Raw genomic sequence first — 57196 nt, forward strand, 5'->3', positions numbered from 1 at the left:
TGGGTGCTGGTAAATGACTCGAATCAGTCCGATGAATCGCTGTACGTACTGGGATTCTCCGCTGACAACGCTCGCGCCTACCTGCAGGTCGAAAATGCGTCCGGCGCCGACACTCTGGAAACGATGGAGATGGAGACCCTTGTACGCTCGCCACTGCTGGCCGGGTCGGACGTGGATCCGTCGACCATCATCTATTCGCTGCAGTCGCCATCGGTGCCGGCAGGTGCGATCTTCATGGATGGCAGGCCAAAGGCGGTGTTCTTCGACGAAACATCGGCAACGGCACGGCTGTATCGAAGCCTGGAGGAGGCGTTCCCCGGACAAGCGGTGTTCATCACCTCGCACACCGACGACGGCAGGTTGGCACTGGTGCAGGTGCAGTCCGATCGCAACGAAGGCGACTTCTATGTGTTCGATACCGTCAGCAAGAAAGCCGACTACCTGGCCAGCCGCCGCCAGTGGCTGGATCCTGGCAGCATGGGCGTGACCACCCCGTTTGCATTCAAGGCCCGGGATGGCATGCAGATACATGGCTATCTCACACGGCCCGCCGGCGCCTCTGATTCGCCGTTGCCGATGGTGGTGATGCCGCACGGCGGGCCATTCTTCGTGCAGGACGACTGGTTCTTCGACGATCAGACCCAGCTGCTGGCCGCCGCGGGCTATGCGGTGCTGCGGGTCAATTTCCGTGGTTCCGGAGGTTACGGCCAGGCGTTTGCCAAGGCCGGTGCCCGGCAATGGGGCAAGGCGATGCAGGATGACCTGACCGACGCCACCACCTGGGCTGTGCACCAGGGCTTTGCCGAGCCTTCGCGGATCTGCATCTACGGTGCGAGTTATGGCGGCTACGCCGCGCTGATGGGAGTTGCCAGGGAACCTGATCTGTACCGCTGTGCGGCAGGATATGTCGGCGTTTACGATCTTCCCACCATGTTCAAGCGTGGCGACATCAAGGAAAGCAAATCAGGGCGGAACTATCTGGACGAGTGGATTGGTGACGGCAAGGGTCTCGAGCAATTCTCGCCCACTAATCTGGCCGACCGGATCAAAGTGCCGGTTTTCCTCGCCGCCGGCGGGTCCGACAGCCGGGCACCCATCAGGCATTCGCATCTGATGGCGCGTCGTATCAAGGATGCGGGTGGTGAGGTGGAGACGCTGTACTACGATACCGAGGGCCACGGCTTCTACACACTCGAGCACCGCAAGGCGTACTACACCCAGCTGCTGGACTTCCTGTCGCGCAACATCGGTGGGCAGAAGGCGAAGTAAGGCAAATCTGATGCGTCGGCAAAACGACAACGGCGCGAAAGCGCCGTTGTCGTTACTGGTGTGCACCAGGCGGCAAGCGGATCAGTGCGCGCCGTGCATCATCCGTTTCAGCAGCGGCGCCGCGAGCAGGGCCAGCACGCCGCAGCCCAGGCCGAGGAACATCATCAGCCAGAACAGGTCGGCGTACTTGCCGGCAGCATCGGCCAATACCAGGGTTTCACCGTGCGGCACTTCGATCGCTGCCAGTTTGCCGAACAGCGCAGCCAGGGTTTCCGAGAACGCGGTGGCGAGGAACCAGGTGCCCATCATCATGCTGACCACGCGCGGCACCGACAACTGGGTCACCGCCGAAAGGCCGACCGGCGACAGGCACATCTCGCCCATTTCCAGGATCAGGTAGGCCAGCACCAGCCACCACACGCTGGCCATCTGCCCGCTTGCGCCGACCTGTTGCGCGGCCAGTGCCATTGGCACGAAGGCAACGCCGGCCAACACCAGCCCCAGCGCCGACTTGAATGGTTTCGATGGATCCCGGCCGCGCCTGCCCAGTGCCGCCCACAGCACCGCGAACACCGGCGCCAGCAGCACCAGGAACAGTGCGCCGAGATAGGTCAGTGATCCTGCGGTCTGCGGCAGGATGACCGAGTCGCGGACCATGAACAGCAACATGATCGCGACCACCGCCACGAACAGGAACTTCGGCAGGCGCGATTGCGGATAGCGGTCCGACAACTCGGCCGCGACCACGAATGACACCGGCGCCAGCACCAGCGAGTACATCGACCACGGCGCATGGGCAAAGAACTGGGCGACATTGGCCATCAATCCCGCACCCCAGCTGACCGGTTCCTGCGCCCGAACCAGTGACGGGAAAATATCCTTGGTCAGCAACCGGTCGGTGAACGTCACCCACGACCCGTAGGTCTGCTCGTAGAGGGTGAAGAAAATCAGCGCCATGAAGATCAGCGCCATCAGCGCCAGCATCTGCTGGCGCTGCACCGGGGTGCACTGACGGGTGATGAAGAACCCGAACCAGACCAGTACGCAGGCCAGCACCACCAGCATCAGCAGCAGCGCCAGGCTGACTTCGCCAGCAAGCGCGAAACTGCCATTGGCCGCTGCCCACATCAGCCATGCCAGCGGTACCACCGCGGCGATCGATGCGGCATAGATCAGCCCCTCGCGCGGCACGCCCCAGAACCGTTGCCGCAGGGTCTCCGGTGCGTGCGGATCAGCGTGGCCGTGCAGGTACTTCTGGCCCCACAGGAACAGGCCAAGTCCCAGCAGCATGCCGATGCCGGCGGCGCCAAAGCCATACTTCCAGCCCAGGGTCTCGCCGAGGTAGCCACAGACCAGCGACGCGAACAGTGCGCCCAGATTGATGCCGGCGTAGAACAGTGAAAAGCCCGAATCGCGGCGCGGGTCATCAGGCGCGTAGAGCTTGCCGACGATGGTCGAGATATTGGGCTTCAGAAAGCCGACGCCGACGATAATCAGCGCCAGCGACAGATAGGTGATCCGCAACGTGCCTTCGTCGCGGCTGACGATGCCGCCGACGCTGCTGGCGGCATGACCTTCGAATGCCATGCCGATGTGGCCCAGCACCAGCAGCACGCCGCCGAACACCACCGCCTTGCGCATGCCCAGCCAGCGATCCGCCAGCAGGCCGCCGATGACCGGCACGCAGTACACCAGACCGCCATAGGCGCCAAGCAGATCCAGCCCGGCCTTGTCGCCAAACAAGTGGTACTTGGTCAGGTACAGCAGCAGCAGCGCCTTCATCCCGTAGAACGAAAACCGCTCCCACATCTCGGTGAAGAAGCAGACGTAGACGCCTTTCGGGTGGCCGAGGAAGTCCTCGCTGGCGGGCAGGGCGGCGGCGGTCGGGTTCATCGGCGGGGTCGGTTCGGGACGGAACCGCGGAGTATAGCCGCGGCGCCTGCCGCCGGCCCCGCGGGCGCCGCCACGACTGGACTTGCGCAGGGCTTGTCGCTAGCTTGTCCGGTTTCCGTCTGCAGAGAAATCCGATGAGCCAGGCCGCCACGCCGCAACTCACTTTCCGTGCCGTCGTGCTGGCCATCGTGCTGGCGATGGTGCTGGCTGCCGCCAACGCCTACCTGGGCCTGTTTGCCGGCCTGACCATCGCCACCGCGATTCCGGCGGCGGTGGTGTCGATGGGCATCCTGCGCCTGCTCGGCGGCGGCACCATCCTCGAAAACAACATCGTCCAGACCGGCGCCTCGGCCGGTTCCTCGATCGCCGCCGGGGTCATCTTCACCATCCCGGCGCTGGTCATCATGGGCTACTGGCCGGACTTCAAATACTGGTGGGTGCTGGGCATTGCCGGCCTCGGCGGGCTGCTTGGGGTACTGTTCTCGGTGCCGCTGCGGCGCTCGATGATCGTCGAGGACCCGCTGCCGTTCCCGGAAGGCAAGGCCGCGGCCGAAGTGTTGAAGGCCGGCGACAATCCCGGTCCGGGGCTGAAGATCCTGGCCTTGTCCGGGGCCATCGGCGCACTGGTCAAGCTGGGCGCGGCCAGTGGCCTGAAAATGATTCCCGACGCCTGGGCCCAGGCCGCCTACCTGGGCAGCGGCCGGGTCATCGGCTACATCGGCACCAACCTGTCGCCGGCGCTGCTGGGGGTGGGCTATATCGTTGGTCTCAACGTTGGCATCGTGGTCCTGTCCGGCGCGGTGTTGTCCTGGCATATCGCCATTCCGCTGTACCACGCGTTCTTCCTTGGCAGCGACCCGGCGTTGGCGCAGAGCATCGCCACCGCGCCGGCTGCTGACGCGGCGTTTGCCATCTGGGGCGCCAAAATCCGTTATCTCGGTGTCGGCACCATGCTGGTCGGCGGCGTCTGGACGCTGTTCTCGCTGCGCAATTCGCTGGTGTCGGGGATCAAGAGCGGTTTTGCCGCCGCCCGCAAGAGCACCGGCAAGGTCGAGATTGCCGAGACCGAACGCGACCTGCCGATGAAGTGGATGCTGATCGCGCTGGTCGCCTTCGTGGTCCCGCTGTGGGCGCTGTACCATGCCATCGTCGGCCTGTGGGGCGTCAGCCTGACCATGACCGTGATCATGATCGTCGCCGGTTTCCTGTTCGTATCGGTTTCCGGTTACCTGGCCGGCCTGATTGGCTCATCCAACAATCCGGTCTCCGGCATCACCATTTCCACCATCCTGTTCGCTTCTGCGGTGCTGGTGCTGTTGCTCGGCCGTGACTCGCCGATTGGCGCGGTGGCCGCAATCATGATCGGCGCAGTGGTGTGCTGCGCCGCGGCGGTCGGCGGTGACAACCTGCAGGATCTGAAAGCCGGCTACCTGGTCGGCGCCACTCCCTGGAAGCAGCAGCTGATGCTGGCCATCGGCGCGTTCTCATGCGCGTTGATCATGGCCCCGGTGCTCAACCTGCTGGCCCATGCCTACGGCATCGGCGCGGCCACCCCGGAACACCCGCAATCGCTGGCGGCGCCACAGGCGACCTTGATGGCCTCGGTTGCCAAAGGCCTGTTTGGCGGTCAATTGCCCTGGAACATGATTGCCGTCGGTGGCGTCATCGGCGCGGTCATCATCGCCATCGACGAATGGCTGAAGTCGCGCGGCGCCCGTTTCCGGGTGCCGGTGCTGGCCGCGGCCATCGGTATTTACCTGCCGCTGGAGCTGATGGTGCCGATTTTCCTCGGTGGCCTGATCGCCCACCTGGTCGAGCGCTACCACAAGGTCAAGGCCGACGACGAGGAAGCCCGCGACCGCGTGCATCGTCCGGGCGTGCTGTTCTCGGCCGGCCTGATCACCGGTGAAGCGCTGATGGGCATCGCCATCGCGATTCCGATCGTGGTCTCGGCCAATGCCGACGTGCTGGCACTGCCCGAGTCGTTCCATTTCAACCAGTGGATCGGCCTGCTGGTGCTGGCGGTGGTCGGCTGGCTGCTGTACCGGACCGGGCGCAAGGGCGAGGTCGCGGCCAAGCCGCCGGCCGGCGGCTGACGCCCGCCCGCCGGCAGTGCTGAGCGGGGCATGACTTCATGCCTTTGCGCTGGATGTCGATTGCGGCCTAACATCGGGGTTTCTTTTGCCGGAGCCCCGGATGAACCTGCGTTTTGCCCTGCTGCCCCTCTGCCTGCTGGCCAGCGTGCCGGCACTCGCTGCCAATCGCGGCCTGGATGTCCGCGACATGGTGGCGCTGGACCGCTACTCCTCGCCAGTGCTGTCGCCGGATGGCAGCCAGCTGGTGTTCGCCAAGCGGGTGATGGACCAGGCCCGGACCAAGGCCAGCACCAGCCTGTGGCGCCGGAACCTGCTGACCCGCGACCAGCGCCCGCCCAGCCGGCTGACCCCGGACGGCTGGAACGTCAATTCACCGTCGTTCTCGGCCGATGGCAAGACCGTGTACTTCCTCAGCAGCCAGTCCGGCAGCCAGCAGCTGTATGCAATGCCGGCCGAAGGTGGCAAGCCGCGCCAGCTGACCGACATCGCGCTGGACGTGGGCAGCTACAAAATTTCGCCGGACGATGGCCGCATCGCGTTCACCGTCGACACGTTCGCCGACTGCGGCGCCGACTTCGCCTGCAGCAAGAAGAAGCTGGATGACACCGAAGCCTCGCCGGCCACCGGGGTCGTCTTCGACCAGTTGTTCGTGCGCCACTGGGATACCTGGAACGATGGCCGCCGCAGCCGCCTGTACGTGGCCGACATGCCGGCCGGCAAGGCCATGGCCAAGGCCGCGACCGGGCTGAGCCAGGCCCTGGTCGGCGATCTGCCGTCCAAGCCGTTTGGCGATGACAGCGAATACACCTGGGCACCGGACGGTGCGTCGCTGGTGGCCAGCGTGCGGGTGGCCGACAAGAGCGAGCCGTGGTCGACCAACTTCGACCTGTACCAGCTCGCCATCGATGGCAAGAGCGCACCGAAGAACCTGACCGCCTCCAATCCGGCCTGGGATACCGGTCCGGTATTCAGCGCCGATGGCAAAACCCTGTACTACCGGGCGATGAAGCGTCCGGGTTTCGAGGCTGATCGCTTTGCCCTGATGGCGTTGGACCTGGCCAGCGGCAACAGCCGCGAGATCGCCGCCGACTGGGATCGCTCGGCCGACGGCATCACCCTGGCCGACGATGGCAACAGCATCTACACCACCGCCCAGGACCTGGGCGAGCACCCGTTGTTCAAGGTCGACATCGCCAGCGGCGCGGTACAGAAGATCATCGGTGACGGCAGCGTCTCCAGCATCGACATCGCCGGCGACACGCTGGCCCTGTCGCGCAATTCGTTGACCAGCGGCGACCAGCTGTTCACCACCACCCTGGCCGGGCAGCCGCTGCGTGCGATCACCCCCAGCGCCGGCGAGATGCTGCCGGAGGTCAAGTTCGGCGACTTCGAGCAGTTTTCATTCAAGGGCTGGAACAACGAAACCGTGCACGGCTACGTGGTCAAGCCCTGGAACTACCAGGAGGGCAAGACCTATCCGGTGGCGTTCCTGGTCCACGGCGGCCCGCAGGGCAGCTTCGGCAATGGCTGGAGCTACCGCTGGAATCCGCAGACCTATGCCGGCCAGGGCTACGCGGTGGTGATGATCGATTTCCACGGCTCCACCGGCTATGGCCAGGCGTTCACCGATGCCATCAGCCAGCACTGGGGCGACCGGCCGCTGGAAGATCTGCAGAAGGGCTGGGCCGCGGCGCAGCAGCAGTACCGGTTCCTGGATGGCGACAAGGCCTGCGCACTGGGCGCCAGCTACGGTGGCTACATGGTCTACTGGATGGCCGGCAAATGGAACAAACCGTGGAAATGCCTTGTCGACCACGATGGCGTATTCGACAACCGGATGATGGGTTACAGCACCGAGGAACTGTGGTTCAGCGAGTGGGAAAACGGTGGCACCCCGTACGAGAACCCGGAAGGCTACGAGAAGTTCAATCCGGCACTGCACGTGGACCAGTGGAAAGTACCGATGCTGGTCATCCATGGACAGATGGATTTCCGCATTCCGGTCGAGCAGGGCCTGGCCGCATTCAGCGCGCTGCAACGCAAGGGCATCGAATCCAAGTTGCTGTATTTCCCCGACGAGAATCATTGGGTGCTCAAGCCGCAGAACAGCATCCTGTGGCATGACACCGTCAACGACTGGTTGAAGCAACACATCGGCGAGTAAGTTGTGTGATGGCACGCCACCGCGGTGGCGTGCCTTTTTTTCATCCGGAGGGGATGCCGATGGCGATTGCCGAAACCAGCCAGGCGCTGATTACCAATGACAAAGTGGTGTTCGGCCTGCTGGCCGCCACCCTGGGCTTCGTGTTCTGGAGCTCCTCGCGGCCAACTGGCCTGTGGCAGCGTTTCTACACCTTCGTACCGTCGATCGTACTGTGTTACCTGCTGCCGGCGGCCTACAACACCTTCGGCCTGATCGATGGCCACGCCTCGGGCCTGTACCCGATGGCGCGCGACTACCTGCTGCCGGCGGCGCTGGTGCTGTTCTGCCTGTCGATGGACGTCAAGGGCATCATCCGCCTGGGACCGAAGGCGATGATCATGTTCGTGGTCGGTACCCTCGGCGTCATGGTCGGTGCCTGGGTCGCATTCGAGGCGATGAAGGTCATCCACCCGGCCACCGTGGCTGGCGAGACCTGGCGTGGCATGACCACGATCGCCGGCAGCTGGATCGGCGGTGGCGCCAACCAGGCGGCAATGAAGGAAGTATTCGAAGTCGACGCGACCCTGTTCGGACAGTTTGCCGCCGTCGACGTGCTGGTCGCCTATGTGTGGATGGCGGTGCTGTTGTTCATGGCCTCGCGGGCCCCGGCGATTGATCGCTGGAACAAGGCCGACACCAGCGCCATCGAAGACCTGAAGCAGCGTATCGAAAGCTACCAGGCCCAGCATTCGCGCATTCCGACGCTGACCGATTTGATCCTGATCCTGGCCATCGGCTTCGGCTTCACCAGCCTGGCGCACTTCCTGGCCGAGCCGCTGGTGGCGTGGATCACCTCACTGCCGGCCGAGTGGCGCCTGCGCGATTACAGCCTGGATTCACTGTTTTTCTGGCTGGTGATCCTGGCGACCACCTTTGGCGTGGCACTGAGCTTCACCCGCGCCCGTGAACTGGAAGGCGCCGGTGCTTCCAAATTCGGCTCGGTGATGCTGTACGTGCTGATCGCCGCGATCGGCATGCAGATGGATCTGAAGTCGCTGGCCGACAAGCCGCTGCTGTTGCTGCTTGGCTTGATCTGGATCTGCGTGCATGCGGCGGTGATGTTGCTGGTGGCGAGGTTGATTCGCGCACCGGTGTTCTTCATGGCGGTTGGTTCGCAGGCCAATATCGGCGGCGCTGCCAGCGCGCCGGTGGTGGCCAGTGCATTCCATCCGGCGCTGGCACCGGTCGGTGTGCTGCTCGGCGTCTGTGGTTACGCGCTGGGCACCTACGGCGCGTACATCACCGGCATCGTGCTGCGGATGCTGGCCGGCGGTTGATCATCGCCACGCTGTATCGAACGCAGCAGCGGGCGCGATGGCAGCGTCCATCGCGTCCGCTGATGGCAGCGTCGTCAGCTAGCTCTTGCCCAGCGTCAGCAACAGGGCCTTGGCGGCATTGAAGCGATCCGGCGCTTCCGGCAGTGGCACCTTGATCCGCAGTTTGTCGGGACCGTCCATTGAATACAGCTTCGGCTGCTTCTGGATCATCTGGATGATCGCCATCGGATCGATGTCGGGTTTGCTTTCGAAGACGATGCGGCCGCCATTCTCACCCAGTTCCAGCTTGCGCAGGCCCAGCGCGGTGGCGTCGAGCTTCAGTTCGGCGGTGGCGAACAGATATTTGACCGGGTCCGGCAGGATGCCGAAGCGATCAATCATTTCCACCTGCAGGTCACGCAGCTCATCGCTGTCGCGGGCGCTGCTGATGCGCTTGTACAGGGTCAGGCGGGTGTGCACGTCGGGCAGGTAGTCGTCCGGGATCAATGCCGGCACATGCAGTTCGACTTCGGCGCCGCGGTGTTCCTGGCCGGCATCGACATCCGGCAGTTTGCCCTGCTTGATACTGCGCACCGCGCGTTCCAGCAGCTCGGTGTACAGGCTGAAGCCGATCTCGGCCATCTGTCCGCTCTGGTCCTCGCCGAGCAGTTCACCGGCGCCGCGGATTTCCAGATCGTGGGTGGCCAGGGTGAAACCGGCGCCCAGTTCGTCCATCGAGGCAATCGCTTCCAGCCGGCGCTGCGCATCGGCGGTGATGCTGCGTTTGTCCGGCACCACCAGGTAGGCATAGGAGCGATGGTGGGAGCGACCGACGCGGCCGCGCAACTGGTGCAGCTGGGCCAGGCCGAAGCGGTCGGCGCGGTTGATGATGATGGTGTTGGCATTGGGAATATCGATGCCGGACTCGATGATGGTGGTGCACAACAACACGTTGAAGCGCTGTTTCTGGAACGACAGCATCACCTGTTCCAGTTCGCGCTCGGGCATCTGTCCGTGGGCCACGCCGATGCGTGCTTCCGGCACCAGTTCGGCCAGATCCCGCTGCATGCGGCCGATGCTCTCGACATCGTTGTGCAGGAAGTAGACCTGGCCACCACGCGCCAGCTCGCGCTGGAAGGCTTCGCGCAGCAGCGCGCCATCCCAGGGGGTGACGAAGGTCTGCACCGCCATCCGGTTGGCCGGCGGGGTGGCGATGATGCTCAGATCGCGCAGCCCGGCCATGGCCATGTTGAGGGTGCGCGGGATCGGGGTGGCGGTCAGGGTCAGCAGGTGGACGTTGGCGCGCATCGCCTTCAGCGCCTCCTTCTGGCGCACGCCGAAGCGTTGCTCCTCGTCGACGATGACCAGGCCCAGATCCTTGAACTTGACGTCGGGCTGCAACAGACGATGGGTGCCGACGATCACATCGATGCTGCCATCGGCGGCTTTTTCCAGTTCGGCCTTGATCTCCTTGTTGCTCTTGAAGCGCGACAGCACTTCCACCTTCAGTGGCCAGTCGGCGAAACGGTCACGGAAATTGCGGTAGTGCTGTTCGGCCAGCAATGTGGTCGGCACCAGCACCGCGACCTGCTTGCCGGCACTGGCGGCGGCGAACGCGGCGCGCACCGCGACTTCGGTCTTGCCGAAGCCGACGTCGCCGCAGACCACCCGGTCCATCGGCTGGCTGCTGGCCAGATCCCGGATCACCGCCTCGATGGCGTGGTGCTGATCCGGGGTTTCCTCGAATGGGAAACCAGCCGCGAACGGCTCGTACATCGCCCGGTCCAGTTGCAGCGCCAGCCCGGCGCGGGCCTGCCGGCGGGCCTGGATTTCCAGCAGTTCGGCGGCCACGTCGCGGACTTTCTCGGCCGCTTTCTTCTTGGCTTTGCTCCAGGCTTCGCCGCCGAGCGAATGCAGCGGCGCGGTTTCCACCGATGCGCCAGAATAGCGGCTGATCAGATGCAGCTGCGCGACCGGCACATACAGGCGGTCGCCCTTGGCGTATTCGATTTCCAGGTATTCGGCCGGGGTGCCGCCGGCTTCCAGCACCACCAGCCCGCGGTAACGGCCAACACCGTGATCCTCGTGGACGATCGGCGCGCCTTCGCTGAGTTCGCCGAGGTCGCGGATGATCGCCTCCGGCTCGCGACCGGTGCGCTTGCGGCGATGCGCCTGGGTGGCGCGTTCGGGGAACAGCTGGCGCTCGGTCAGCACCGCGATCGCCGGCGCGTCCAGGGCAAAGCCGTCTTCCAGCGGCGCGACCGTGATCGCAAAGCGGTTGCCGGCCTCGTCACTGCTCAGGAAGGCGTTGAAGCCGGCTTGCGGCGCCGGGTGCAGGTTGGCGGCCTGCAGCACTTCCAGCAGCGCTTCGCGGCGGCCGGCCGAATCTGCGGCAATCAATACCTTGCCCGGGTAATGCTGCACGAACGAGGCCAGCGCATTGGCGGCCGGGCCGTCCTTGCTGGCGACCGGCAGCGGCGGCAGTGGTTGTTCCGGCAGGGCGTGGGCCTCGCCATGGCGCGGATGCTGCGGGCCGCATACCTCGACGCGCGGCATGCCGTTGAGGATTTCGCGCAGCCCATCCGGCGGCAGGTACAGCTCCTGCGGCGGCAGCAGCGGACGCTCGACATCATGGCGACGCTGTTCGTAACGGTTGAGGGTCTGCGCCCAGAATGCTTCGCTGGCCTCGCTGCTGCCATCGGCCAGCAGTGGCAGTGCGTCGGCGTCGAGATAATCGAACAGGGTCGCGGTCTGGTCGAAGAACAGCGGCAGGTAATACTCGACCCCGGCCGGCACCAGCCCGGACTTCAGATCCTGGTACAGCGCGCTGCGGCGGGTGTCGACGTCAAACCGTTCGCGCAGCAGCTTCATGGCCCGTTCGAGTGCCGCCTCGTCCAGCGGCACTTCGCGTCCGGGCAGCATCTGGATGGCGTCGGTCTTCTCCAGCGAGCGCTGGGTGTCCGGGTCGAATTCGCGGATCGAATCGATGCTGTCATCGAACAACTCGATCCGCAGCGGCGCCTGCGCGCCCATCGGGTAGACATCCAGCAGACCGCCACGCACGGCGAAATCACCCGGGTCCTGGACCTGCGGCACGTGCCGGTAGCTGGCCGCCTCCAGCCGGCGCTTTTCGGCGTCGAAATCCAGGGTCTGGCCGACCGCGTAGTCGAAGCTGCCGCCGGCGATATGGCGCAGCGGCGGCAGCCGTTGCATCAGTGTCTGCACCGGCACGATGACGATGCCGCGCTTCAGCGTTGGCAGGCGATGCAGGGCCGCCAGCCGCTGCGAGATGATGTCCGGGTGCGGACTGAACTGGTCGTAGGCCAGGGTCTCCCAATCCGGGAACGGCACCACCGGCAGGCTGGCATCGGCCCCGAGCAGGGTATGCAGATCGGCCTCCAGCTGGTGGGCATCGTGGTTGTCGCGGGCGACCACCAGCAGCGGCCCGGCATGCGCGTCGGCGGCGCGGGCGATGAACCAGGCCAGCGCGCTCGGCGAGGCAGGGGCGCGCCACCAGGCACGGGGCTGGCCGCGCTTGGGCAGGGGAGGGCTGGGAAAATCGTTGGCTTGGGTCATGTCAGGGCAAATGGACGACAGCGCCGGCGAGCCGTGGCCCGCAGCGCAGAACAATGGGTGGGCAGTTTAACGCTGTTGCGGTAACCGGTTGGTGGATGCGCGATGGCGCTGCCGGAGGCAAAGACAGGTGCAGGCCGCAACGCGCAATACGCGCAGGCACGTTGGCCAGGCGGGCCTGAGCGCCAAGGCATCGGACACTGGCGAGGGTCAATTCCGGATGGGCACGCGGCGCCCGGCGACAGGTGTGTTTACGCGCCTTCGTTCAAGTCCAGCACGACCCGCACCAGGCCAGGTGTGTCCAGCTCGCGCACGCGCTTGAATCCCAGCGATTGCGCCAGTTGCAGCATCGGCAGGTTGCTGTCCAGCACGTCGCCATACAGGCGGTCGAGCTTCTTGGAGCGGGCCCATTTGACCAGTTTGCGCATCAGATGACGGCCGAGGCCCTGGCCGGCGATGAAATGGCTGACCAGGATGGCGAATTCGGCATCGCGGGTCCGCGGCGAGATCGAGGCACGGGCCACGGCGCCGACCAGGGCTTCACCCGGTGGCAACGGCTCGGCACCAACCAGCGCGAACTCGGTCTGCGGATCCGGTTGCGCCAGCCGTTGCGCCATTTCCGGGGTCAGTTCCTTGATCGCATACAGGAAGCGCTGGCGGATTTCGTCCGGGCCCAGCAGGCTGAAGGCGCCCTGGATGGGGCCGGCGTCTTCCGGGCGAATCGGGCGGATCAACAGCTCACGGCCGCTGGGAAGGCGGAAATGCTCATGCCAGGGTGGGAGGCGTTTGGGAGCGGTCATTGGGTCATGTTCGCACGAAAGTTAATCGTGATGGAGTGAATACCTGGCGAGGGCTGCTGGCGGGTTCAGTTGGGGTACGCCCGGCAGGCCACTAGTGCGCCGTCCTGCTGCCGCGCAGGCGTCCGATCAGCTTGACCACCACCAGCACCACCGCGCCAGCGGCCAGGCCGACCAGCGCATTGAACAGCAGCGACCACAGCCACGCCCAGCGGCCCTGTGCAAGCGGTTCGATGATGTGGTGCAGCCACGGCACTGAATGGACCAGGATGCCGCCACCGACCAGGAACATCGCCGCGGTGCCGACTACCGACAGGGTTTTCATCAGCCAGGGCGCGCTGTACAGGATGCCGCGGCCGAGCTTGCGCTTGAAGCCGGCCCAGCCGCTGTCACGTTTGTCCGCATTCAATGCCAATCCGGCGTCATCCAGCTTGACGATGCCGCCAACCAGTCCGTACACGCCCACCGTCATCACCAGCGCGATCGCGGCCAGGGTCAGCAGCTGCTCCAGCAAGGTGCCGCCGGCCAGGGTGCCCAACGAGATGACGATGATTTCCGCCGACAGGATGAAGTCGGTGCGCACCGCGCCCTTGATCTTGTTCTTCTCGAACGCGACCACGTCCAGCTGCTCATCCTGCAAGGCCTGCTTGAGCTCGCTCTTGCGCTGGTCTTCGGGCGTGTCGTGGGCAATGAATTTGTGCGCCAGTTTCTCGGCACCCTCGAAGCACAGATAGGTACCACCGGCCATCATCAAAGGCGTGATCAGCGGGACGTCGTGGCCTTTGCTTCTGAGCCAGCCTTCCAGCGCACTGATCCCGAGTGCCGCCGGCACCAGGATGACCTTGTTGAGCAGCGAGCCCTTGGCCACCGCCCATACCACCGGCAGCTCGCGTTCGGCGCGCACCCCGGTCACCTGCTGCGCATTGAGTGCCAGATCATCGCCCAGCACGCCGGCGGTTTTCTTCGCGGCCACCTTGGTCATCAGCGAGACGTCGTCGAGCAGGGTGGCGATGTCATCGAGCAGCGCGAAGAAGCTGGAACCGGCCATGAACGCATCCGTGTGGGGTGGAAGCGCCGATTCTCGCACAGACCACGTGCCCGCCAGCGTATAGGCCGAGGCACGCCGGAGCAGTGTCACTCCGGTAGGGACAACCACTCCAGGCGGGTGGTGGCACCGGCTTCGCCCAATGCCTTCTTCAACACCGGCAGCGCTGGCGCCAGTGCCTTGTCCAGTTGCCACGGTGGGTTGAACATCAGCATGCCGCTGCCGTTGAGGCGCAGCGGTGAATCGTCCGGGCGCACCTGCAGCTCGGCCAGCAACAGCGATTTGGCCGGCAACGCCGCGGCCTTGCGCAAGAACGGTTGCAGGCTGCGCCGCAGCTTGATCGGATACCAGACCGCGTAGCAGGCATTGGGCCAGCGGCCCAGGGCTTCGCGCAGGTGACTGATGATCTGCGGATACTCGGCGTCCTGGGCTTCGTAGGGCGGGTCGATCAGGACCAGGCCACGGCCGTAGCGGGTATCGCCGATCCGCGGCGGCAGCATCGCCTTCATCGCCGAATAGCCATCGCGCGCGTGCACCGCGACCCGGCTGTCATGCGCAAACAGCGACTTCAGCGCCTGCGCTTCGTCCGGTTGCAGTTCGCAGGCGGCCAGCCGGTCCTGCGCGCGCATCGACTGCGCTGCCAGCAGCGGCGAGCCGGGGTAGGCCACCAGTGCGCCGACCGGGTTGCCGGCCTGCACTGCGCGCAGGTAATGCTCGATCACATCCGGCATGCTGGCTTCGCCCATCAGCCGGAAGATGCCCTGTTCGGCCTCGGCGGTCTTGCGGCTTTCACCGCTGGCCAACAGGTAATTGCCGCGGCCGGCGTGGGTGTCCAGCACGAAGAACGGGCTGTCCTTGAGCTTGAGCGCCTCGATGATGGCCAGCAGCACGATGTGTTTGAGCACGTCGGCATGGTTGCCGGCATGGAAGGCGTGGCGATAATTCATGGCCGCAGCATAGCCGCTGGCCGGCGCGGCGACTATGCTTGGCCGATGCCGACCATCCTGATTGTCGAAGACGAGGCCGCGATCGCCGACACCGTGCTGTACGCGCTGCGCAGCGAAGGCATGCAGGCAGAGCACGCCTGGCTCGGCCAGGCCGCCCTGCAACGGCTGCGCGAGGGCGGGATCGACGTGGTGGTGCTGGATGTCGGCCTGCCGGACATCAACGGCTTCGAGGTCTGTCGCCAGCTGCGCGGGTTCAGCCAGGTGCCGGTGATGTTCCTGACCGCCCGCAATGACGAAGTCGACCGCGTGCTGGGCCTGGAACTGGGCGCCGATGATTACCTGGCCAAGCCTTTTTCGCCGCGCGAGCTGGTGGCCAGGGTGCGCGCCCGTCTGCGCCGCAGCCAGCTCGACGCTGCGGCAACCGAAGTCGAGCCGGGTTGGCTGCCACGCGGCCGCTTCGCGATCGACGTGCACGGCCACCGGATACGTCACGGCGGCCTGCTGCTGGATCTGACCCGTTACGAGTACATGCTGATGGAAGCGCTGCTGCAGCGCCCTGGCGCCATCCTCAGCCGGGCGCAGTTGATGGACCGTGGCTGGGACGCCGATGCCGACAGCAGTGACCGCACCGTCGACACCCACATCAAGACCCTGCGGGCCAAGCTGCGCGCGGCCGGGGTGCAACCGGATCCCATCCGCACCCATCGCGGACTGGGTTACGCGATCGAGATCTGAGATGCGCCTGGGCCTGCGACTGTTGCTGGGCTTGTTCCTGATTGTCGGCCTGGCGACGTTCTTCGTGATGCGGGTGTTCGTCAACGAGGTCAAGCCGGGCGTGCGCCAGGCGCTGGAATCGACGCTGGTCGATGCCGCCAACGTGCTGGCGGTGATGGCGGCCGATGACATGAAAGCCGGCCATATCGCCGACGGTGCATTTGCCCGGCGCATGGCCCAGGCCAGCCGGCGGGACCTGGATGCACAGGTGTGGGGATTCCCCAAGCGCAACCTGGACTACCGGGTGACGGTGACCGATGCGCGCGGCATCGTCGTCTACGACTCGCAGGGCCGGGACATCGGTCGCGACAACTCGCGCTGGAATGACGTCTACCGCACGCTGCGCGGCGAATACGGTGCCCGTTCAAGCCCGGAACTACCGGGCGACAAGACCCTCACGGTGATGCACGTGGCCGCCCCCATCCGCGACGGCGAGCGCCTGATCGGGGTGCTGACCGTCGCCCAGCCGAACCGCACCATCGAGCCGTTCATCCAGGCCAGCCAGCGCAGCATCCTGAGCAAGGGTGCCTGGTTGATCGGTCTTTCGGCCCTGATCGGCGTGCTGGTCAGCTGGTGGCTGGTGCGCGGCATCACTGCGCTCAACCGCTACGCCAAGGCGGTCAGCGCCGGCCAGCCGGTAGCACCGCCGCCGCCGCGCCGCGACGAGATCGGCGATCTCGGCCAGGCGTTGGAAGCGATGCGGCGCAAGCTCGAGGGCAAGGCCTACGTCGAGCAGTACGTGCAGTCGTTGACCCACGAAATGAAGAGCCCGCTGGCAGCGATCCGCGGCGCCGCCGAGTTGTTGCAGGAACCCCTGCCCGAGGCCGAACGGCAACGCTTCGCCCGCCACATCCAGACCCAGGAACAGCGACTTACCGGCACCATCGACAAATTGCTGGCGCTGGCCTCGGTCGAACAGCACGGCTGGTTGCAGCAGACCGGGCCGGTATCGGTCAGCACATTGCTGGAGCAGGCCCGCGAAGCAGTGGCCGCGCGTCTGGCCGCCCATGATCTGCGGCTGTCGGTGGTAACGGATGAGTCCGGATGCAGCCTGCAAGGCGATGCCTTCCTGCTGCAGCAGGCGCTGTCCAACCTGCTGGAAAACGCGATCGCGTTTTCACCTGCGGGCGCTGAAATCCGCTTGCAGGCGCACACGGATGCGGAGCAGCTGCGTATCGATGTCGAAGATCAGGGGCCGGGCATTCCCGGGTTCGCGCTGGAGCGGATATTCGAGCGCTTCTACTCGTTGCCACGCCCCGACGGCGGCGCGCGCAGTTCCGGCCTGGGGTTGCCGTTCGTGCGCGAAGTGGCGCGCCTGCATGGCGGCAGCATCACGCTGGAAAACCGGACACAGGGCGGTGTCCGCGCGAGCCTGGTATTGCCGCTGCGCCGGCAGGCGAACGCGGGATAAGGTCTTCGGATTCATCCCGAACTCGCGAGTCACAACGTCGTCATCCCGGCGAAAGCCGGGTTTCCAGGCAATGAATGTTGGGTCGCTCGTCATTCGAACTCAACTAAGCCCCAACAGGTCGTCATCCCGGCGAAAGCCGGGATCCAGCATTTTGAATCCACTGACCGCATGCGGATGAGTGGTAAACAACAGCTGGATGACCCAACATTCGTTGGTTGAAAACCCGGCTTTCGCCGGGATGACGAAAATGAAGATGGAGGCTCAGCAATGGCTGATTGAAAGTTCCAGCTGATCAGGTATTTGACTGCTGAAACAGTCGGGATGACGAGGCGGAGGTTGAGTCAACTTGTATGTGTCGGCCCGAAGATATGACTTGTGCCGAAACCACTTCACCCCGACTTCATCCAGCACTCAAACGCGACACACAGAGGACCGCCACGCTATCCCGGTCATTCATACGGGGCAAAGCGATGAAATCCTGGAAGTTGTTGTTGCGGTTCATGACAGTGGGCGGAATGGTAATGCTGCTGTTGATTCCACTGATGATGATCAACGGCACGGTCAAGGAGCGGACCCACTACCGTGACCAGGCGGTGGCACGGGTGTCGCAGAGTACCGCCGGTGCCCAGCAGTTGCTCGGACCGTTGCGGGTGATGCCGTACCAGCAGACACGGCTGGTGCGTGACAAGGACGATGCCGGCCAGCCACGTGAGCGCGAGGAAATCGAGCACGGCTATCTGTTCCAGACCCCGAAGAACATGCAGGTGGACGGCAAGCTGACGCCGTCGACCCGGCGCGTCGGTCTGTTCGACGTGCCGATCTACCAGTGGCAGGCCAGGCTGGCCGCCGACTATGCGCCGTTGGCGTTGCCAGCGGTCAGTGGCAGGACCTATGCCAGACCTTATCTGGTGGTCGGGTTGTCGGACGTCCGCGGCTTGCTGGGTACGCCGGTGCTGCGCAGCGGCGAGCAGTTGCTGGAACTGCAAGCCGGCAGCGCCGACATGTCCGGCTATATGAAAGGCGTCCACGCGTTATTGCCGGCGGTCGACGGCAATAACGCGGTAACCACGGCGTTGCCAGCGGTCGCGGTAACGATGGATTTCAGTTTGGCCGGCACCCAGAGCCTGAGCGTGGCGACCATCGCCGACAACAACCAGGTGTCAATGAATTCGAGCTGGCCGCATCCGTCATTCTCCGGCCGCTTCCTGCCTAACCAGCGCGAAACAGGTGAGGCTGGTTTCAAGGCCGACTGGCAGGTGTCGTCGCTGGCTTCGGATGCACAGACCCAGCTGCAGGAGCTGGGCTCGCCGGACCAGGTCGACAGCGTGCAGGTCAGTCTGGTCGACCCGGTCGACATCTATACGATGGCCGACCGTGCCAGCAAATACGGCATCCTGTTCGTGGTCCTGACCTTTGTCGGCTTCGCCTTGTTCGAGCTGCTCAAGCGGCTGCCGATCCATCCACTGCAGTACCTGCTGGTCGGGCTGGCGCTGGCGATCTTCTTCCTGTTGCTGCTCAGCCTGTCGGAACACATGCCGTTCCTGGCCGCCTACCTGACCGCCGCGGCGGCCTGCATCGGCCTGCAGTTCGTTTACCTGTCGGGGGTGTTGCGCAGCGGCTGGCGGGCGGCCGGCTTTGCCGGCATGCTGACCCTGTTGTACGGCATGTTGTACGGGCTGCTGATCTCGGAAGACAACGCACTGCTGATGGGCTCGCTGATGCTTTTCGGCATTCTGGCCGGGATCATGTGGATTACCCGCAAGGTCAACTGGTATGAACTTGGCAGCCAGTTGCGCTGAGGCCGCACGCATCTCGGCGCAGCTGCGGCAACGATTGCACCGGCGCGCGGCGCGGGTGTTGCCGGAGGTCGTGTTGACCTCCGGCATCCTGCTGCCCGATGGCGACAACTCTACCCCGCTGCGCTGGCTGATGCCGGTGCGCCGGCCGCGTCGGGGTTGGATAGGGTTCCACCTGGCTGCCAGCACCGTCAGCACTTTGCGCAACGCGCCGGATGCATTATTGGAGCGGGCCTGCCAGGCACGCGCAGGCCTGGCCCGCGACGCGTTGCCGATCCGCTATCGGGGTTGGCGCGGCGCGCGATTGTCGGAGCTGTTGCTGGACGATGCCGCCATGCAGGCGGCGCTGCCGGTAAGGTCGTTCGACGAAGCGGTTTACTTCAGCCTCAGCGCCGACCGGCGCGCGTTGCTGGCATTGCTGCCGATGACGGCGGTGGCGGTTTATCGCTGGCGTGATGATAGCTCAGGCGAGCAGGCTGACGCCGGGCACCAGCCACAACGACAACGCCGCCAGCAGCGATCCAATCCCCATTGCAGCCAACACGTCGCTGGGATAATGCAGGCCCAGGATGACTCGTGACGCGGCCACGCAGGCGGTGAAAGGCAGCAGCAATGGCGCCAGCAGCGGGTAATGCGCCAGTGCGACCAGGGTGAAGGCGACCGCGTGCAACGTATGGCCGGAGGGGAAACTGAACTCGTCCAGCGGCGCGATCCAGGCCTGGATGCGGACGTCGGAGGCAAAAGGCCGTGGCCGCCGCGTCCAACGCTTCAGCCACTTGTACAGCGTCAGTGCGATGGCGCCGGTCAGCGCCATATGCGCCGATGCCGCCACCCCGGCCATGCCATCCAGCAGCACCATCGCCGCCATCAGCAGATACCAGAACAGCCCATCGCCCAGCCGGCTGACAACGCGGAAGAATCCGCGTACCGAAGACCACTTTCCCCATTGATTGGCGCGCAGGCACCAGCCGGCGTCACGTGAACGGATGGCATCAAGCGGCGGCGACGTTGGCATGTTCGCTCCCGTGCCGGGCAAGCCGGACCAGAATGCTTTCGAACTCGGCCGCCACCTGCTGCGGCGACAGCGACTGCACTGACTGTTGCGCACTGGTCCCCATTCGCCTGCGCAGCTCGCCGTCACCGGCCAGGCGCAGGCTGGCGGCGATGAAGCCGGCATCGTCGCTGACCGTGTGGCCATGCACGCCGTCGCGCAGGTGTTCACGCGCGGCGCCATAGTCGAAGGCCACGGTCGCCACCCCGCTGGCCATGGCTTCGAGGGTGACGTTGCCGAAGGTTTCGCTGTGGCTGGGAAACAGGAACAGATCGCCGCTGGCGAAATGCCGCGCCAACGCCTGGCCGCGCTGTACGCCGGTGAAGATGAAATCGTGATTGTCGCTGGCCAGCTTTTCGCGCATCGGGCCGTCACCGACCCAGACGTAGCGGGCGTCGGGGTGTCGCGACTGGATCTGCCGGAATGCGGCGACCGCCAGATCGAGGTTTTTTTCCGCGGCGATGCGACCGACGTGGATCACTGCCAGCGCATCGTCGGCGACACCCCATTGCCGACGCAGCTGCAGGTCGCGATGGGCGGGGTCGAACTGCTGGTGATCGACCGCACGTGCCAGTCGGATCACATGCTGGAAGTCTTGTTGCTGCAGGAAATCACGCAGCTCGGTGGTCGGCACCAGGGTGGCGGCGGCGCCGTTGTGGAAGCGCCGCATCCAGCGCAGCGCCACGTGTTGCAGAAACGGCGCGCCGTAATCGCGCATGTACTGGTCGAAGCGGGTGTGGAAGCCGGTCGCCACCGGGATACCCAGGTGCCTGGCCGCGCGCAGTGCCGACCACCCCAGGGGGCCTTCCGTGGCCACGTAGATCGCGTCCGGCGGACAATGCTTCCAATGACGGGTCAGCCTGCCGGTGGCCGGCAGGCCGAATTTCAGCCCTGGATAGCGTGGCAGGCTGGCGCCGCGCAGCAGCAGGGTGTCAGCATGTGTCGCTTCGCCATCGCTGTGCTGGCGCGGACGCAGCACCGAGACCTGATGCCCGCGCTGGCGCAGGCTTTTCTCAAGTCCTTGCACGGTCAGGGCAACGCCGTTGACTTCGGGCGGGTAGGTTTCGGTGACCATCGCAAAGCGCATGCACGTCTCCTGTTCGGACGCATGCTGAGCGATCGCGATGACCCCCTTGTTGCAGCACGATGACGTCGTGATGACAACGTGCTGGGCCGCAATGGGTTATGGCACGGGCGCGCCACGGGCAAGGGTGAACAGGCGGTACCAGTCTTCCCGGCTCAATTCGAAGCCGTCGGCCTGGCAGGCAGCCTGCAGACGCTGGCGGCGGGTGCTGCCAACGATGGGCTGGATCCCGGCCGGGTGCCGCAACAGCCATGCCAGCAGGATCGCCTCGGCACTGACCTCGTACTGCTTGGCGACGCGTTGCAGACCAGCGATCAGCGCGTGCGTTTCCGGCATCACCGGCACCGCACCAGTCAGTCGGCCACCGGCCAGCGGCGCCCAGGCCTGGACCAGAATCCGCTGCTGCCGGCAGTAATCCAGGGTGCCGGCAGCGGCAGCGTAGGGCGCGCCGGTGGTGTTGGCGATGATTGCTTCGTTGATCAGATGATGGTGCGGCAGGCTCAGCTCCAACTGGTTGATCACCAGCGGCTGCGTCACGTGCTGTTGCAGCAGCGCCAACTGGCTCGCGCTGTGGTTGCTGACGCCGAAATAGCGGACTTTGCCCGCGCGCTGCAGATCGTCGAATGCGCGTGCCACCTGCTCCGGCTCACCCAGTGGGTCTGGCCGGTGCAACAGCAGGATATCGAGGTAATCGGTCTGTAGCCGGCGCAGGCTGGTCTCGACCGAGCCGACGATGTGATCATGGCTGAAGTCATACCGGCCGGGCACGCCGGCATCGGGGTCATTGGCGAAGCGGATACCGCACTTGGACTGCAGCACCATCCGCTGGCGCAGCGACGGTTGCCGCCCCAACACCTCGCCAAAGAGGATCTCGGACTTGCCGCGGGCATAGATATCGGCGTGGTCGAACAGATTGATGCCTTGTTCCAGCGCGGCCTCGATCATTTGCTCGGTGGTGCCGCGTTCCTGTTCGGTCAGCGCTGTCTGGTCCCAGGCGCGGCTCAGGTGCATGCAGCCGTAGGCAATGCGCGAGACGCTGAGGTCGGTGCGGGCAATCGGATACTGTTTCATCCGCGCATATTGCCGCAGCGATGGCCGCGCGCCAATGGCCTGTGCGCGCACGCGGCTGATCGTCGGCGAGGCCTGGCGACCACCTCGCCGCAGGTCACGCGACCAGCGGTTTGAAGGTGACCCCCAGATCGCGCATCGGGTCCGGCTCGCCCAGCAGATCGGCGCGAAGCAGCGGCCGCGCCTGGATCCAGTCCCTGGCTACCACCAGATCCAGCTGTTCACCGTGGGCCAGCAGATCCAGGGTCGGGATCGGGGTCGCGTCATGGGCCCGATGCAACAGCACCGCCAGCCGCAGCAGGACCGCCTTGCGACGCGTGGTCAGCAGCAGGCGGTCGGGCAGGGCGTCGAACGCCGACTTGGGAATGCCGCGGCGATGGATGCGCACCAGTGCCGCAAGCACCTGCTGCTCCTGCCGCGAGAAGCCGGCGATGTCGGAGTTCTCCAGCACGTAGGCGCCGTGTACGTGGTACTGGCTGTGGGCGATGGCCAGGCCGACCTCATGCAACCGCGCGGCCCAGCCGAGCATGCGCGCATCATCGTCGTCCATCGACCAGACCGTACGCACCTGCTCGAACAGGCGCAGGGCAGTGGCTTCGACGCGCGCTGCCTGCACTTCGTCAATGCCGTAGCGGGTGGTCATTGCCGCAACCGAAATATCGCGCGGATCGTTTTCGCTGCCGCGGCCCAGCATGTCATGCAGGATGCCCTCGCGCATGGCGGCCTTGCTGACGAACATGCGCTGCAATCCCAGCGCCTGGAATGCGGCCTCCAGGATCAGCACGCCACCGGCGATGATCGGCCGACGGTCCTTGGACAGCCCGGGCAGGTCGATGTCCTCGATGCGGTTGGCCAGCAGCAGTTGATCCCGCAGCTTGGGCAACGCTTCGGCGGTGATCGCGCCCTTGGTCAGTTTCATCGCCGCGCAGATCTCGCCGATGGCCTTGTGGGTGCCAGAAGAGCCGAGGATTTCCTGCCAGCCGAGGGCGCGGTATTGACCGGCGAACTGCTGGAACTCCGAGCCCAGCTCGGTCATCGCTTCCTGCCAGCGCTTGCGCGACAGCTTGCCGTTGGGAAAGAACCGGCGGGTGCTGGCAATGCAGCCGGCCTGCAGGCTTTCGCGCTCCAGTGGTTCCATGCCACGGCCGATGATGAACTCGGTGGAACCACCACCGATGTCGACCACCAGGCGCAGCTGGCCGGCCTTGGGAGGCTGCGCCTTGGCCACGCCCAGATAGATCAGGCGCGCTTCCTCGCGTCCGGACACCACTTCAATCGGCCTGCCCAGCGCGGCCTCGGCGGGCACCAGGAAATCCTGCGGCCGTGACAGCTGGCGCACCGTATTGGTCGCCAGTGCGCGCACCTGCAGGCGTGGGATATTGCGTATCCGCTGGCCGAAACGGGCCAGGCATTCCAGTCCGCGATTGCGCGCCTCAATGGAAATACCACCCTTGCCGTCGAGGCCATCGGCCATGCGCACGGTTTCGCGCAGGCGGTCGATGACCTGCAGCTGGCCCAGCGAATAGCGGGCCACGATCATGTGGAAGCTGTTGGAACCGATGTCGACGGCGGCGAACTGATCGCCGTCGTGGATGGGCTGGGAGGCGGAAGCGGGGGGCGCCATGCGGTCTAGCCTGAGGGTTATGCCGGGTATTCTCGCAACGAATCGGCCGCGACGCGAATCGGCACCCCGCTAGACCTCGGACAACAGTTGCGACTGCGCCGAATAGGGCAGCTCGCCTTCCAGCGGTTCGACCTTGTGGTAACTACCGTCGGCATTGAGCTGCCAGGCATTCTGGTTGTCGAGCAGGTAGTTGTGCAGTGCCTCGTGGTAGACGCGCTTGGCCAGCTTCGGGTCGTCAATCGGGAAGCAGGTTTCGACCCGGTGCAGCAGGTTGCGTTCCAGCCAGTCGGCGCTGGCGCAGTACAGTTCCGGTGAATCATTGTTGCAGAACCAGTAGATGCGGCTGTGCTCGAGGAAGCGGCCGACGATCGAGCGCACCCGGATGTTCTCCGACACACCCGGCACGCCGGGACGCAGTGCACAGGCACCGCGCACGATCAGATCGATCTGCACGCCGGCCTGCGATGCCGCATACAGCGCACGGATGATGCGCTGTTCGTTGATGGCGTTGATCTTGACGATGATCCGCGCTGGCTTGCCGGCGCGTGCATGGCGGGCTTCGCGCTCGATCTTCTTCAGCAGCCCGGCGTGCAGGGTGAACGGCGATTGCAGCAGCCGCTTGAGCCGGGTCGAGGGCGCCAGTCCCGACAACTGCTGGAACAGCAGGTTGACGTCATTGCCGATGTCCGGGTCGGCGGTGAACAAGCCGAGATCGGTATAGGCGCGCGCGGTGCCGCTGTGGTAGTTGCCGGTGCCCAGGTGGACGTAGCGCCGCAGTTTGCGCCCCTCGCGGCGTACGATCAGCAGCATCTTGGCATGGGTCTTGAAGCCGACCACGCCGTACACGACCTGTGCGCCGGCTTCCTGCAGGCGGTCGGCGACACCGAGGTTGGCATCCTCGTCAAAGCGCGCGCGCAGTTCCACCACCACGGTGACGTCCTTGCCATTGCGCGCGGCCTGGATCAGCGCATCGACAATCAGTGAATCCTTGCCGGTGCGGTACAGGGTCTGCTTGATCGCCAGCACGTTGGGGTCCAGCGCCGCCTGCTTGATCAGCTCCTGCACCGGCGCGAAGCTGTCGAACGGATGGTGCAGCAGCACGTCGCCGTCACTGATCTTCTCGAAGATGTTGTCGACGCCGCGCAGCGTCCGCGGATTGAAGGCCGGGTACTTGAGGTCGGGGCGATCGGCCAGATCGTAGACCTGGATGACCCGGTTGAGGTTGACCGGGCCATCGATCGGATACACCGCGTTTTCCGGCAGATCGAAATTCTGCAGCAGCGTGCGGACGATCGGCTTGGGGCAGTCCTGGGCGATTTCCAGCCGCACCGCCGGCCGGTAGCCGCGTCCGACCAGTTCGTCACGCAGGGCCAGCGCCAGGTTTTCCACTTCGTCCTCGTCGACCACCACTTCCGAGTTGCGGGTGACCCGGAACTGGTACGAGCCCTGGATTTCCATGCCGGGAAACAGTTCGCCGACGAACGATGACAGCACCGAGGACAGCAGCACGAAGTCGTTGGGACCGCCGGAGACCCGCGCCGGCATGTGGATGACCCGTGGCAGCGAGCGCGGCGCGCGGACGATGGCCAGGTGGCCGGTACGGCCGAACGCGTCCTTGCCCTTCAGCACGACCACGATGTTGAGTGACTTGTTGAGGATCTTCGGGAACGGATGCGACGGGTCCAGGCCCAGCGGCGACAACACCGGCATGACTTCGTTGCGGAAGTAGGCGCGCAGCCAGCGCGCCTGGCGCGGGGTCCAGTTGCCGCGACCGAACACGCGCACGCCGGCTTCGTTCATCGCCGGGCGCAGCACGTCGCGCCAGCAGTCGTACTGGGCCTGGACCAGTTCGGCGGCACGGTCGTGGATCCTGTTGAGCACGCTGGCCGGGCTCAGCCCGTCCGGTGCCGGCGGCAGGCCGAAATCCAGCGCATGGCGCACGGCGGCGGTGCGGATCTCGAAGAATTCATCCAGGTTGGTGCAGGAGATGCACAGGAAGCGCAACCGCTCCAGCAATGGCACCTGTGGATCCAACGCCTGCGCCAGCACCCGGAAATTGAAGTCCAGCTGCGACAGCTCGCGATTGAGGTACAGCGCGGGATCGCGCAACGCCTCCTGGTTCTGCGCGTCATCGAAAGCAGCGGCGGCGTTGTGCAGGGTCATGCGATCTGGTTGTCCGATGGCGTATGGGTGGGATGGCGGTCCCGGGGATGCACGCGTTCGGGGCCGAAATGCACGGCAAAGGTACTACCGCGGCCGACCTCGCTGTGAATCTCCAGCCGGGCCTGGTGCAGGCTCAGCACGTGCTTGACGATCGACAGGCCCAGGCCGGTGCCACCGCTCTCGCGTGAGCGGCTGGTGGAGACACGATAGAAGCGTTCGGTGACCCGCGGCAAATGCGCGGCGGGGATGCCGTAACCGGTATCGCTGACACTGAGTACCACGCCGTCGTCCTCCTTGCGCTTCCAGCTGACGGTGATGGTGCCATCGACCGGGGTATAGCGCACGGCGTTGCTGACCAGGTTGGAGAACGCGCTGTGCAGTTCCTTGTTGGAGCCCCACAGATCGACCCCGGCGTGGTCTTCGATGATGACCTGATGACGATGCTGGCTGATCGCTTCGGCTTCGCGTCGCAGCGTCGCCAGCATCGGCGCCATCGCCACGCTTTCGTCCGGCAGGCTGTCCTGCGCTTCCAGCCGTGACAGGGTCAGCAGGTCCTCGACCAGTTGGGTCATGCGCTGCGACTGCTTCTGCATTTCCGCCAGCATCGGCGTCCACTCGGGGAATTCCTGCGGGTCGAGCATGTCCAGGTAGCCATGGACCACGGTCAGCGGCGTGCGCAGCTCGTGGGAGACGTTGGCGACGAAATCGCGGCGCATCTGCTCCAGCCGCAACAGCTTGCTGACATCGCGCGCGACCAGCAGCCAGTGATCGTCGGAGTAGGGAATCAGGCGGATGTTCAGGCGCAGGTTCGGATCGACGGGCGAAGCGGCGTCGAGCATCGGTTCGGCATTGCGACCCTCGGCCAGCCAGCGTGGAATCGGCAGCGGTTGCAGCCGGGTCCCGATGGGGGCGCCGATGTCGTTGGGGTAATCCAGGCCCAGCAGATGGGTCGCGGCCTTGTTGAACCACTGCACGCGCTGGCTGTTGCGTTCGACCACCACCACCGCATCCGGCAGCGCGGCGGCGGCGGCGCGATAGGCACGCAGCAGGTTGACCAGTCGCCGCTTGCGCCGGCGCATTTCGCTCTGGCTGCGGTGCAGCAGGCGGTCAAGTTCGTTCCACACGCCGTTGCCGCGTGCCGGTGCCAGTCGTTCGCGCGCGGTCAGCCGCAACAACACCTTGCGCAGGCGCCAGTAGTGCCAGGCCACCACCGCCAGCGCCGCGACGGTGACGAATGCCCAGACATGGCCGGCCACCCAACCCAGCAGCGCGGCCAGCAACAGCAACAGCAGCAACATGCCAAGAGTGCGGAGCCAGGCGGAACGGATGTGGGAGGGCATGCGTGGATTGTGTCAGAGGGAGGAAATGCCGCCGGCTGGCGACTCAGGTCGCGGCCGAGAACCGGTAGCCGGAGCCGCGCACGGTCTGCACCATGTTGTCGATGCCGTGCGGCTCCAGGGTCTTGCGCAGGCGCCGGATATGCACGTCGACGGTGCGCTCTTCCACGTAGACGCTGCCGCCCCACACGTGATCCAGCAACTGGGTGCGGCTGTACACGCGCTCGGGATGGGTCATGAAGAAATGCAGCAGGCGGTATTCGGTCGGACCGATAGGCACCGCGCTGTCGCCGGCGAACACCCGGTGGGCGGCACCGTCAATGCGCAGGCTGCCGACGCTGACGCTGCCGTCCTCATCGTCTTCGCGCGAGCGCCGCATCACCGCGCGGATCCGGGCCAGCAGCTCGCGCGCGGAAAAGGGTTTGACCACGTAGTCATCGACCCCGGCTTCGAGGCCGCCAACACGATCATTCTCCTCGCCGCGAGCGGTCAGCATGATGATCGGGATGTCGCGGGTCATCGCATCCTTGCGCCAGCGCCGGGCCAGTTCCAGGCCACTGGTGCCGGGCAGCATCCAGTCGAGCAGGATCAGATCCGGCACCCGGTCGGCGATCGCGTTCTGGGCTTCGCGGGCGTCGCCGGCATGGACCGGTTCGTAGTCGCCCTTGCGCAGGGCGAAAGCCACCATGTCGCGGATGGCTGGTTCATCGTCAACGATCAGGATGTGCTTCTGCACGCGGTAGCGTCCTTGGAGGAGTGCGCCCAGTAGACGACAATTTTATGACGAAAACATGACACCGCCGCCGGCAAAGGTCGCGACGGACAGGGAACGATGTCAACGGCGTTGCAGATCCGGGTCGCGGATGCCCTGGCGGCGCAGTTCCAGCACTTCCGGGGTGATGGCGGCAATCCGCGCATCAATGCGTGCGCGGGCGTAATAATCCAGATCTCCGCGTTTCTTGAGATTTTCGAGCTGGGTCAATGCCTGTTCCGGCCGACCATTGAGATAGGTGGTTTCTGCATAGGCTTCACCGGCCCGGGCCAGGTCGCCAGCCAGCTCGTTGGCGCGGGCGTACTGCTGCTGGAAGGCCGGATCATCGGCGGCGCTGGCCATCAGCGGCCGCAGTACCGCCTGCGCGCGCCGGCCTGCTTCTTCGCCGCCTTGCTCGTTGAGTGCGGTGGCAAAGCTCAGCACGATGGCACGGTTGTTGGGGCGGCGCTGCAACAGCTGCGAATAGCGTTGGTTGGCGGCGTCCTTGCGACCCAGCCGCGATTCGGCCTCGGCCAGCGCCAGCGCCACCCACAACTGGTCCGGCTCGTCGGCGGCCAGCTGGGTCAACAAATCGTACGCCTCCACGGTCTTGCCGCCATTCAAGTAGGCCACGGCCAGGCCGTAGCGCTGTGGGTCGGTCATCTTGCCGCCGGCGCCGCGGCGGATCGCGTCGTATTCGCGCACGGCCGCACCGGGCGTGCTGGCGCTGAGCGCGCGCAGACGTTCGCGGGCCCAGTCGAACTCGCCGGTCGCGCCGCCGTTGACGATATCCGCCGGCAGGGTGACCGACAGCGGCAGCAGCGGATTACCGCTTGGTGCCTCGGTCGCACTGATGGCCTTGGGATCGAAGCTTTCCACCCGTTTGCCGCCGCCCGGCACGCTGGTCACCAGTTGCACCTGATCCTTGCGGATCTGTTCGGCGCGCTGCTTGGCCTCGCTGATGCGGGTGGTGGTGACCGGGTGGGTCATCAGGTAATCCGGCGCCCGCTCGCGGTCGCCACCGCGGTTGGCGCGGGTGGCCTTGTCCATGCGGCTGAAGAAATCGGCCATCGCATCGACGTCGTAGCCGGCACGCGACAACGTGCGGATGCCAAGCCGGTCGGCTTCCGATTCGTTGGAGCGGGTGTAGTCGATCTGGCGCTGGGCCATCAGCCCCATCGCCGACGCCAGCGCCGCCTGGCTGGCCTCGCCACTGGAACTGCCGCCGGCGCTCTGCGCGACCAGGATGGCCCCCAGCATGCCCAGCAGGATCGGAATCTGGTCGCGCTGCGCACGCTCGGCGCCGCGCAGCACATGCTGCTGGGTGACGTGGGCGATCTCGTGCGACAGCACCGCGGCCACCTCGTCCTCTTTTTCGGCGGTGAGGATCAGCCCGGCGTTGGTGCCGATGTAGCCGCCGAGGGTGGCGAACGCGTTGATCTGGCGGTCACGCATCAGGAAGAAGGTGAATGCCTGCCGCGGCGAATCACTGTCGGCGCCCAGATGGCTGCCGAGGTTCTGCAGCCATTCGTCGAGCAAAGGGTCTTCCAGCAGGTAGCCGTAATTGCGCAGCTCGCGCAGCATCATCCCGCCGTACTCGGCCTGCAGCGCTGGCGTCAGCATCTCGCCGGCCGACGAACCGATGTCCGGCAACGTGGAGGCTTGTTGTGATGTCGCCAACGGCGCAGCCAGTGCCAGGGTTATCGCAGCGATGAGGGGCAGGACGCGCAAGCAGGTCTCCGGGTGGGCGATCACCCCGAAGAATGACCGGTTGCAGGCGGCAGGGCGTGAACATGCGGTTAATCGAGCCAGCGTATGGTCGCATCCGCCGGTGATGCCTGCCAGCGCTTTCGGCAGGCGGTGACGCGAACCGGCGGCGCTGGAAATATCCCGTTTCGCCCCCATACCATGGCGGACACGCAACCGTCCGGAGAGCCCCCTTGAGCGATACCCCAGTGGCAGCCAACGCCCCCGAGATCACCATCTACAGCACCGCCATCTGCCCGTATTGCGTGGCGGCCAAGAATTTCCTGAAGAGCAAGGGCCAGTCCTGGACTGAAGTCCGCATTGATCTGGACCCGGCCGAGCGCGAGAAGATGATGGCACGCACGCGTCGCACCAGCGTGCCGCAGATTTTCATCGGCGACACTCACGTGGGTGGTTACGACGACATGGTCGCGCTGCATCGCGCCGGCAAGCTGGAGCCGCTGTTGAACGGCGGCAGCGCATGAGCGGCGGCGAAGCCGGCGACGCCGGTGCGGCCCGGGGTGATCGCATCGCCGAGTTCACCGCGTTCCGCCAACGCATGAACCAGCGCATCCTGGATGAGCCGAACCAGGTGGTGCGACGCTTCTTCGCCCTCGACACCCAGACGTACCAGGCCGGCGCGCTCGACGTGAAGACCAAGGAACTGCTGGGGCTGGTGGCGTCGATGGTGCTGCGCTGTGATGACTGCATCAGCTATCACGTGGCCCAGTGCAAGGAGGCCGGGGTCAGCCGCGAGGAGTTCTTCGAGACATTCTCGGTCGGGCTGGTGGTCGGGGGTTCGATCGTCATCCCGCACCTGCGCCGGGCGGTGGATTTCCTGGACCAGCTGGAGGCCGGGCAGGGCGGCAGCGTAGCCCCGCACGCGCACGACGCTTGAGCCGCGCAGGAGCGCTGGCCGGCACCGGTTTGATGAACGCGCGCTGTTCGTGATGAGGCCGGGTGGCGGCTTCGCGTTTGGGAACGCAAGCCGCGATCGGGCATAATTGCGCCACTGACTTTCCCTTGCGCCCCTGGTCCGGCCCCGGCCGAAATCCACGCGCCTCTGTTTGGAACCCCAATAATGACCCAGACGATTACGGTCATCCGCGGCGATGGTATCGGCCCGGAGATCATGGATGCCACCCTGTACGTGCTGGAAGCACTCAACGTCGGCCTGAGCTACGAAGAAGCCGACGCCGGACTGGTTGCACTGGAAAAGCACGGTGACCTGCTGCCACAGGCGACGCTGGATTCGATCCGCAAGAACCACGTCGCCCTGAAAAGCCCGCTGACCACCCCGGTGGGCGAGGGCTTCAGTTCGATCAACGTGGCCCTGCGTCGCCACTTCGACCTGTACGCCAACGTGCGCCCGGCCAAGTCATTCCCCAACACCAAGTCGCGGTTCGGCGAAGGCGTGGATCTGATCACCGTGCGCGAGAACACCGAAGGCGCCTATCTGGCTGAAGGCCAGGAAGTCTCGGCCGATGGCGAAAGCGCGTTCTCGGGTACCCGCATCACCCGCACCGGCTCCGAGCGCATCGTGCGCTACGCCTTCGACCTGGCCCGCAAGACCGGCCGCAAGAAGGTCACCGCGGTGCACAAGGCCAACATCATCAAGTCGACTTCGGGCCTGTTCCTGAAGTGCGCGCGTGACGTCGCTGCCGAGTATCCGGAAATCGAATTCCAGGAAATGATCGTCGACAACACCTGCATGCAGCTGGTGATGCGTCCGGAGCAGTTCGACATCATCGTCACCACCAACCTGTTCGGCGACATCATTTCCGACCTGTGTGCCGGCCTGGTCGGCGGCCTCGGCCTGGCGCCGGGCGCCAACATCGGCAAGGACTGCGCGATTTTCGAAGCCGTGCACGGCTCGGCCCCGGACATCGCCGGCCAGGGCAAGGCCAATCCGTGCGCGCTGCTGTTGGGCGCGGCGCAGATGCTCGACCATATCGGCCAGCCGGAGAACGCCCAGCGCCTGCGTGCGGCGATCGTCGCCACCCTGGAAGCCAAGGATTCGCTGACCCCCGACCTGGGCGGCAGCGGCAACACCATGAGCTTTGCCAAGGCCATCGCCAGCCGCGTGTAAGCGCTGCTGACATCGAGCCGAGTCACCCGACGGGACGCTGGCAACAGCGTCCCGTTTTTGTTGCAGGCTGTCCTACCGGCGAGCTTTGCCAATCCCGTCACCACGGCGACAATGGCGGCAATTGTCCGCAGGATTGCCCATGACCGTCCGACCCAGCGCGCTGGCGCTGACCCCCATCTTGCTGTTCCTGGCGTTGTTCTTCGGTTCCGGCATCTATTACACGTTGCAGGGCGAGCCGATGGGCTTCTACCAGTTGCACGCACCGGTGGCGATCCTGCCGGCGCTGGCATGGGCGGCCTGGCTGGCCCATCGCCGCAGGGTGCCGGCTTCGCAGACCCTGCTGGCCGGCATGGGTGACAGCAACATCATGCTGATGTGCCTGATCTTCCTGCTGGCAGGCGCGTTCGCGACGGTATCCAAGGCCATTGGCGCGGTCGATGCGGTGGTCGCGCTGGGACTCGGGGCTTTGCCGGCCAGCCTGGTGTTGCCGGGACTGTTCCTGGTGGCTGGGTTCGTTTCGTTGGCGATCGGCACCTCGATGGGGACGCTGGCGGCGGTAGTACCGATTGCGTTGGGAGTATCCGATGCGGCCGGACTGGACCGGCTGCTGGTGGTCGGCGCGGTGCTGGGCGGGGCGATGTTCGGTGACAACCTGTCGATCATTTCCGACACCACGATTGCCGCCACCCGCAGTCAGGGGGCGCAGATGCGCGACAAGTTCCGCGAGAACCTGTTGATTGCGGTGCCGGCCGCGGTGTTGACCGTGGCATTGCTGGCCTGGCTGGGCACCGACAGCGCACCGGTGCAGGCACCCGAAGCCGCCTCGGCGTGGCTGGTGCTGCCTTATCTGCTGGTGTTGGCGCTGGCCCTTAGCGGCCTGGACGTGGTGCTGGTGCTGGCCATCGCGGTGGCGGTCTCGGGCATCACCGGCATGCTGTTGAGCCCGGACTACGACCTGCCGGCTTTCAGCGGCGACATCTACGCCGGTTTCGAAAGCATGGTCGAAGTGATCCTGCTGTCGATCCTGATCGGCGGTTTGGGCGCGCTGATGAAAGCCAGCGGTGGACTGGACTGGCTGGCCCAGGCGATTGCCCGTTTCGCGCGTGGCCACAAGGGCAGGCGCGCGGGCGAGGCCAGCATCGCCGCACTGGCCGCCGGCACCGACGTGCTGACCGCCAACAACACCGTGGCCATCCTGATCAGCGGCAGCCTGTCGAAGGATATTGCCGAACGCCATGACGTCTCGCCGCGCCGTGCGGCCAGTCTGCTGGATGTCTTCGCCTGCGTGATGCAGGGCGTGCTGCCCTACGGCGCGCAGATCCTGCTGGCGTCATCGCTGGCGGCGATATCGCCGATTGCCCTGGCCGGCAGCGTCTACTACTGCTGGCTGCTGGCGCTGGTGGCGATCTTCTTCATCGTCTGGCCGGCCCGGCGCAACGCCGGTCCGGCAATGGTCGATGGCCAGGTGCCTGCCGCGGATTTCGAGGTGGACTAGCACCGCGTCACGTCGCGGGCGCGTGCACGGGGACGACGAAGCCGCTTTGACAGGGATCGGGCAACGCTGAGCAGCACGAAACCGGCGGCCAGCAAAAAGGGGCGCAGTGCGCCCCTTTTTTCTTCCTGCGCGGCGCGGTCAACGCTGCTGGATTTTCGACAGCAGGCGCAGGAACTCGATATACAGCCACACCAGGGTGACCATCAGGCCAAACGCGCCATACCACTCCATGTACTTGGGTGCGCCTTGTTCGACGCCGGTTTCGATGAAGTCGAAGTCCAGCACCAGGTTAAGGGCCGCGATCACCACCACGAACAGGCTGAAGCCAATGCCAATCAGGCCGGACTCATGGATGTACGGAATGTTGATGTTGAAGAAGCCCAGCACGATGGTCGCCAGGTAGATCAAGGCGATGCCGCCGGTGGCTGCGACCACCCCCAGCTTGAAGTTCTCGGTCGCCTTGATGACGCCGCTGCGGTATGCCATCAACAGCGCGAACAGGGTGCCGAAGGTCAGGATGACCGCCTGGAATACGATGCCTTCGAAGCGCAGTTCGTACATCGCCGAAATCGAGCCGAGGAAGAAACCTTCGACCAGCGCATACAACGGTGCGGTGATCGGCGACCAGGTCTTCTTGAAGATGGTCACCATTGCCAGGATGAAGCCGCCAATGGCGCCGCCCAGCATGTAGCCGGTCACGCCCGGGGCCACGGTTGGCAGGCCATCGGCACCGATGATGATTGACTGGTGCCAGGCGAATGCCGCGGTGATTACGCTCAGCAGCAGCAGGAAACCGGTCTTGTTGACCGTCCCGCCCAGGGTCATGGCGCCTGCGTCGCGGGAAACGACGGTGCCGCTTCCCAGGTCCAGGAACGTGGATTCTTTCAGTGCCGGATTGCCACTACGCATTAAGCCCTTCTCCCTTGGGGTACCGATGTTGGTGCGAAAGGTGGGACTCGAACCCACACGGGGATTACCCGCCAGAACCTAAATCTGGTGCGTCTACCAATTCCGCCACATTCGCGATTCGCCCGCATTCTACCCTCCGCCGGGCTTGGCCGGGGGCAAAAGCGCCGGTGTCGTGACCGGCAATGAAAAACGCCCGGCAGGGCCGGGCGTTCTGGAGATGGTGGGCTGTCAAGGATTCGAACCTTGGACCTATTGATTAAGAGTCAACTGCTCTACCAACTGAGCTAACAGCCCTGAAACTGGCCGCATAGTATATGCGGTTGTTGCCAGCATGACAAACACGAATTTGCCCTGCTTCAAATCAATGGGGTGGAAGACGGGATTTGAACCCGCGACCCCCGGAATCACAATCCGGTGCTCTAACCAGCTGAGCTACATCCACCACTGAAAACCTGCTCCTGCCGTACCCGCCAATGGCGCGCCCGACAGGAATCGAACCTGTAACCGCCGGCTTAGAAGGCCGGTGCTCTATCCAGTTGAGCTACGGGCGCCCAACCGGCATTGTCGCATTACAACCAGATTCTGGCACCTGTGCTGCATAGTCCAGAATGGTCGGGGCAGAGGGATTCGAACCCCCGACCCTCTGCTCCCAAAGCAGATGCGCTACCAGACTGCGCTATGCCCCGACTTAGGGCCCCGGCGGCGCGGTCAGCACTGCAGGGCCGCGTATTGTCGGAAGCCCGGGCGCACATGTCAACGCCCGAGTGTGATTGACTGGCAGTCAGGGCGATGATCGGCGAAACTAGTACGTTCCGCCGGGCAGCCGGGGCCGGGCAAACGCCCCTCCAGCGCCTGACAGCCAGATCATCAACATCATGTCGCGGCAGACCGTGGCATCAGGAGTCAGTAAGTATGCAAGTGTCAGTGGAATCGGTTGGCAACCTTGAACGCCGCATGAGCTTCAGCCTGCCGGCTGAACGCCTGGAAGCCCACATTGGTGGTCGCATGCGTGAAATCGCCCGTACCGCGCGCATCAAGGGCTTCCGCCCGGGCAAGGTGCCGGCCAAGGTCATCGAACAGCGCTACGGCCAGCAGGTGCGTGCCGAAGCGATGGACGGACTGCTGCGCGAAACCTTCGCCAGCGCGATCCGTGATCAGGCCCTGCAACTGGCCGGCAGCCCCCGCATCGAGAAAGCCGGCGACGGTGAAATGGATTTCGTCGCCACCTTCGAAGTGGTGCCGGATTTTGGCGACGTCGACGTGGCCAAGCTCAACGTCACCCGCCATACCGCCGAAGTCACCGAGGCCGATATCGATCAGATGATCGAGAACCTGCGCCTTCAGCGCCGTACCTTCAACATCGTCGAGCGCGCCGCGCAGGACGGTGATCGCGTCGAACTGGAGACCTGGTCGCAGGCCGGTGACGAGCGCATGCCCGCCGAAGGCGTGGAGAAAGGCGCCACCCTGATTGGCTCGGGCGTCATGTACCCGGATATCGAAAAGGCACTGATCGGCCTGGCCGCCGGCGAAGAGAAGTCGATCACGGTCAACTTCCCGGAAAACTGGCGGGTGCCGCAGCTGGCCGGCCGCGAGGTGCAGGTCTACGTCAAGGTCACCCAGGTGGCCGAGTCGGTGCTGCCGGCGATCGACAAGGACTTCATCCGCAGCTTCGGCGTCAAGGGTGGCAACGATGAACAGTTCCGCGCCGACATCCGCTCCAACCTGGAGCGCGAATTGAAGGGTGCGCTGATGACCCGCCTGCGCCGTGAAGTCGGCGAGCAGCTGATTGCCGCCTATTCCAGCGTCGAAATGCCGCCGCGCCTGGTCGAGAACGAAGCGAGGGCGATGCTGCAGCAGCAACTGGAGCAGGCCCAGCGCCAGGGCCAGCGCCCGCAGGTGCCGGACAATGCCCATGAAGGCTTCATGGATGCGGCGCGCAAGCGCGTGCTGGTCGGCCTGCTGGTCGGCGAAGTGGCCCGCCGCAATGAACTGCGTCTGGACCCCAAGCGCCTGAACGAAACCCTGCGCCTGATTGCCTCGACCTATGAGCAGCCTGAACAGGTCATTGAGTTGTATCGCAACGACCCCCAACTGATGAACAGTCTGCAAGGCCGTGTGATGGAAGAGCAGGTGATCGACTGGATCGCCGAGCGCGCCCAGCACACCGAGCAGGCGCTGAGCTTCCAGGAAGCCATCCGCAACTGAGCGCACGCAACTGAAGTGCGTTCCCCGCTCGGGGTGCGGTAATGGCACCTTACTGGCAGGGCTCCCGGCAGCGGGAGTCCCTGGCCGAACCCCGATACATCCTTCGACAAGGCGCGATCACTGATGAGCATTCCGACCCAAGCGTTGAACCTGGTACCGATGGTGGTCGAGCAGACCAGCCGTGGCGAGCGCGCGTACGACATTTACTCGCGCCTGCTGAAGGAGCGACTGATTTTCCTGGTGGGACCGATCGACGACCACATGGCCAACGTGGTGGTGGCGCAGATGCTGTTCCTGGAAGCGGAAAACCCGGAAAAGGACATCAGCCTGTACATCAACTCGCCCGGTGGCGTGGTCACCGCCGGCATGGCCATCTACGACACCATGCAGTACATCAAGGCCGACGTCAGCACCATGGTGATTGGCCAGGCCGCCAGCATGGGCGCACTGTTGCTGGCCTCCGGCGCCAAGGGCAAGCGTTATGCGCTGCCCAATTCGCGGGTCATGATCCACCAGCCGCTGGGCGGCTTCCAGGGCCAGGCGACCGATATCGACATCCACGCCCGGGAAATCCTGACCCTGCGTTCCAAGCTGAACGAAATCCTGTCCAAGCACACCGGCCAGTCGCTGGAAACCATCGCCAAGGACACCGAGCGCGACAATTTCAAGAGCGCCGCCGATGCCCAGGCCTACGGGCTGGTGGACCAGGTGCTGGAGCGTCGCCCGGATGAGTCCATCCAGGCTGGCTGAGTCCGCGCCAGCTGTACCGGGACGCGGCCCATGCCGCGTTCCGTCCACGACATTGCGGCCGCGCAGACAACGCGCGGCCGTATGTTATTCTGCGAAACAAGGCCCGTTTGGCGGGCAGGGTGACCGAGTAACCGAAGTATGAGCGAAGACCGTCAGGGCCGTTCCGGCGACAGTACCAAGATCCTGTATTGCTCGTTCTGCGGCAAGAGCCAGCACGAGGTCCGCAAGCTGATTGCCGGCCCCAGCGTGTTCATCTGCGATGAATGCGTGGAGCTATGCAACGACATCATCCGCGAGGAACTGGAAGAAAAAGCCCAGTCCGCGCGCAGCAGCCTGCCCAAGCCGCGTGAAATCCTGGAAGTACTGGATCAATACGTCATCGGCCAGCAGCGCGCCAAGCGCACCCTGGCGGTGGCGGTGTACAACCACTACAAGCGCATCGAAAGCCGGCAGAAGAACGACGAAGTCGAGCTGTCCAAGTCCAACATCCTGCTGGCCGGTCCGACCGGCTCGGGCAAGACCCTGCTGGCGGAGACGCTGGCGCGGTTGTTGAACGTGCCGTTCACCATCGCCGACGCGACCACGCTGACCGAAGCCGGTTACGTCGGCGAGGACGTCGAGAACATCATCCAGAAGCTGTTGCAGAAGTGCGATTACGATGTCGAGAAAGCCCAGCAGGGCATCGTCTACATCGATGAAATCGACAAGATTTCGCGCAAGAGCGAGAACCCGTCGATCACCCGCGACGTGTCTGGCGAAGGCGTGCAGCAGGCGCTGCTCAAGCTTATCGAAGGCACCGTGGCCAGCGTGCCGCCGCAGGGCGGCCGCAAGCACCCGCAGCAGGAGTTCCTGCAGGTCGACACCAAGAACGTGCTGTTCATCTGTGGCGGCGCGTTTGCCGGTCTCGACAAGATCATCCAGCAGCGTTCCACCGAAGCCAGCGGCATCGGCTTCGGCGCCAAGGTCAAGAGCACCGAACGCAAGGCCGAGATGGGCAAGATCCTGTCCGAGGTCGAGCCGGAGGATTTGATCAAGTTCGGCCTGATTCCCGAATTCGTCGGTCGTCTGCCGGTCGTGGCGACACTGGAGGAGCTGGACGAGGCGGCGCTGGTGAAGATCCTGACCGAGCCGAAGAACGCGATCACCAAGCAGTTCAAGCGTCTGTTCGACATGGAGCACGTCGAACTGGAATTCCGTCCGGATGCGTTGTCGGCGATTGCGCGCAAGGCGCTCAAGCGCAAGACCGGTGCCCGTGGCCTGCGGACCATCGTCGAATCGGTGCTGCTGGATACGATGTACGACCTGCCGTCGCTGGAGAATGTCAGCAAGGTGGTGGTCGACGAATCGGTTATCGAACACAAATCCGAACCGTACCTGATCTACCAGAATCCGCCGATCCAGAAGGTCGGAACAGACGAATAACCGGTCTCGCCGCGGGCCGCCAAGTCATTGAGCGGAAAAGGTTTTTTGCCCGCCCCTTGCATCATCAAGCCAATGGCCCCATAACGGGGCCATTGGCGTCTTTGCACCGCGAGAAAAGCGCCCGACACCTCTTCAGCTGGAGCCCCCATGCCCCGAACCCCTTCCCCGATGCTTGACCTGCCCGTGCTGCCATTGCGCGATGTGGTGGTATTCCCGCACATGGTCATACCCCTGTTTGTCGGCCGCGACAAATCGATGCGCGCGCTGGAGCAGGCAATGGAATCGGACAAGCGCATCCTGCTGCTGGCGCAGAGGGCGGCCGAGACCGACGACCCGACCGGCAACGACCTGTTCAACATCGGCACCCTGGCGCAGGTGCTGCAATTGCTCAAGCTGCCGGACGGCACCATCAAGGTGCTGGTCGAAGGCACCACCCGCGTCGAGGTTTCCCATGTCGAGGAACGCGACGGCTCGCTGTACGGGCAGGGCGTGGAGCTGGAAGCCACCGAGAACCGCGAACCGCGTGAAGTCGAGGCGATTGCCCGCTCGCTGATGAGCCTGTTCGAGCAGTACGTCAAGACCAACCGCAAGCTGCCGCCGGAACTGCTGCAGACGCTGAGCGGGATCGAGGAACCGAGCCGGCTGGCCGACACCATCGCCGCCCACCTGGGCGTGCGCCTGAGCGACAAGCAGCGCTTGCTGGAAACAGTCGGCGTTGGCGAACGGCTGGAAATGCTGGTCGGTTTCGTCGATGGCGAAATCGACGTGCAGCAGCTGGAAAAGCGCATCCGCGGACGGGTCAAGTCGCAGATGGAGAAGAGCCAGCGCGAGTACTACCTCAACGAGCAGATGAAGGCGATCCAGAAGGAACTGGGCGAGCTCGACGAGGCGCCCAACGAACTGGAAGACCTGGCCCGCAAGATTGCCGAAGCCGGCATGCCCAAGCCGGTAGCGGCCAAGGCCAAGGCCGAGTTGAACAAGCTCAAGCAGATGTCACCGATGTCGGCTGAAGCGGCGGTGGTGCGCAACTATCTTGATTGGTTGCTGGGCGTGCCGTGGAAAAAGCGCAGCAAGGTCCGCAAGGATCTGAAGGTCGCGCAGGAGACCCTGGACGCTGATCACTATGGGCTTGAGAAGGTCAAGGATCGCATCCTCGAATATCTGGCGGTGCAGAGCCGGGTCAAGCAGATGAAGGGCCCGATCCTATGCCTGGTCGGACCGCCCGGCGTCGGCAAGACTTCGCTGGGGCAGAGCATCGCCAAGGCCACCAACCGCAAGTTCGTGCGCATGTCACTCGGTGGCGTCCGCGACGAGGCCGAGATCCGCGGTCACCGGCGCACCTACGTCGGCTCGATGCCGGGCCGCATCGTGCAGAACCTCAACAAGGCCGGCAGCCGCAATCCGCTGTTCGTACTCGATGAAATCGACAAGATGTCGATGGACTTCCGTGGCGACCCGTCATCGGCGTTGCTGGAAGTGCTGGATCCCGAGCAGAACAACGCCTTCAACGATCACTACCTGGAAGTGGATCTGGATCTGTCCGAAGTGATGTTCGTGGCCACCTCCAATTCGTTGAACATCCCCGGCCCGCTGCTGGACCGCATGGAAGTCATCCGCATTCCCGGCTATACCGAGGATGAAAAGCTGCACATCGCCGAGCGTTACCTGATTCCGAAGCAGCTCAAGGCCAATGGCCTGAAGCCGGAAGAACTGGCGATCAACGAAGCCGCCATCCGCGACATCGTCCGTTACTACACCCGTGAGTCGGGGGTGCGCAATCTGGAGCGCGAGATTTCCAAGATCTGCCGCAAGGTGGTCAAGGAACTGGCCCTGGCCGGTCCGCAACCGGCCAAGCGCAAGAAGAAGTCGGCTGCGCTGGTCGAGGTCGGCGGTGACAACCTCGACAAGTACGCTGGCGTGCGTCGCTATGATTTCGGTCGTGCCGAGGAGCAGAACGAAATCGGCCTGGTCACCGGCCTGGCCTGGACCGAAGTCGGCGGTGATCTGCTGCAGATCGAAGTGACGCTGGTGCCGGGCAAGGGCAACATGATCCTGACCGGCCAGCTTGGCAACGTGATGAAGGAATCGGCCACCGCGGCGATGTCGGTGGTGCGTTCGCGCGCACCGCTGCTCGGCATCGACAGCGAATACCTGCAGAAGCATGACGTGCACCTGCACGTGCCCGATGGCGCCACCCCCAAGGACGGTCCGAGCGCGGGTATCGCGATGGTCACCGCGCTGGTTTCCAACCTGACCCGCAACCCGGTCAAGGCGGAAGTGGCGATGACCGGCGAGATCACCTTGCGTGGACGCGTATCGGCCATCGGCGGCTTGAAGGAGAAGTTGCTGGCAGCGCTGCGCGGCGGCATCACCACCGTGATCATTCCGGAAGAGAACCGCAAGGATCTGGCCGATATTCCCGACAACGTCACCCAGGGCCTGAAGATCATCCCGGTACGCTGGATCGATGAAGTGCTGGATCTGGCATTGGAGCGACCGCTGGCTCCGGCGTCCGCGCGCAGTGGCAAGACGCGTCCGGCAAGCAAGCCGAGGAAGGTTCCCACGCAGCCGGATGTCAAGCATTAAACCGGCTCCGCGATAACCGTAAAAACCGTTAAAACCCGCGTCATTATTGGGTTTTCGGCTTGCGTGACCCATGCCCCGCTGCTATAAAGACTCACCCGTGCACGTGCCGATGATCCATCACACGCATGCGTGGACACCGACCGAAGGGTCCATCGCCTGGCTGCGATGGATTCCGGTTACTTATTCCGCGGTCCAGCCGCAAAGGGAGTTTATTAATGAACAAAACCGAATTGATCGATGCCGTCGCCGACCTTGCCGATCTGTCCAAGGCCGATTCCGGTCGTGCCGTCGATGCCGTCGTCGCTGCTGTCACCAAGGCCCTGAAGAAGGGTGACACCGTCACCTTGGTCGGCTTTGGTACCTTCCAGGTGCGTGAGCGCGCCGCCCGCACTGGCCGCAACCCCAAGACCGGCGACGCCATCGCCATCGCCGCATCCAAGAATCCTTCCTTCAAGGCTGGTAAAGCCCTTAAGGATGCCGTAAACTAATCTGCTCGCTAGGGTGCTTAGCTCAGCGGTAGAGCGTCTCCCTTACACGGAGAGGGTCGGGGGTTCGAAACCCTCAGCACCCACCAGCACCAGATGGTTCAAGACGTTTCTGCGGAGTGGTAGTTCAGTTGGTTAGAATGCTGGCCTGTCACGCCGGAGGTCGCGGGTTCGAGTCCCGTCCACTCCGCCATTAACATCGAAAATCCCCGGGAAACCGGGGATTTTTTTGTCCCGGGGCCGACCTTGCGATAGTCGCCTGGAGCGCAAATAAATTTTAAAAAAGTCGCAGTCACCCCTAGCCGAAGCGGAATGCAGTCGCTATACTTTCGCTCCTTCGCGGAGTGGTAGTTCAGTTGGTTAGAATGCTGGCCTGTCACGCCGGAGGTCGCGGGTTCGAGTCCCGTCCACTCCGCCATTACATGCAACAAGCAAAAGCCCGCCTTCCGGCGGGTTTTTTGTTTCTGGCGCCGCCACGGAGACTACCGCCGCCCCCCGTAGTGAGCCGCCACAGCGCCGCGAAGCGCGGTAAACTTGGCGGCTAGACGAAATCAGGCAAGTGCGCCCATGCTGCAAAAACTCCGCGACAAGACGACCGGCTGGATAGCTACGCTCATCCTCGGCCTGCTGATCATCCCGTTCGCCTTCGTAGGCGTGAACGAATACATGACCGGCGGCAACGCCGACGAGGTCGCTACCATCAAGGCACCGCCTTCCTGGTGGAAGTCCGCGCCGGCATGGTGGCCAGTGTCGCTGGCATGGCAGCATGAAGAAGTCACCATCGACGAATTCCGTACCCGCCTGGAACAGGTGCGCCAGCAGCAGCGGCAGGCGCAGGGCGACGATTTCGATGTGCGTGCATTTGAAAGCAAGGAAAACAAGCTCGCCATCCTGCAGCAACTGATCGACCAGAAAGTACTGGCGCTGGTGGCGACCCAGGAAGGCGTGGTGGTCGGTGACGCGGCGGTGCGCGACAGTATCGCCAGCGTTCCGGCGTTCCAGGTCGACGGCAAGTTCAACAACGAGCGCTACCAGATGCTGCTGGCATCGCAGGTACCGGCGATCCAGCCGTTGGCATTCCAGGAGCAGGAGCGCGAGCGCCTGAAAATCTCGACGATTCCCGAAGGCATCGCCAGCTCGGATTTTGTTACCCAGGGTGAGATGGACCGGCTGCTGAAACTGATGCTGCAGACCCGCGATGTGACCCTGGCGGTGTTGCCGCCGGCGACCGCCGCCGATGCGCCGGTCAGTGACAAGGACATCACTGCCTGGTACGAAAGCCATGCCAGCGAATACGTGCGCCCAGAAACCGTGCAACTGGAGTATCTGGACATCAACACCGGTGCAGGCGCCGGGCAGGCGGTTGTCGCCGACGAAGCCACGTTGCGCAAGCGCTATGAAACCGAGAAGGCTCGCTTTGCCAGCCCCGAGCAACGCGTGGTGTCGCACATCCTGATTGCCGCGCCGGCCGATGCCGATGCCGCAACCCTGAAAAAGGCCGAGGACAAGGCCAGGTCGCTGGCCGACCAGGCCAGGCAGTCGGGTGCCGATTTCGCGGCGCTGGCCAAGGCCAATTCGGAAGATCCAGGTTCCAAGGACAATGGTGGCGAGCTGCCGCCTTTCGCCAAGGACGGATCGATGGTCAAGCCGTTCGAGGATGCAGCATTCGCCATGCAGAACGTCGGTGACATCAGCGGACCGGTCAAGTCCGACTTTGGTTACCACGTGCTCAAGCTGGATGCGATCCATGCCAGCGCCGGCAAGTCGTTCGAGGAAGTGCGTGACGAACTGGCGCGCGAGCAGGCCGAAGCCGATGCCGAACATGCCCACAACGATCTCGCCGGTCGCGTAGTCAATGAAGTATTGAAGAACCCGACCTCGCTGGCATCGGCGGCCAAGGCCACCGGCCTGCAGGTACAACGCACCGAGCCGTTCTCGCGCAACGCACCGAGCGGCATCGCTGCCACGCCGGCGGTACTGCGCGCGGCGTTCTCGGATGCGCTGGTCCAGGACGGCACGGTCAGTGACCCGATTGAAATCAGTCCGAACCACAGCGTGGTGATCCGCGTGGTCAAGCACACTCCGGAACAGGCATTGCCGCTGGCCCAGGTGCGCGATGCGGTCAGCGCCGCGGTTCGTGCCGATCGCCAGGACAAGGCTGCGGAAAAAGCCGCCGACGCGCTGATGGCTCGGGTACAGAAGGGTGAGTCGCTGAAGACGCTGGCTGAAGCACAGCAGCTGCAGCTCAGCGAAATGCCCACCGTGCAGCGCGGCATGCCGATGCCGACCGCCGAGGCCAATGCGGCAATCTTCGCGGTGCAGCGTCCGGCCGAGGGCAAGGTAAGCACGGGCAAGATCAAGTTGGGACCGGCGACGTATGCGGTATTCGCGGTCAACAAGGTCAGTGACGGCGACCTGGCCCAGTTCCCTGAAGCGCAGCGCCAGGGCATGCAGCAACAGCTGGCGCAGCTGAAGGGCAACACCGCCACCCAGGCGTTCGTCGACAGCACACGCAAGCAGTACAAGGTAACCGTGATGGAAGACCGCCTGTAATACGGTGCCCATCGCTCCATCGAAAAAGCCCGGCAACGCCGGGCTTTTTTGTAGCGGACAAATTGTCGATACTCGATCGATACACGCCCGTGCTATTCCGTGTGGCGTATTGCCATGCACGGGCTGGCCGGAGGGCATCACACTGGAATTACCGATGATGACGACCAGTCACGGCAAGCCCGGATCGAACAGATAACCCGAAACCAGTATTACCGCCGCTGGCCCAGGCTAGCGAGCAGCGATGCCCCTAGGGAAGATCTGAACAAATCAACTGTCTTTCGTCATTCCGGTGAATGTCAGGTTATCCATCCTCTACCAATCGATGAGTACCCATGCTGGATCCCGGCTTTCGCCGGGATGACGACATTGTTCAGACGTTCACCAGCGTGTCTAACTGTTCGCCACGCGGCAACTTTCGCTGCAGCACGGTAGCCAGCAACAGGACCGCTGCCAACAGCGCAGGCGCAGCGACCCAGCCAGTCACTCATGCCTCTGGGAGATTATTCTTCACCCAGGCCGGTCATGCCGACGATGTTGTAGCCGGCGTCCACATACGTCACTTCACCGGTGACGCCAGCAGCCAGATCCGAACACAGGAAGGCGCCGACGTTGCCGACGTCCTCGATGGTGACCGTGCGGCGCAGTGGGGCATTGGCTTCGACATGGCCGAGGATCTTGCGGAAGCCGGCAATGCCGGAGGCGGCCAGGGTCTTGATCGGGCCGGCGGAAATGGCGTTGACGCGGATGCCTTCGGCGCCCAGGTTGAGGGCCAGATAGCGCACGGTGGCTTCGAGGCTGGCCTTGGCCACACCCATGACGTTGTAATTCTGCAACGCGCGTTCGGCGCCGAGGTAGCTCAACGTCAGCACTGCGCCCTTGCGACCCTGCATGGCCGGTCGTGCGGCCTTGGCCAGCGCGGCCAGCGAGTAAGCAGAGATGTCGTGCGACAGCGCGAAGTTTTCCCGGGTCAGGCCATCGAGGAACTGGCCGGCGATGGCTTCACGCGGGGCGAAGGCAATGGCGTGGACCAGGATGTCGAAGCCATCATTCCAGCGCTGGCCCAACTGTTCGAAACAGGCGGCAATCTGCGCGTCGTCGCTGACGTCCAGCGGCAAGACAATATCGCTGCCGTATTCGGCGGCGGCTTTCTCGACGCGACTCTTGAGTTTGTCGTTCTGGTAGGTGAAAGCCAGTTCCGCGCCTTCGCGGTGCATGGCCTCGGCGATGCCCGAAGCAATGGAACGTTCGCTGGCGATACCGGTGATGAGCGCGCGCTTGCCTTGCAGAAAACCCATGTTGTTTCTCGCTGGTTGAGCAATCCGGCTATTTTGCCATGGCGCGGCCCATCGCGTGATCCCGTCACGGGTGCCGTGCCACGCCTCAGTTCAAGTCATCCAGCGCCAATACCATTCCGGGGCGCAACACGCTGCTGGCCGACAAGCCGTTGCGGGTCAGCAGCTGGCTGGGCTTCATGCCGTAGCGGCGGGCGATCAGCCAGACCGATTCGCCGGGACTCACTGTGTGTGAGCGGCGGTTGCTGGTGGTGGAAGCGCCAGCCGATGAAGCGGCAACGGTGGTGGCCGCAGCGACCGCGGCCGACGCATTGTCGGCCGCTGCCGGGGTGACGGCGGCGCCAGCCATGGCCGTTGCCAGCGCAGGGCTGCCAGCAACCGGAGAATTGGCCGGTCCCGCTTCGGCCAGTACCCGGATCGGCTTGCCAGCCGGAATCCGCTCCTTCAGCGCCGGATTGATCCGGGACAGGAAACCGGCGTCCTGCTGTTGTGCGGCGGCCCACGCCTGCAAGCTGGAGACATTGGCTGGCAGCGGCTGGGCGACCAGCTGCGGCACCGTGCGATTGAGTTGTTGCGACCACTCTTCGCGTTCGCCAGCCTGTTGCAGCAGGCAGCTCAGGGCCTGCAGTTTCTGTACGTAGGCGTAGGTAATCTTTGACAGGCCCGGCAATTCGGCGGGTCTGGCGTTCTGCGCGTTCATCCCGGCCCGGCGCATCGACTGCAGGACCCGGTACTCACCGGCGTTGTAAGCCATTACCGCCAGCCGCCAGTCGCCGCCAAACATGCCATGCAGGGTCTTCAGGTAGCGCACCGCCGCCTGGGTCGAATCCACCGGCGACAGCCGGCCGTCGTACTGCTTGCCGACAGGCACGCCATGGTTGCGGGCGGTCAGGGAGATGAACTGCCACAAGCCCGCCGGTCCGGCGGAACTGCGGGCGGCCGGCTTGTAGCCGCTTTCGACGAAAGGAATCAGCGCGTATTCGGTCGGCAGGTTGGCGTCGCGCACCGCATCGACCACGTAGCCGAACAACGGCAGCAGATCGTCATCCTCCCGCGCCAGCCGGGCCGGCGCCTGGCGGAAGTGCTTGCGCCAGACACCACCCTTGACCGGTGGCGCGCAGACCGGTTCGGCCAGGCCTTCTTCGAAATGCTGGTAGATATCCAGACCGGTCAGCGCGGCCGGCGCGGCGACGTCGGTGGTTGTCGGCTCGATGCCTGGTTGTGTCGTGGCGGGGGCCGCCAGCAGGCTGGTGGGGCAGGCAAAGGCCAGCCCGAGCGCCACAAGCGCACGCCGGATCACGCGCGGAAACCGTCTTTCCAGCGCCGCAATTCGGCGAATGCCTGGACCCGGTCGCCCGGCTCGGCGCCCAGTCGCTGCTGCAGCGAGGCGCGGATGGCGGGGTCGTCGATGCGCAGGAACGGGTTGGTCTGGCGTTCCAGTGACAGCGGGGTCGGCAGGGTCGGTTGGCCATTGCGGCGCATGATCTTTGCTTCCTCGGTTCGTTCCCGCAATGCCTGGTTGCCGGCATCCACGGTCAGGGCGAAGGCCGCATTGGCCAGCGTGTACTCATGGCCGCAACATACCCGAAGATCGGCGGGCAGGGCGGCCAGGCGGTCAAGTGATTGCAACATCTGCGAGGCGGTACCTTCGAACATCCGCCCACACCCCAGGCTGAACAAGGTATCGCCGGTGAACAGGTGGCGTACCGGTGCCGGGTCCTGCTGGACCATGGCGATGTGGCTGCGGGTATGCCCCGGCACCTCCAGAACCTTGAACTGCCAGCCTTTCAGCTGGATCAGGTCGGCTTCGCCCACCCACTGGCAGGGCCCGCTGATCCGTTCGTCGGAAGGGGCGTAAACCGGCAGCCCGGGCCAGCGCTCACGCAGCGCCGGCAGGCCGCCGGCATGGTCAGGGTGGTGATGGGTGATGAATACCGCCAGCGGGCGCAGGCCATCGCCGGCCGCTGCCAGTACCGGCGCGGCATCGCCGGGATCGACGATGATCGCATCGCCTTCTTCGTCGGCCAGGGCCCAGATGTAGTTGTCTTCGAAGGCCGGAATGGCGTGCAGGGGCATGGCATCACTCACAGGAGGCGGACGCGCGGGAGGGCCGTCCACTACAATCCCGACCATGCCTCCCCCAGTGCCACACCGTCAACCCGATGCCCTGGGATGGTTCGCCACGCCTGCCGGCAGCCTGCTGGCCGAGGCAGAGGCGACGATGGTCGCGAAGCTGCTGCCGGCCTGGTCCAGCCAGCCATGGCTGTGGCTGGCACCCGGACCGACGCAGGTCCGCCAGCCCGCGGCCGTCGAGCATCCGCGCGCCTTGCTGCTGCAGGCCGACGGCAGCGGCTTTTCCGGCAGCGTGCGATGCGGGCTGCCGCTGCCACTGCCGACCGAGTCACTGCGCCATATCGTCGTCCAGCATCTGCATGAGACCGGCTCGCCGACCTTGCTCGAGGAATGCGCGCGGGTGCTGGAACCGGGAGGACGACTGTGGCTGTTCAGCCTCAATCCCTGCAGCCCCTATCGCTGGCGCTGGCGGCACAGTGATCTGCGCAGCCACGGGTTGGCCCATTGGCAGCGCCAGTTGCATTCGGTCGGCCTGCAGCCGGTGGTTGGTGCCACGCGGTATCTGGGCCCGCTTTGGAGCACCAGCGGGCACTCATCGGCCGGGCTGTTGCGATTGCGTGCGGCATGCCTGCTGGAGGTGGAAAAGCGGGTAGCGGGATTGATTCCGCCGGCGGCCGTGCCTGCTTGGCGCAGCAACGCCGCCCAGGCCGGGACCGGTCTGGCCAGTTGGCCGCACATGCGCCAGAAGAAAAGCATCCCCACTCGGAGAAGTTCCTGTCCATGAAGCAAGTAAGCATCCATACCGACGGCTCGTGCCTGGGCAATCCCGGGCCAGGCGGCTGGGCGGCGTTGTTGCGTTACCAGCAACGCGAGCGTGCCATCTCCGGTGGTGAAAGCCAGACCACCAACAACCGGATGGAGCTGATGGCGGCGATCATGGCATTGGAGACCCTGACCGAGCCGTGCGACATCACCCTGCACATCGATTCGCAGTACGTCCGCCAGGGCATCACCGAGTGGATGCCGAGCTGGGTACGGCGTGGCTGGAAAACCGCCGGTGGCGGGCAGGTCAAGAATCGCGACCTGTGGGAGCGCCTGCATGCGGCCTGCCAGCGCCATCAGATTGATTGGCGCTGGGTGAAGGGCCATTCGGGCGATCCCGACAATGAACGCGTCGACACGCTGGCGCGCACCGCCGCTCTCGGTTTCCGAGACGCGGCCGTCGTACGCTGACGCCATGCCCGAAGTTTCCCTCCCGCCGACGCCGCGGTTGAAATTCCAGCGATTGCGTGCCGAGTCGACCGCCGACCAGGTGTTCATGCTGCGTCTGCTCAACGAACCGGCGTTCCTGAGCCACATCGGCGATCGAGGCGTTCGTACCCTGGATCTGGCCCGCGATTACATGCATGCGCAGGTGGTACCCGACTACCGCCACCCCGGTCAGGGCTTCCATCGGCTGGCATTGGCCGAGGGCAACCAGCCGGTTGGCATCTGCGGCATCATCCAGCGCGGCTGGTTGCCACACCCGGACCTGGGCTATGCGTTGCTGCCCGAGTTCAGCCGGCACGGCTATGCGCGTGAAGCCGCGCGTGCGGTCCTGGAATACAGCCGGGCCGCGCTGGGACTGGGCAGGGTGCTGGCCATCACCCATACCGACAACCAGCCCTCGATCCGATTGCTGGAAGCCCTGGGCTTCCATTTTGAAGGCACCACCCAGGCCCCCAACAACGATCGCGAACTGAACCTGTTCGCGTCAGACCCCACTGCTGCGAGGTAATCCATGCGTCAAATCATTCTCGACACCGAAACCACCGGCCTGGAGTGGAAGAAGGGCAACCGCGTGGTTGAAATCGGCTGCGTCGAACTGATCGAGCGCCGGCCCAGTGGCCGCACCTACCACCAGTACATCAACCCGCAGCGCGAGTTCGAGCAGGGCGCAGCCGAAGTGACCGGCCTGAGCCTGGATTTCCTCAGCGACAAGCCGTTGTTCGCCGACATCGCCGATGAATTCCTGGCGTTCGTCGATGGTGCTGAAATCATCATCCACAATGCCGCGTTCGACGTCGGCTTCCTCGACTACGAGTTGTCGCTGCTGGGCGAGCATTACGGGCGGCTGCGCGACCGTGCCAGCGTCGAGGACTCGTTGCTGATGGCGCGCCAGCGCTTTCCCGGCCAGCGCAACTCGCTGGACGCGCTGTGCAAACGACTGGGCGTGGACAATACCCATCGCCAGCTGCACGGCGCGCTGCTGGATGCGCAGCTGCTGTGCGAGGTCTATCTGCACCTGACCTCGGGACAGAGCGAAATCGGCTTCGACGGCCTGGAGGAAAAGCCGGCCACGGTCGTGGTGGCGGTCAGTTTCGCCGATCTGCCGGCCTCGGCGCGGCCGCGGGTGCAGCCGACCGGGGCCGAACTCAACGCCCACGCGGCGCGGCTGGAGGTGCTGCGCAAGAAGGCCGGCGGCCGCTGCATCTGGGATGGGGTGGAAATCGAGGCCGCGGTCGAGGCCTGAGGCGCGTTGACCTGCGGGTGGCCGCGGTTGCTCAGTGGCAGCGCACCAGCACCGCGGTGACGTTGTCCGAGCCACCGCCATCGAGCGCCGCGGCTATCAGGGTATCGACGCATTCCTGCGCGCTGCAGTCATCCTGGCGCAGGGTCTCGGCAATACCGCGATCATCGACTTCTTCGGTCAGGCCATCACTGCATAACAGCAGCTGCATGCCCGGACGCAGTTCGCCGGTCATGGTTTCGACATTCAGGTGGCGCGGGTCGGTCACCCCCAACGCCTGGGTGACCACGTTGCGATGCGGATGCTGGCGGGCCTGTTCGTGGGTCAGGGCGCCCTGGGCAATCAGTTCCTGGACATAGCTGTGGTCCTGGCTGAGCTGGGCGAGTTGGCCTTCGCGCCAGAGATAGGCGCGGCTGTCGCCGACCCAGGCCACCTCGAAACGGTTGCCATGCACACGCACCGCGACCACGGTGGTGCCCATCGGCAGGCTGTCATTGCGCCGGCGCGAAGTGCGGATGATCTCCTCGTCGGCAATCCGGATCGCCTGTACCAGCGGGGTGCCATCACGGATTTCGCGGACAATCGTCTCCCGCGCCAGCGCACTGGCCACCTCGCCGCAGGCATGGCCGCCCATCCCGTCGGCGACCAGCCACAGCCCCAGCTCGCTGTCGCCGTAGTAGGTGTCCTCGTTGAGCTCGCGGCGCAGGCCGACGTGGGTGATGTGCCCGAATTCGATCATAGAAGGGGAGACTGGTCTGTTCAGTAACGTAAAACGTAATGATCCGGGCGCGGCGGACACAGGGCAAGCGATCCGGGCGAAGTGTCAACCCGGTCACGCCAGAGAGCGCCCGGCTTTACAGAAATCGGCGTTCGACGGCTTGTCCAGAACCACCCGGCCCCGTATCATGCACGGCCCCTGACCCGCGTCGGGGAACCACCGGAGAGGTGGCAGAGTGGTTGAATGTACCTGACTCGAAATCAGGCATACGTTAATAGCGTATCGGGGGTTCGAATCCCCCCCTCTCCGCCAGATACGCATGAGCCCGCGCAAGCGGGCTTTTGCGTATCTGGCGGAGAGGGATGGACCTCAAGAGAACCCCGGTTCGACAGAACGGCAGGATTGCCGTTCTGCACAGCCGCAGGCTGCCCGCAGGACGAGGGCCATGGATGGCCCGAGTGACAGAACGGCAGGACAGCCGTTCTGCACAGCCGCAGGCTGCCCGCAGGACGAGGGCCACAGATGGCCCGAGTGACAGAACGGCAGGACAGCCGTTCTGCACAGCCGCAGGCTGCCCGCAGGACGAGGGCCACGGATGGCCCGAGTGACAGAACGACAGGACAGCGGTCCGACAAAGCCGCAGGTTGTCCGCGGCGCGAGGACGAGCCTGCTCCGCTGAGTCTCACGACGTGGCGCCCTCGCCACCACCCCCCGCCGGACAGCGCGCCGCCGCCGCCAGTCCCGGCGCTGTTTCGTCAATCTCGCTAAACTGTCGGCCTCACACACAGCCGGTCTTCCCCCATGTCCGAAATCCTGGTCCCCGTTTCATTTGGCGAACTGCTCGACAAGATCGCGATCCTGCAGATCAAGTCCGAGCGCATGACTGACGAGACCAAGCTGGCCAACGTGCGCAACGAGCTGGCGGCGCTGGAGAAGACCTGGATGGCGCATCCCGCCGCCGGCAACAACATCGTCGAACTGCGCGCGCAGCTGAAAGCGGTCAACGAGCGTCTGTGGGTGATCGAAGATGACATCCGCATCAAGGAAAAGGCCCAGGCCTTCGACGATGAGTTCATCAAACTGGCGCGCAGCGTGTACTTCGAAAACGACGAGCGTGCCCGTATCAAGAAAGACATCAACGTGGCGCTGGGCTCAAGTTACGTCGAGGAAAAGTCCTACCAGGACTACAAGAGCGCCGGCACGCCCTGATCAATCAGGGAAACCCCGCGCCAGTTCGCGGGTCAATATCGCGGCTGGGATTGGCCGGCAACGGGCGGCGCTTTCGCCTGCCCAATGGGCTGAATAGTCGCTGCTGCCGCGTGCCTCGGCGGCCTGCCGCAATGGCGCACTGACCGCCGCCGCCAGCGGGAAATCCGGTACCGCCGGATTCAGCGGCCCCCAGGCACGCATCGCGTGATTGACGATGCCGCGCGCCGGGCGCCCGGTGAATACGTTGCTGATCGCGGTCTGCCGTGCCGCGTCCGATGCCAGCGCCTGGCGGTGCAGTTCGGAGGTGTCGGCTTCGGGGCACAACAGATAGGCGGTGCCGACCTGCACCCCGGCGGCGCCCAGCGCGATGGCCGCCGCCACGCCGTCGGCATCGGCAATGCCGCCAGCGGCAATCACCGGTACATCCACCGCCGCGCAGATCTGCGGCAGCAGCGCGAACAACCCCATCTGGGTGCTCACCTCATCCGTCAGGAACATGCCGCGATGGCCACCGGCCTCGGCACCCTGGGCGATGATCGCGTCCACGCCCCGCTGCTGCAGCCAGCACGCCTCGTCGACCGTAGTCGCGCTGGCGATGATCGTGCACGGCCAATGCCGCAGGCGGGCCAGCAGATCCGGTGCCGGCAGGCCGAAATGGAAACTGATCACGGGCGGTTGCAGGGTTTCCAGCACGCCAGCGGTATCGGCATCAAACGGCCGGCGTTCGCTCTGGGTGACGATCTGGCCAGGGTCCAGATCCAATGCCCGATAGTCGTCCCGCAGGTATTCCCGCCATGCCTGCAAGCGCGCAGGCTGGGCCGGCGGCGGTGGATGGCAGAAGAAATTGAGGTTGTACGGACCTTTGTCATGCACGCGCAGCGCCTGCACTTCCGCTCGCAAGGCGTCGGCTGACAGCATCGCGCAGGGCAGGGCGCCAAGGCCACCGGCGTGGCTGACCGCAGCGGCCAGGCGATGGCCCTGCACGCCGGCCATGGGCGCCTGCAACAGCGGAAACTCGATACCGAGCCGTTGCCGCAGACGGTGCATGGCTGCGCTCATCGCGCTGCCATCGGCGTGGGTTCAACGGCCATGGTCGTGGCGGTAGCGCTCGAAGGCGGCGATCGCATCGTTGACCGTCACCAGATCCATCACCTCATCGAATTCGATCTTGCTGCCCCATTTCAGTTCGCTGGCCGGCTTGCCGAGGAATTTACGCGCGGCGGCATCGTAGCGGTCCACGCAATAGGCGACGCTGCTGTACGGACCGCTGCGCAGCGGGTTGCTGGCCGCGTGCAGTCCCAGCACCGCGGTGCCGACGGCATTGGCAATATGCATCGGGCCGGAGTCCGGGCTGACCAGCAGGTCGGCGCGTTGCAGCAATGCCGGCAACTGTTTCAGGGTGTCCTTGCCGACCAGGTCCAGCACCGGTTGGCGCATGGCCGCGATGATCGCATCGCTGGTCTGGCGTTCCAGCTCGCTGCGCCCGCCGCACAACACCACCCGCCAGCCACGCTCGGCGGCGTGGTCGGCCAGCGCCGCGTAGCGGTCGGCATACCAGTTGCGGCGTACGTGGCTGGAGCAGGGTGAAATCATCAGCACCGGCGTGCCGTCCGCGGGCCATTGCGCGCTCGCCCATTCGTGTGCAGGTTCACTGATCGGGAAATCCCAGACCACGCGGTCCTGCTTGAACCCCAGCGGCTCGCAGAAGCTGCCGATCGCGTCCAGCACATGGATGCCAGGGCGGTCGGGGATGCGTTCATTGATGAACAGTCCATGCAGATCCTTGGACCGTGAGCGGTCATAGCCGATACGCCGCCGCGCCGGCACGAACGCCGACAGCACGTTGGCGCGGAACGCCACTTGCATCTGCAGCAAGGCATCGAAGGGCTGCCCGGGCAACTGCCGGCGCAACGCCCGCATGCCGGCCAGGCCGGTGTTCTTGTCGTAGACATGGAACTCGACCCCGGGCACGTCCTCCAGCAGCTTGTATCCGGCCCTGTCGATGATCCAGTGCATGCGCGCCTGCGGCAGATGCGTGCGCAGGGTGTGCAGCAGTGGCAGCACATGGGTGACATCGCCCAGCGCGGACAGCCGCAGCAGGCACAGGGAAGCGGGAATATGCGGATCGTTTGGCAACTGTTGATAGACTCGTTGGATGACCGGTTTTGATGCCACTGAATCTTTGACCCCATTCCGTGAAGGCGCGGGCTACGGGGCGATTCTGTTCGACCGCAAGCATCTGCGGCAAGTGCAGCCTGACTGGTTTGTACCGGAAAAATGGGGCGCGCGGGCACAACCGGTGCAGGCAGGCGGCCGCGGTGGCGCCTGGTTCATCGATGCGCCTTCCAGCCAGTGCGTATTGCGGCACTATCTGCGCGGCGGCCTGGCCGCGCGCGTGAGCCGTGACCGCTACCTGTGGCAGGGCAACAATCGCACCCGCAGTTTCGCCGAATTCAGGCTGATGCGCGCGTTGCAGGAAAAAGGCCTGCCAGTGCCGCGGCCGATTGCCGCCCAGTACGTGCACGAAGGCATGTTCTATCGCGCCGCGATCCTGATGGAACGGCTGCAGGACGTGCAATCACTGGCGACCCTGGCCCAGCAGCGCGGCAGCGACGCGCCGTGGGATGCGGCCGGCCGGCTGATTGCACGCTTCCATCGGGCCGGTCTGGACCATGCCGACCTGAATGCCGACAACATCCTGTTCGATGCCAACGGCAAGGGCTGGCTGATTGATTTCGACCGTGGCCGGCTGCGGATACCGGCCACCCATTGGCGCGAAGCGAATCTTTCGCGGCTGCGGCGCTCTCTTCTGAAGTTGCGCGGTGAGCGCAGCACGGAGGACGTGGTGAACGATTTTGCCCAGCTCAAGCGTGGTTATGACCTGGCCTGGTCGCGGGGGGTGTGATGCGGCATTGGCAGCTGCGGTTCCATGGGGTTGGCAACGCCAGTGCGGTCGAGCTGGGCTCGGCGATGGCGACCATCGAGCGCGATGGCGCGCCGTGGCTGACCATCGATTGCGGCGCCGAGGGCCTGGACCGCTGCCTGGCCGACTATGGCACGCCGCCAGCCGCGTGGTTCATCACCCATACCCACCTGGATCATGTCGGCGGCTTCGAGCGGCTGTTCGTGCACAGTTACTTCAACACGCCGCCCGCCAGCCGGATCCGCTTGTACGTACCCGCCAGCGTGGTGCCGTTACTGCACCAGCGGGTGGCCGATTACCCCAACGTGCTGGCCGAAGGCGGGGTCAACTTCTGGGATGCATTCCAGCTGATTCCGGTGGGCGCCGCATTCTGGCATGACGGCCAGCGGCTGGAGGTCTTTCCGGTACGCCATCACTGGCCGGAAACCGCCTACGGCCTGCGCCTGCCGGGCAGTCTGGTCTGGACCGGCGACACCCGGCCGATTCCGGAAATGCTGGCCAGATTCGGCGACCGCGATGAGTTGATCGCCCATGATTGCGCGCTGCATGGCAATCCTTCGCACAGTGGCATCGATGATCTGGAGCGCGAATACGCACCCGGACTGCTGCAGCGCTGCGTGCTGTATCACTACGCCAGCGCCGGTGATGGACAGGCGCTGGCGCAGCGCGGTTATCGGGTGGCGACGCCCGGTAGCATATGGCCGCTGACCGCACCGGATACCGGAGTGGGCGGGCCATGAACAAGCTTCCTGCCGTGCCATCGACAAGCACCGGTCCACTGGACCAGCTGCGGCGACCCCTGCGTGACCTGCGGCTGTCGGTGATCGAGGCCTGCAATTTCCGTTGCGGCTACTGCATGCCGGCAGACCAGGTGCCGGACGACTACGGCCTGGACAATGCCTCGCGGCTGTCGTTCGACGAAATCGAGACACTGGTGCGTGGCTTTGTCGAACTGGGCGTCAGCAAGCTGCGCCTGACCGGTGGCGAGCCGCTGTTGCGCAAGGGATTGCCGGCATTGATTGAACGCCTGGCGCGGATTCCGGGGCTGGACGATATCGCCTTGACCACCAATGGCTCATTGCTGGCGCGGCAGGCAGCGGCATTGCGTGATGCCGGCCTGCGGCGGCTGACGGTCAGCCTGGACGCGCTGGATCCCGATGTTTTCAGCATGCTGTCCGGTGGCCGCGGCAACGTTGCCGACGTACTGGCCGGCATCGATGCGGCAGTCGCCGCCGGTTTCGAACGGATCAAGATCAACACCGTCGTCCAGCGCGGCGTCAACGAACAGGAACTGCTGCCGCTGCTGGCGCATTTCCGCGGCAGCGGGCATGTGGTGCGTTTCATCGAGTTCATGGATGTCGGCAACTCCAACGGCTGGGCGATGGAAAACATGCTGCCTTCGGCGGAACTGCGTGATCGCATCGCCCAGCGCTGGCCCTTGCGCCCGTTGCAGCCCAACTATGTCGGTGAAGTCGCCAACCGCTATGCGTATGAGGATGGCGCCGGCGAGATTGGTTTCGTCAGCTCGGTCAGTGCGCCGTTCTGCGGCGATTGCCACCGCGCCCGGGTCTCGGCCGATGGCCGGCTGTTCACCTGTTTGTTCGCCGGCGAAGGTACCGACTTGCGTCCGGCGTTGGCGCAAGGGCGTGAAGCACTGGTCACCGCCGTCGCCGCACGCTGGCAACGACGTGACGACCACTACAGCGAACTGCGTGGCCAGGCCGCCGTGCGCAATCGCAAACACGTGGAGATGTATCTGATTGGTGGCTGACGGGGTCGTCAGCACCTGCAAGGAGAGAGCAATGAGCAACAGTCGTAGCCCCCGCAGCAGCAAGGCCGCCGGCAAGGTACTGGATCTGCCGCGCGCGCAGCTGACCCATATCGATGCCGGCGGACGCCCGGCGATGGTCGATGTGTCGGCCAAGGCGGTGACCACGCGTGACGCCACTGCACGGGTAAGGGTCAAATTTCCGGTTCGGGTGGCCGAAGAACTGCATCGCAACGGCCTGCGCAGCGCCAAGGGCGGCATCATCGATACCGCGATCATTGCCGGCACCATGGCGGTCAAACGCACCCATGAGCTGATTCCGTTCT

At 64.8% G+C, this 57196-nt stretch carries 47 protein-coding genes and 9 tRNA genes (2 of these 56 only partly in view); 31 read left to right on the forward strand and 25 right to left on the reverse strand.

What is annotated here, in order from left to right; translation table 11 throughout:
• A protein-coding gene (locus ABB29_RS14865) for an alpha/beta hydrolase family protein (RefSeq protein WP_083487965.1) crosses the window boundary here: on the forward strand, window positions 1-1269 show its 3' portion. It extends 678 nt beyond the left edge of the window; 1269 of the gene's 1947 nt are visible here — the last part of the coding sequence; the start codon falls outside the window, past its left edge; it ends in the stop codon at window positions 1267-1269.
• A gap of 81 nt (window positions 1270-1350) precedes the next feature.
• On the opposite strand, the gene ABB29_RS14870 is transcribed toward ABB29_RS14865, so the two are convergent.
• Window positions 1351-3162, reverse strand: a complete 1812-nt coding sequence (locus ABB29_RS14870; protein ID WP_057660444.1) for a peptide MFS transporter — start codon at window positions 3160-3162, stop codon at window positions 1351-1353.
• 134 nt (window positions 3163-3296) lie between these two features.
• Between ABB29_RS14870 and ABB29_RS14875 the strand changes: the two genes are divergently transcribed.
• The 3 genes from ABB29_RS14875 (at window position 3297) to ABB29_RS14885 (ending at window position 8738) form a co-directional block, all read left to right on the forward strand.
• Window positions 3297-5258: an OPT family oligopeptide transporter gene (locus tag ABB29_RS14875; RefSeq protein ID WP_057660446.1), complete on the forward strand. Its 1962-nt coding sequence runs from the start codon at window positions 3297-3299 to the stop codon at window positions 5256-5258.
• A 100-nt stretch (window positions 5259-5358) separates the two neighbouring features.
• Window positions 5359-7422 carry a S9 family peptidase gene (locus ABB29_RS14880; RefSeq protein WP_057660448.1) on the forward strand — a complete coding sequence of 688 codons (2064 nt, stop codon included), beginning with the start codon at window positions 5359-5361 and terminating at the stop codon, window positions 7420-7422.
• Window positions 7423-7487: 65 nt separating this feature from the next.
• Entirely contained in the window at window positions 7488-8738 is a 1251-nt protein-coding gene (locus ABB29_RS14885) for a DUF819 family protein (protein WP_425414781.1), read from the forward strand.
• Window positions 8739-8816: 78 nt separating this feature from the next.
• Here ABB29_RS14885 and mfd read toward each other — a convergent pair whose 3' ends face one another.
• From mfd to ABB29_RS14905, 4 genes are all read right to left on the reverse strand, one after another.
• A complete protein-coding gene (gene mfd, locus ABB29_RS14890) occupies window positions 8817-12293 on the reverse strand; it encodes a transcription-repair coupling factor (RefSeq protein WP_057660449.1) in 3477 nt (1158 codons plus the stop codon).
• Window positions 12294-12541: 248 nt separating this feature from the next.
• A complete protein-coding gene (locus ABB29_RS14895) occupies window positions 12542-13090 on the reverse strand; it encodes a GNAT family N-acetyltransferase (RefSeq protein ID WP_057660451.1) in 549 nt (182 codons plus the stop codon).
• A gap of 91 nt (window positions 13091-13181) precedes the next feature.
• Complete coding sequence (locus ABB29_RS14900; protein WP_057660453.1) at window positions 13182-14135, reverse strand: DUF808 domain-containing protein; 954 nt, start codon at window positions 14133-14135, stop codon at window positions 13182-13184.
• Window positions 14136-14221: 86 nt separating this feature from the next.
• The gene (locus tag ABB29_RS14905) at window positions 14222-15079 is read right to left on the reverse strand and encodes a 23S rRNA (adenine(2030)-N(6))-methyltransferase RlmJ (protein WP_057660454.1); all 858 of its coding nucleotides are present in this window, start codon (window positions 15077-15079) and stop codon (window positions 14222-14224) included.
• Window positions 15080-15124: 45 nt separating this feature from the next.
• On the opposite strand from ABB29_RS14905, the gene creB reads away from it, so the two are divergent.
• The 4 genes from creB to ABB29_RS16455 all read left to right on the forward strand — a co-directional run bounded on the left by creB (window position 15125) and on the right by ABB29_RS16455 (window position 19640).
• The gene (creB, locus tag ABB29_RS14910; protein WP_057660456.1) at window positions 15125-15814 is read left to right on the forward strand and encodes a two-component system response regulator CreB; all 690 of its coding nucleotides are present in this window, start codon (window positions 15125-15127) and stop codon (window positions 15812-15814) included.
• Between the two features lies 1 nt (window position 15815).
• Window positions 15816-17264 (forward strand): two-component system sensor histidine kinase CreC, encoded by a 1449-nt coding sequence (creC, locus tag ABB29_RS14915; RefSeq protein ID WP_057660459.1) that lies wholly within the window; start codon window positions 15816-15818, stop codon window positions 17262-17264.
• A gap of 470 nt (window positions 17265-17734) precedes the next feature.
• Entirely contained in the window at window positions 17735-19063 is a 1329-nt protein-coding gene (creD, locus tag ABB29_RS14920; protein WP_057660460.1) for a cell envelope integrity protein CreD, read from the forward strand.
• Window positions 19038-19640 (forward strand): hypothetical protein, encoded by a 603-nt coding sequence (locus ABB29_RS16455; protein ID WP_157062680.1) that lies wholly within the window; start codon window positions 19038-19040, stop codon window positions 19638-19640. Before creD ends, ABB29_RS16455 begins: the two co-directional genes overlap by 26 nt.
• On the opposite strand, the gene ABB29_RS14925 is transcribed toward ABB29_RS16455, so the two are convergent.
• The 8 genes from ABB29_RS14925 to ABB29_RS14960 form a co-directional block, all read right to left on the reverse strand.
• Window positions 19524-20075, reverse strand: coding sequence for a phosphatase PAP2 family protein (locus ABB29_RS14925; protein WP_057660462.1), 552 nt, complete (start codon window positions 20073-20075; stop codon window positions 19524-19526). The two genes, ABB29_RS16455 and ABB29_RS14925, sit on opposite strands and share 117 nt — an antisense overlap.
• Window positions 20053-21198, reverse strand: a complete 1146-nt coding sequence (locus ABB29_RS14930) for a glycosyltransferase family 4 protein (RefSeq protein ID WP_057660464.1) — start codon at window positions 21196-21198, stop codon at window positions 20053-20055. Before ABB29_RS14930 ends, ABB29_RS14925 begins: the two co-directional genes overlap by 23 nt.
• A gap of 96 nt (window positions 21199-21294) precedes the next feature.
• Window positions 21295-22317, reverse strand: coding sequence for an aldo/keto reductase (locus ABB29_RS14935; protein ID WP_211260756.1), 1023 nt, complete (start codon window positions 22315-22317; stop codon window positions 21295-21297).
• Between the two features lie 43 nt (window positions 22318-22360).
• Window positions 22361-23887: an exopolyphosphatase gene (gene ppx, locus ABB29_RS14940; protein ID WP_057660466.1), complete on the reverse strand. Its 1527-nt coding sequence runs from the start codon at window positions 23885-23887 to the stop codon at window positions 22361-22363.
• Between the two features lie 69 nt (window positions 23888-23956).
• Entirely contained in the window at window positions 23957-26050 is a 2094-nt protein-coding gene (gene ppk1 / locus ABB29_RS14945) for a polyphosphate kinase 1 (RefSeq protein ID WP_057660469.1), read from the reverse strand.
• Window positions 26047-27390, reverse strand: coding sequence for a phosphate regulon sensor histidine kinase PhoR (phoR, locus tag ABB29_RS14950; RefSeq protein ID WP_057660471.1), 1344 nt, complete (start codon window positions 27388-27390; stop codon window positions 26047-26049). The genes ppk1 and phoR overlap by 4 nt, the downstream gene beginning before the upstream one ends.
• Before the next feature lie 43 nt (window positions 27391-27433).
• On the reverse strand, window positions 27434-28123 hold the full coding sequence (phoB, locus tag ABB29_RS14955; RefSeq protein ID WP_057660473.1) for a phosphate regulon transcriptional regulator PhoB: 690 nt from the start codon (window positions 28121-28123) through the stop codon (window positions 27434-27436).
• A gap of 99 nt (window positions 28124-28222) precedes the next feature.
• A complete protein-coding gene (locus ABB29_RS14960) occupies window positions 28223-29869 on the reverse strand; it encodes a M48 family metalloprotease (protein ID WP_057660545.1) in 1647 nt (548 codons plus the stop codon).
• A 209-nt stretch (window positions 29870-30078) separates the two neighbouring features.
• Between ABB29_RS14960 and grxC the strand changes: the two genes are divergently transcribed.
• The 4 genes from grxC to ABB29_RS14980 all read left to right on the forward strand — a co-directional run bounded on the left by grxC (window position 30079) and on the right by ABB29_RS14980 (window position 33468).
• Window positions 30079-30369, forward strand: a complete 291-nt coding sequence (gene grxC, locus ABB29_RS14965; RefSeq protein WP_057660475.1) for a glutaredoxin 3 — start codon at window positions 30079-30081, stop codon at window positions 30367-30369.
• Window positions 30366-30782 (forward strand): carboxymuconolactone decarboxylase family protein, encoded by a 417-nt coding sequence (locus tag ABB29_RS14970; RefSeq protein WP_057660476.1) that lies wholly within the window; start codon window positions 30366-30368, stop codon window positions 30780-30782. The genes grxC and ABB29_RS14970 overlap by 4 nt, the downstream gene beginning before the upstream one ends.
• A gap of 183 nt (window positions 30783-30965) precedes the next feature.
• Complete coding sequence (locus ABB29_RS14975) at window positions 30966-31973, forward strand: isocitrate dehydrogenase (protein ID WP_057660479.1); 1008 nt, start codon at window positions 30966-30968, stop codon at window positions 31971-31973.
• Window positions 31974-32112: 139 nt separating this feature from the next.
• The gene (locus ABB29_RS14980; RefSeq protein ID WP_057660480.1) at window positions 32113-33468 is read left to right on the forward strand and encodes a Na+/H+ antiporter NhaC family protein; all 1356 of its coding nucleotides are present in this window, start codon (window positions 32113-32115) and stop codon (window positions 33466-33468) included.
• Window positions 33469-33606: 138 nt separating this feature from the next.
• On the opposite strand, the gene ABB29_RS14985 is transcribed toward ABB29_RS14980, so the two are convergent.
• The 6 genes from ABB29_RS14985 to ABB29_RS15010 form a co-directional block, all read right to left on the reverse strand.
• Complete coding sequence (locus ABB29_RS14985; protein WP_057660482.1) at window positions 33607-34377, reverse strand: Bax inhibitor-1/YccA family protein; 771 nt, start codon at window positions 34375-34377, stop codon at window positions 33607-33609.
• 29 nt (window positions 34378-34406) lie between these two features.
• Window positions 34407-34492: transfer RNA gene (locus ABB29_RS14990), tRNA-Leu, on the reverse strand.
• Window positions 34493-34595: 103 nt separating this feature from the next.
• Window positions 34596-34671 (reverse strand) — tRNA-Lys (locus ABB29_RS14995).
• A 71-nt stretch (window positions 34672-34742) separates the two neighbouring features.
• Window positions 34743-34819, reverse strand: a tRNA-His gene (locus tag ABB29_RS15000).
• A gap of 32 nt (window positions 34820-34851) precedes the next feature.
• Window positions 34852-34928 (reverse strand) — tRNA-Arg (locus ABB29_RS15005).
• A 58-nt stretch (window positions 34929-34986) separates the two neighbouring features.
• Window positions 34987-35063: transfer RNA gene (locus tag ABB29_RS15010), tRNA-Pro, on the reverse strand.
• A gap of 226 nt (window positions 35064-35289) precedes the next feature.
• On the opposite strand from ABB29_RS15010, the gene tig reads away from it, so the two are divergent.
• The 9 genes from tig (at window position 35290) to ABB29_RS15055 (ending at window position 44378) form a co-directional block, all read left to right on the forward strand.
• Complete coding sequence (gene tig, locus ABB29_RS15015; protein ID WP_057660484.1) at window positions 35290-36582, forward strand: trigger factor; 1293 nt, start codon at window positions 35290-35292, stop codon at window positions 36580-36582.
• Window positions 36583-36705: 123 nt separating this feature from the next.
• Window positions 36706-37332, forward strand: a complete 627-nt coding sequence (clpP, locus tag ABB29_RS15020) for an ATP-dependent Clp endopeptidase proteolytic subunit ClpP (protein WP_057660486.1) — start codon at window positions 36706-36708, stop codon at window positions 37330-37332.
• A 138-nt stretch (window positions 37333-37470) separates the two neighbouring features.
• On the forward strand, window positions 37471-38754 hold the full coding sequence (clpX, locus tag ABB29_RS15025) for an ATP-dependent Clp protease ATP-binding subunit ClpX (RefSeq protein ID WP_057660488.1): 1284 nt from the start codon (window positions 37471-37473) through the stop codon (window positions 38752-38754).
• 147 nt (window positions 38755-38901) lie between these two features.
• Entirely contained in the window at window positions 38902-41340 is a 2439-nt protein-coding gene (gene lon, locus ABB29_RS15030; RefSeq protein ID WP_057660490.1) for an endopeptidase La, read from the forward strand.
• Window positions 41341-41555: 215 nt separating this feature from the next.
• Complete coding sequence (locus tag ABB29_RS15035; RefSeq protein ID WP_057660492.1) at window positions 41556-41828, forward strand: HU family DNA-binding protein; 273 nt, start codon at window positions 41556-41558, stop codon at window positions 41826-41828.
• An 11-nt stretch (window positions 41829-41839) separates the two neighbouring features.
• Window positions 41840-41914, forward strand: a tRNA-Val gene (locus tag ABB29_RS15040).
• A 27-nt stretch (window positions 41915-41941) separates the two neighbouring features.
• Window positions 41942-42018: transfer RNA gene (locus ABB29_RS15045), tRNA-Asp, on the forward strand.
• A 148-nt stretch (window positions 42019-42166) separates the two neighbouring features.
• Window positions 42167-42243: transfer RNA gene (locus ABB29_RS15050), tRNA-Asp, on the forward strand.
• A 149-nt stretch (window positions 42244-42392) separates the two neighbouring features.
• Entirely contained in the window at window positions 42393-44378 is a 1986-nt protein-coding gene (locus ABB29_RS15055; RefSeq protein WP_057660493.1) for a peptidyl-prolyl cis-trans isomerase, read from the forward strand.
• A 500-nt stretch (window positions 44379-44878) separates the two neighbouring features.
• Here the strand turns inward: ABB29_RS15055 and ABB29_RS15060 are convergent, their stop codons facing one another.
• The 3 genes from ABB29_RS15060 to gloB all read right to left on the reverse strand — a co-directional run bounded on the left by ABB29_RS15060 (window position 44879) and on the right by gloB (window position 47746).
• Window positions 44879-45673: an enoyl-ACP reductase FabI gene (locus ABB29_RS15060; RefSeq protein ID WP_057660496.1), complete on the reverse strand. Its 795-nt coding sequence runs from the start codon at window positions 45671-45673 to the stop codon at window positions 44879-44881.
• Between the two features lie 85 nt (window positions 45674-45758).
• Window positions 45759-46967: a lytic transglycosylase domain-containing protein gene (locus tag ABB29_RS15065; protein ID WP_057660547.1), complete on the reverse strand. Its 1209-nt coding sequence runs from the start codon at window positions 46965-46967 to the stop codon at window positions 45759-45761.
• Complete coding sequence (gene gloB / locus ABB29_RS15070) at window positions 46967-47746, reverse strand: hydroxyacylglutathione hydrolase (RefSeq protein ID WP_057660498.1); 780 nt, start codon at window positions 47744-47746, stop codon at window positions 46967-46969. Before gloB ends, ABB29_RS15065 begins: the two co-directional genes overlap by 1 nt.
• Window positions 47747-47801: 55 nt before the next feature.
• Between gloB and ABB29_RS15075 the strand changes: the two genes are divergently transcribed.
• Genes ABB29_RS15075 through dnaQ form a run of 4 tightly spaced genes read left to right on the forward strand, consistent with a single transcriptional unit; the run spans window position 47802 to window position 50255 of the window.
• Window positions 47802-48527 (forward strand): class I SAM-dependent methyltransferase, encoded by a 726-nt coding sequence (locus ABB29_RS15075; RefSeq protein WP_157062682.1) that lies wholly within the window; start codon window positions 47802-47804, stop codon window positions 48525-48527.
• The gene (gene rnhA, locus ABB29_RS15080) at window positions 48524-48976 is read left to right on the forward strand and encodes a ribonuclease HI (protein ID WP_057660504.1); all 453 of its coding nucleotides are present in this window, start codon (window positions 48524-48526) and stop codon (window positions 48974-48976) included. The genes ABB29_RS15075 and rnhA overlap by 4 nt, the downstream gene beginning before the upstream one ends.
• A gap of 4 nt (window positions 48977-48980) precedes the next feature.
• On the forward strand, window positions 48981-49520 hold the full coding sequence (locus ABB29_RS15085; protein WP_083487967.1) for a GNAT family N-acetyltransferase: 540 nt from the start codon (window positions 48981-48983) through the stop codon (window positions 49518-49520).
• Between the two features lie 3 nt (window positions 49521-49523).
• Window positions 49524-50255 carry a DNA polymerase III subunit epsilon gene (gene dnaQ / locus ABB29_RS15090; RefSeq protein ID WP_057660508.1) on the forward strand — a complete coding sequence of 244 codons (732 nt, stop codon included), beginning with the start codon at window positions 49524-49526 and terminating at the stop codon, window positions 50253-50255.
• 31 nt (window positions 50256-50286) lie between these two features.
• Here the strand turns inward: dnaQ and ABB29_RS15095 are convergent, their stop codons facing one another.
• A complete protein-coding gene (locus tag ABB29_RS15095) occupies window positions 50287-50991 on the reverse strand; it encodes a PP2C family protein-serine/threonine phosphatase (protein ID WP_057660511.1) in 705 nt (234 codons plus the stop codon).
• 200 nt (window positions 50992-51191) lie between these two features.
• Here ABB29_RS15095 and ABB29_RS15100 point away from each other — a divergent pair.
• Window positions 51192-51282, forward strand: a tRNA-Ser gene (locus tag ABB29_RS15100).
• 489 nt (window positions 51283-51771) lie between these two features.
• Window positions 51772-52179 (forward strand): DUF6165 family protein, encoded by a 408-nt coding sequence (locus ABB29_RS15105; protein ID WP_057660512.1) that lies wholly within the window; start codon window positions 51772-51774, stop codon window positions 52177-52179.
• Here ABB29_RS15105 and ABB29_RS15110 read toward each other — a convergent pair whose 3' ends face one another.
• Both ABB29_RS15110 and ABB29_RS15115 read right to left on the reverse strand, forming a co-directional pair.
• Window positions 52180-53238, reverse strand: a complete 1059-nt coding sequence (locus ABB29_RS15110) for an NAD(P)H-dependent flavin oxidoreductase (RefSeq protein ID WP_211260759.1) — start codon at window positions 53236-53238, stop codon at window positions 52180-52182. It lies immediately after the preceding gene.
• A 21-nt stretch (window positions 53239-53259) separates the two neighbouring features.
• On the reverse strand, window positions 53260-54297 hold the full coding sequence (locus ABB29_RS15115) for a glycosyltransferase family 9 protein (protein WP_157062688.1): 1038 nt from the start codon (window positions 54295-54297) through the stop codon (window positions 53260-53262).
• A gap of 37 nt (window positions 54298-54334) precedes the next feature.
• On the opposite strand from ABB29_RS15115, the gene ABB29_RS15120 reads away from it, so the two are divergent.
• The 4 genes in view from ABB29_RS15120 to moaC are tightly spaced (at most 31 nt apart) and all read left to right on the forward strand, a layout consistent with a single transcriptional unit that may run on beyond the window.
• Window positions 54335-55084 (forward strand): 3-deoxy-D-manno-octulosonic acid kinase, encoded by a 750-nt coding sequence (locus tag ABB29_RS15120; protein WP_057660513.1) that lies wholly within the window; start codon window positions 54335-54337, stop codon window positions 55082-55084.
• Window positions 55084-55842, forward strand: a complete 759-nt coding sequence (locus tag ABB29_RS15125; protein ID WP_057660515.1) for an MBL fold metallo-hydrolase — start codon at window positions 55084-55086, stop codon at window positions 55840-55842. The genes ABB29_RS15120 and ABB29_RS15125 overlap by 1 nt, the downstream gene beginning before the upstream one ends.
• Window positions 55839-56873: a GTP 3',8-cyclase MoaA gene (gene moaA / locus ABB29_RS15130; RefSeq protein WP_057660517.1), complete on the forward strand. Its 1035-nt coding sequence runs from the start codon at window positions 55839-55841 to the stop codon at window positions 56871-56873. The genes ABB29_RS15125 and moaA overlap by 4 nt, the downstream gene beginning before the upstream one ends.
• Window positions 56874-56904: 31 nt before the next feature.
• Window positions 56905-57196: the 5' portion of a cyclic pyranopterin monophosphate synthase MoaC gene (moaC, locus tag ABB29_RS15135; protein ID WP_057660519.1), read on the forward strand. 248 nt of this gene lie beyond the right edge of the window; only the first 292 of its 540 coding nucleotides appear in the window; it begins with the start codon at window positions 56905-56907; the stop codon falls past the right edge of the window.

Source organism: Pseudoxanthomonas dokdonensis (genome assembly GCF_001431405.1).
In the GTDB taxonomy this organism is placed as follows: domain Bacteria; phylum Pseudomonadota; class Gammaproteobacteria; order Xanthomonadales; family Xanthomonadaceae; genus Pseudoxanthomonas_A; species Pseudoxanthomonas_A dokdonensis.

Coding starts and splice junctions, on each gene's coding strand:
- dnaQ (WP_057660508.1), top strand. CDS start 49,524: ATGCGTCAAATCATTCTCGACACCGAAACCACCGGCCTGGAGTGGAAG.
- creB (WP_057660456.1), top strand. CDS start 15,125: ATGCCGACCATCCTGATTGTCGAAGACGAGGCCGCGATCGCCGACACC.
- ppx (WP_057660466.1), bottom strand. CDS start 23,887: ATGGCGCCCCCCGCTTCCGCCTCCCAGCCCATCCACGACGGCGATCAG.
- ABB29_RS14900 (WP_057660453.1), bottom strand. CDS start 14,135: ATGGCCGGTTCCAGCTTCTTCGCGCTGCTCGATGACATCGCCACCCTG.
- ABB29_RS14870 (WP_057660444.1), bottom strand. CDS start 3,162: ATGAACCCGACCGCCGCCGCCCTGCCCGCCAGCGAGGACTTCCTCGGC.
- ABB29_RS15105 (WP_057660512.1), top strand. CDS start 51,772: ATGTCCGAAATCCTGGTCCCCGTTTCATTTGGCGAACTGCTCGACAAG.
- creC (WP_057660459.1), top strand. CDS start 15,816: ATGCGCCTGGGCCTGCGACTGTTGCTGGGCTTGTTCCTGATTGTCGGC.
- rnhA (WP_057660504.1), top strand. CDS start 48,524: ATGAAGCAAGTAAGCATCCATACCGACGGCTCGTGCCTGGGCAATCCC.
- ABB29_RS14875 (WP_057660446.1), top strand. CDS start 3,297: ATGAGCCAGGCCGCCACGCCGCAACTCACTTTCCGTGCCGTCGTGCTG.
- tig (WP_057660484.1), top strand. CDS start 35,290: ATGCAAGTGTCAGTGGAATCGGTTGGCAACCTTGAACGCCGCATGAGC.
- phoR (WP_057660471.1), bottom strand. CDS start 27,390: ATGCCCTCCCACATCCGTTCCGCCTGGCTCCGCACTCTTGGCATGTTG.
- mfd (WP_057660449.1), bottom strand. CDS start 12,293: ATGACCCAAGCCAACGATTTTCCCAGCCCTCCCCTGCCCAAGCGCGGC.
- moaA (WP_057660517.1), top strand. CDS start 55,839: ATGAACAAGCTTCCTGCCGTGCCATCGACAAGCACCGGTCCACTGGAC.
- lon (WP_057660490.1), top strand. CDS start 38,902: ATGCCCCGAACCCCTTCCCCGATGCTTGACCTGCCCGTGCTGCCATTG.
- ABB29_RS14985 (WP_057660482.1), bottom strand. CDS start 34,377: ATGCGTAGTGGCAATCCGGCACTGAAAGAATCCACGTTCCTGGACCTG.
- ABB29_RS15120 (WP_057660513.1), top strand. CDS start 54,335: ATGACCGGTTTTGATGCCACTGAATCTTTGACCCCATTCCGTGAAGGC.
- ABB29_RS14975 (WP_057660479.1), top strand. CDS start 30,966: ATGACCCAGACGATTACGGTCATCCGCGGCGATGGTATCGGCCCGGAG.
- creD (WP_057660460.1), top strand. CDS start 17,735: ATGAAATCCTGGAAGTTGTTGTTGCGGTTCATGACAGTGGGCGGAATG.
- ABB29_RS15035 (WP_057660492.1), top strand. CDS start 41,556: ATGAACAAAACCGAATTGATCGATGCCGTCGCCGACCTTGCCGATCTG.
- ABB29_RS15110 (WP_211260759.1), bottom strand. CDS start 53,238: ATGAGCGCAGCCATGCACCGTCTGCGGCAACGGCTCGGTATCGAGTTT.
- ABB29_RS15125 (WP_057660515.1), top strand. CDS start 55,084: ATGCGGCATTGGCAGCTGCGGTTCCATGGGGTTGGCAACGCCAGTGCG.
- ABB29_RS14980 (WP_057660480.1), top strand. CDS start 32,113: ATGACCGTCCGACCCAGCGCGCTGGCGCTGACCCCCATCTTGCTGTTC.
- ABB29_RS14905 (WP_057660454.1), bottom strand. CDS start 15,079: ATGAATTATCGCCACGCCTTCCATGCCGGCAACCATGCCGACGTGCTC.
- ABB29_RS15055 (WP_057660493.1), top strand. CDS start 42,393: ATGCTGCAAAAACTCCGCGACAAGACGACCGGCTGGATAGCTACGCTC.
- ABB29_RS14895 (WP_057660451.1), bottom strand. CDS start 13,090: ATGACCGCTCCCAAACGCCTCCCACCCTGGCATGAGCATTTCCGCCTT.
- gloB (WP_057660498.1), bottom strand. CDS start 47,746: ATGCCCCTGCACGCCATTCCGGCCTTCGAAGACAACTACATCTGGGCC.
- ABB29_RS15085 (WP_083487967.1), top strand. CDS start 48,981: ATGCCCGAAGTTTCCCTCCCGCCGACGCCGCGGTTGAAATTCCAGCGA.
- ABB29_RS15060 (WP_057660496.1), bottom strand. CDS start 45,673: ATGGGTTTTCTGCAAGGCAAGCGCGCGCTCATCACCGGTATCGCCAGC.
- ABB29_RS16455 (WP_157062680.1), top strand. CDS start 19,038: ATGAACTTGGCAGCCAGTTGCGCTGAGGCCGCACGCATCTCGGCGCAG.
- ABB29_RS14970 (WP_057660476.1), top strand. CDS start 30,366: ATGAGCGGCGGCGAAGCCGGCGACGCCGGTGCGGCCCGGGGTGATCGC.
- ABB29_RS15095 (WP_057660511.1), bottom strand. CDS start 50,991: ATGATCGAATTCGGGCACATCACCCACGTCGGCCTGCGCCGCGAGCTC.
- ABB29_RS14880 (WP_057660448.1), top strand. CDS start 5,359: ATGAACCTGCGTTTTGCCCTGCTGCCCCTCTGCCTGCTGGCCAGCGTG.
- ABB29_RS14925 (WP_057660462.1), bottom strand. CDS start 20,075: ATGCCAACGTCGCCGCCGCTTGATGCCATCCGTTCACGTGACGCCGGC.
- ABB29_RS14930 (WP_057660464.1), bottom strand. CDS start 21,198: ATGCGCTTTGCGATGGTCACCGAAACCTACCCGCCCGAAGTCAACGGC.
- ABB29_RS15075 (WP_157062682.1), top strand. CDS start 47,802: ATGCCTCCCCCAGTGCCACACCGTCAACCCGATGCCCTGGGATGGTTC.
- clpP (WP_057660486.1), top strand. CDS start 36,706: ATGAGCATTCCGACCCAAGCGTTGAACCTGGTACCGATGGTGGTCGAG.
- clpX (WP_057660488.1), top strand. CDS start 37,471: ATGAGCGAAGACCGTCAGGGCCGTTCCGGCGACAGTACCAAGATCCTG.
- ppk1 (WP_057660469.1), bottom strand. CDS start 26,050: ATGACCCTGCACAACGCCGCCGCTGCTTTCGATGACGCGCAGAACCAG.